Genomic DNA, 50,216 nt, shown 5'->3' on the forward strand with positions numbered 1-50,216 from the left:
ATTGGAAACGAATTGGGCAATTTTCCCCTAAGAAAGTTAAACTGATTCGCAGGTCAAACAAACTGTGCGTTGTTTAAATCACGACGGTTAAAACCGTCGTTCGTCTTTCCTCCCCGAACTAAAGTTACGGGGATTCCAGACTCTCGGTTACTTCTCTTGAAGGGGTTAGCCATTGAATGGGGTAACATTCGCTCCCGAGACGTAAGCGTGCTTCGCCAACGCAGTGCAACAAGAACCTGGCTAGAAGCCGTTTGCCCTATGCCGATGCCGACCCGCTTACTAGCGAGTTTTTGGAGAACAAACCCCGATCGCCCGGAGTTGTTCAAACTTAATTTTGTCAAAGCCTGTTAAGAATTTCTCCTCAAATTAGTTTCCCCTCCGATTGATAATAAAACCCAGTTCGCGCAACTGAGGCCAAGGGGAAAATGTGAAGTCTATAAAATGGAGTGTGTTCGAATATGTCTAATCCTGGTTCTCCTGGAAATAATCCACTTGGATCTGAAGAAAAACTGGCCATTTTGGTTGCCTTCTCCACAATCGGCGCAATTTTTGGGTGGTCTGTGATGGGGATGGAGGGGAAGTTGAATTTTTCAGAACCCTTTTCTACTTCGGTATTTAACATGCCGGAGGCGACGAACCCCCTGGGGGGGGAGAAGCCGCCATTGCCCCGCGCCAGTGAGTCTCCCGCCTTGTTTCCGGGTGTCAGTGACTCGCCCGCTATGTTGCCCGATTTATTGTCCGGTGCGACAAGTGCTGGAGTAGAAGAGCCTTCCTCAGGCTCCACCGAGTCCGAACCGGCGGAATCGGCAAGAGAAGAGAACGGGGAGGGGTTGATGGAAATGCTAGTGCCGGGATTTTCTAGAAAAAACCCCCTCGAAGCTGAGGAAGATGGGATGCCCACCGACCAAAGCAGTCCCGGCGAGGAGGCGACTCCTGCACCGGAGGCGGAACCGGGGAGTTCAACTCCCGACCCCGAAGCAGCCGAACCCGAAGCACCCACAGCTTCACCCTCTGTAGAGGAGTCGGAAGCGCCAGCTACGGAAGCCACCCCTGCGCCATAGCCGGCGCTTGGGGAGCCGCGAGATAGCGGTGACGGTGGCGTGGAAACGGGTGGGCGAGAGTTCACCCGTTTTGTTTGTTCGGTTTAAATTGCGATCGCGCGAGGGCGAAGTTTTGGCCGATGGATGCGGGGAAATGCTCTAGGGCTGGGAGATTTATGCCAGCCTTCCCTCACAGATTCCAGAGAAATGTTAGGCAAATTAAATGGTGTTTAACCCGGGCGAGAGGATCGAAAAAGGTCCGGGTGGGGGAGGGGGCAAAGTGCAGGGTGGGTGGCATCCAGGACGGACTTGCTGCGGTTTGAGGTGGGCTAGGGTGTAGGAGACAAACCACCCCCAAAAACGATCGCAAAATCCACAGATGAGAAACCCAACAGATTGGTGGGAATACTGGGGAAAAGGTAAGGTAAGGGAGCGCACGGGCTTATGCTGCGCCAGTTGAAAAATCTACTATTTGGTCTTCGCACCTACACCGATCTCAGCCCTGATGTGAAAATTAGGAAAGAGGTGAATCAGTTATTGTGTCAGCGAGAGGCGCTGACATTAGATGAGTGGTTTAATTGTTTTTGGCAACCGCGCGGTATTGCTAAACCGGTGGTTGCTTTTGTATATAATCAGTTGGGAAAATATTCGGGTTTGGAAATTGCCCGAGTGCGACCGAGCGATCGCTTAAACGGCGATTTGCAGTTGCCTTTGGTGTGCTGGTTCGACTGGCAAATCCGCTGGTGTGAAGATTTTTGCGAGTGTTTTGGGGTGGATATCAGCGATCGCTTTGACATGAACGCCGTGACTACGGTAGAAGAATTGGTGCTGTGCCTGGATGGCCTGCGCTTAACGGTAAAAGCAGTGTCGCGAATTAACCCCAACCCTTAGCAGAGGGAGTGTTCTAACCCAGTGCCAATAGAAATTAGGACGAACAGTTCGGTTCGTCCTAAGCGCACAAGGAGCTACCCTCGCCGATCGCGGCGATCGCTCGTTCACTTGTGGTTTCCACCCCACAGCGATCGGTTTAAACTTCAGACGAGCTTTTGCCGATGACTTGTTCTTTCAACGCGGAAATGTCGCGAACCAATTCTTGACGATTAGAAGCGCGCAGTAAATAGCGATAGACAAACCAAGCAGAGTAGCCCATCCCGACTAATTCAAAAAATGGTGCGAGCAATGGAATATCATTAATAGCATCCACCACGGCGAGGGTGACTCTGACCGTCACTAATGCCGCCAAGAATAAACTCAGGGTGACAATGGGTTTTTGATAGTCGCTGAAAAAACCACTGACATAAGCGGGCATTTCGGCTAACACCGCCATCACGCGATCGGTAATCTCTTGGAAGCGATCGCTGGTTCGCTCAGATGGCGGCACTGTTGCCAGTGCGCCGGCTTGTTCGTCTTTGACATCCATTCTGAGCTGTTCGGCTTCTTGGGCCAACTGTTCGGCTTTCGGGTTAGAGGGTTCAGAAGTTTCGGTTTTTGGATTCATTATTCCTCCTGTTCAAACAAACAACTATTCGATCGTAACTTGGCAGTGCATCAGGGTGCCAACCGTGGAACTGTAGCGGTCAGCCTGACCCTGTTGCAAGCGATCGCCTTTTTACCCCAAGGGGGCCTCCGGGGCGATCGCAAATCGGTTGCCCGGATCGTATTTTGCCGCAAATGGGGGCGAGCGTCCGGTAGAGCGATCGCCCCCCTTGCAGGGCGATCGCAAGAGATGCCTTAAGTTTAAGGAAAAATCGGCTCTACCGACGAAATTTTTACCTGATTCTGTGATTCTCGTTAAGGGCTGAATCGGAAGAAACGGCTGAGGAGATCGCTCCCCGGGGGCTGGCAGAGCAGAAAACTTGTATAACTCGTAACAACGCTCATCAAACATCCCGATTTCGCAGGAAATCCCTTTTTCTGAGGGATTGACAGCCACAGGTATTTCATCCCAAATTTGTTTTGCAAAACGCTGTGCCTGCCGGCGTTGGGATTTCATGGGCCAATGCGGTGAAATAATATGAAACTTGCCGGATCGGTGTTGACCGAGACAAGAGACAATAAAATCGAAACCCCATAGATGGATGGCCTATGAAACCCGACGATAACGAGTTACAGCAACAGCTAAAAAATTTAAAAGAACGATTGCCTGGGTTGAGTACGAGATTGTCGCAGGCGGCGGTGGAACTCAAAGAAGCCGGGGTTCCCGTGGATGAATCCGCGATCGAGCAGACGATCGCCTATCGGCGCGACTTTGCCGAAGTGCGATCGCAAATCATCGAACTAGCAAAATCGAAGGGCATCCCGGGCACCTCGGGAGTCGTCGCACCGTCCCAAGTCTCCTCCCTGTTGGATCTCGAAGGCATACTGCACGCGATCGCCACTTCCCCATCCACACAGGGAAACGACACCGAAAAAGCCTTAGCCATTCTCGATCGCTTTTTAGCCCTTACCCATCGCGATCTAAAGGATTTTCCGCCATTGCAAGCCGCCCAGGAAAAAGGACAAGAACTGCGCCGCATTATTCTCAATGCTCCTGCGAATAATTTACCCATTGATGTAGAGACCTTGATTTCTGGCAAGCATCCCTGCTGCGCGTTACTGACCTTAATCGACCCCGAGGCAGACATTAGCGACGAGCAATGGGGCATTCTCGTGGAAGTAGCGGCCCGGGCGTTTGGCAAACCGCTCACGGTAGCAGCATCCCGAGGCAAATTACAAGTGTCGCCCCACTCCACGCCGAGCACAGAACCTCCCGTCCAAGAGCCAAAGGTGGAAACGCCGGTAGAGGCGAGTTCTCCCCCGCCGCCTGTGGGGCGGCGGATGCCAGAAATGGTGGTAATTGCCGGGGATGATGAGCCGGAAATGGATGCTGAGTCGGAGGCGGAACGGTTGCTGCTCGATCCTCCCAAGCCCTCCTCTGATTTGCCCGATGTGATTGTGTTGCCCAGTATGGATGAATCCCCGACACAGGGGGTACCCCAGGGGCAACAGCCCGGGATGGAATCCCGGGCACCTGCGGCCCGTGGGGGTGGCAGTGTGGGACTGAAGGTGTTGGCGCATATCGAACGCGAGGGCGATCGCATCTTCCGGGAAAATCAATTTGCGGGGACCCGGGGTCAGGCACAACGTCTGGAAGGATTTGCCATTCACATCGATCCGCCGATTCCCGGTTTGGGTCTGCGCTATATGGCTTACCTGCAAGGGATGGGGGATACGCCTTGGATGAGCGAAGGTGAATTTGTTGGCACCCGGGGCATAGGACGACGGATCGAAGGATTTGCGATCGCTTTGACCGGCGACGCGAAAGCTGAGTACAGTGTGTATTACCGGGCGCATATCGAGAATGTGGGCGACACTCCCGAAGCGGCGAATGGCGAATTCTGCGGTTTTCGCGGCAAACAACTGCGCGTTGAAGGGATGAAAGTCCGTATCGAACCGAAGTAATCTGGGTTGCCCTCTCGGTTTTTATGTGTGGATTGTCGCACTATTGTGACGCTCCTTGACCCCTACCTGTGGCGATGTGGGGGAATGGGTCGCTGTGTGGAGTTCAATTAGCTTGCATCGAGGCAAGGGTTGTCTGTCTAGCCCCACCCGTCTCGGGGATGGGGCTTTTCTTTGAAATAAAACTCAATATTTAGCAACAAATTTCAAACATATTGTTTATCAAAAAAGGTTTAAATTGTCAAGTCAAGCGTTAATAATTATTAACAGGTAGGCGGAATTTGGCGGCATCGCTGCTGGGGGAAAAAGGGGATGAAACTCAGGATTTCAGGTAAAAAAGCACCGTTTCCCCGGAAAGATTCGCTTACAATCCGGCGATCAGACAGAGAAATAAAGCCTCGGTCCATTCCACTACAGCGCCGTAGGTATCGCCGGTATGTCCGCCCAATTTGTAGTTAAACCAAGCACCGGTTAGAATGGCGATCGCGCTGCCTCCGGTGGCCATGCCGGCGGCGACGATCCACTCGTCACTGCCAAGCAGAAGTTGGACGCCACTCAAGCCCCAAAGCAGCAGCAATCCCGGGAGCAGATCCCAGGGCGAGTGCATGGATTCTTTGTGCATCGCTCCTTTCCCGGTGGCTTTCAGATAGGGGTAGCGAGCGATCGCCACCAATTGTCCCCACCGACCCCAACCGGCGGCGGCGATGAGGACGATCGCGCGGTGAGCGTCCAAATCGGTCAATGCTGCGGTTTTTAATAAAATCAGCGCGATCGCTGCCATCACGCCAAATGCACCGGTAACGCTATCCGCCATCACTTCTAATCGCCGTTGGGGGTCTTGCACCCCAAGCCCATCGGCAGTATCTATGGCACCATCGAGATGAAGTCCGCCAGTAATGGCAATCCAGGCGATAACGACAATGGCACTGCGGGTCAGCACGGGCATTTCCAATAGCTGTAACAGCCCATCCAACAGACCCAAAAGCAAGCCGATCGCTACGCCAATCCAAGGAGCAAAGCGAGCGATCCCGCGAAATTCTAATGTCCAATTTAGGGGAACCGGCAAACAGGTATAGAAGGCGATCGCCGCCGCCAGTCCGGACCGTAACTTGCCAAATATTGCTGCTGCATTTCGCAGTGTTCTCATCGGCGATCGCACCCCTCGATTATCTGTCATAAGTCTCTCAGTTTTCAGCCATTTTACGGATCCCGGTCCACCCTGACCTGTGCCAGAATTGAATCGAGACTATGCATCACTCGCCCCTCGTGGCGACATTAACCAGAAAAGCTTTTTTAAATCTCCCTCTAGAGGGCACCTACAGGATGCTTCTACTTCCTTTGAGGGCACCATTGTAAACCAAAGGCGGTTTGTCCATGATTCCAGATAAATTTAATACCAAAGTGCCTGCACCTTGCATTATCGACACCGGAATCGTCGTCAACAAGCAGGACATGCTCCGACTTTTGTCCGATCTCGGTCAAGTCCGTTACATGCACCTCCAAGACGGTCAACTCTACAGTCAAGGGGAGGGTTACGTGATGGAGGTCTTTGCCGATCCCGAACGATCCACTTTGATTGCCAATCACGGCATATATTTAAACGTCTATAGTTTTGATTGCCTCGAGCTGAAACACTCTCCCGAGTCCGACTCCTACTTCGATCTGGTTCAAGAAGGACGTCAGCTCAGATTGATTCCCCTGTCTAATCCTTTGAAAGAGCGAACCGATCGCCAGTTCGAAACCTCAGCATTAGAAGCGGTACTCAGAGAGGTACTCGCGGCTAAATTAGATGCTGAAATCGATGATGAAGGAATGTTACCGTTCTGAAACGAGCTATCTGAACTAGGGATTCAACCCTTCAAGCAAGGCAAGAACCGTGTATTTTCCCGCAATGGCGATGAGTGCGCGGTGGGTTTTGAGCTGCGCGATTTTACCTTTTTCTATGAGAAAATACCGTTCGCCAATATAATTATAATAAAGTCGCAACGAGGAACCAATAAGGCATTTTGGGTCGCGAATTTACATTTCAATTGCAGGCAAATTGCAGCCATACCCACGCCCGGGCGGCTGTGTTTAGCACGCCACATGGTGATGTGGAAACCCCTCGGTTTATGCCAGTGGGAACCTTGGCAACGGTGAAAACCGTTACTCCCGCTCAGCTTAAAGCCACGGGCGCTCAGATGATTTTAGCGAATACCTATCATCTGCACCTGCAACCGGGAGAAGAAATTGTCGCGCAAGCGGGGGGTTTGCATCGGTTTATGGGATGGTCCGGCCCGATTCTCACCGATTCGGGGGGTTTTCAAGTCTTTAGTTTAAGCGAGTTGCGAACCATTACGGAGAAAGGGGTTAAATTTCGATCGCCCCGGGATGGTCGCATCATCGAGATGACTCCAGAGCGATCGATCCAAATTCAAAACAAACTCGGGGCGGATATCATTATGGCATTTGATGAGTGTCCCCCTTATCCGGCGACTCGGGAGGCGGTGGAGTTGGCGACGGCGCGGACTTATCGCTGGTTGTCACGCTGCATCGAGACTCATTCCCGGGCGGACCAGGCATTGTTTGGCATCGTTCAAGGGGGGGTTTATTTGGATTTGAGGGCGCAAGCGGCCCGGGCGCTGGCGAAGTTGGATTTACCTGGGTATGCCATTGGGGGGGTGAGTGTGGGAGAACCCCCGGCCCTGATCGAGAAAATCGTCCGGGCGAGTGCGCCGCAACTCCCGGCGGAGAAACCCCGCTATTTGATGGGGGTGGGGACTTATCGAGAAATGGCTCAGGCGATCGCTTCCGGTGTGGATTTATTTGATTGCGTGATTCCCACCCGCTGGGCGCGTCATGGGGCGGTGGCGGTACAGGGAGAACGCTGGAATATTAAAAATGCTCGGTTTCGCGAGGATTTTACCCCCCTGGATGAGTCTTGCCCTTGTTACACTTGCCAGAACTTTAGCCGCGCTTATTTGAATCATTTGTGGCGATCGCGCGAAATTTTGGTTTATACCTTGCTTTCCATTCACAATATCACCGAGCTGATTGGCTTTACTCGCCGGATTCGCGACGCCATCAAGCGCGATCGCTTCTCCGAGGAATTTGCCCCCTGGCTGACCCCGGGCGCAAGCGAGTAACCCTTCCATCCGCTCATTGACTCTACCCCTATTCTCAATTGGCAATCTGCAAAGTAGAGAAATTGAGAAGAAGACAAAAATGAGAGATTCACCCCGGCTTATGTTAAAATCTGTTTCGATTATGAAAATTCTGTTAGAGAGGTAGAGATCGAGTATGGAAGCAGCGATGCTGTTGGCAAAACTGCCAGAAGCCTATCAAATTTTCGATCCGTTGGTGGACGTTTTGCCACTGATTCCCCTATTTTTCTTGCTGCTTGCGTTTGTGTGGCAGGCGGCGGTGGGTTTTAGATAAATTGCATCAAAAAGCCCGGGGAGAGAAAGGGGTGCTCGAGAGAGCGCCCCTTCGATGATTAATGGGATCGAGAGCCGATGGTTTTCTGAAAAGCCGGACGTTGAGAGAGGCGATTGATATACTCCACCACAGCCGGATAAGCGCTCAAATCGAGCTTCAGCATGATTTGCACGTAAGCGAGCATCGAACCTACAGCAACGTCAGCCACGCTAAAATCGTTGCCGAGGAGGAAAGGTTGGTGGGAGAAGCGATCGTTGAGGGGCTTCAGAAGGCGCTGCACCTCGCGATCGCGACTGGATTCCACAAAAATGCCCGGACCGAGGGTCGCGTTAGCAAACAGCACCCATTGCGTCACCGTAGCCAATTCCGTCACGGAGTCAGAAAGGTTCCCATAGGTTTGCGCCAAATAAATTAAAATTGCCCCAGACTCCCACAGCTTAAACCCTCCATCCTCAATAGCTGGAACCTTTCCCATCGGATTAATCTTCAGGTACTCTGGCTGCAAGTGGTCGCCCGCCTGCATATCTAACAAAACGAATTCATAAGGAATGCTCAGTTCCTCCAAATACCACTGAACGATAGAAGCGCGGCTGCGGGCACCGCCATAGAGTTTTAGCAAGACACACAGTGCTCCTTAATCAGCGAGAGTTGCCACTGTTGATTTTAACGGCTAGAGGTTTATCGTGGAAAAGAAGAAAAGACTCTGCCATTGAGTTTTTCACCCCTTTGCCTCAGTTGCCCAAATGCCGAATCGATGCCAGAAAACAATCAAGATTTATTTCAAATCCCCCCAGAATTGAACAGTAACGACCCCCTGAGTCCCCAATTTAAAAAAGCCAACTTCCTCGCCCCCGATCTGAATCAGAAAGACCTCAGAGGCGCGTCTCTCAGAGGAGCCTACCTGCGAGATGCCAATTTAGCCGGAGTAGATTTGAGTGAAGCCACCCTCGCCTATGCCGATTTGATTGGAGCCAATTTAGAGGGCGCGAACTTAGTGGGAGTCGATCTCAAGGACGCCAACCTGAACTTAGCCAACCTGAGCGAGTGCAACCTGAGTGGTGCCAACTTAAAAGGAACCACCTTAGTGGGAACAAACTTAAGTGAGGCAGATTTAAGGGGAGCCAACCTGAAAGGCTCCAACTTAATCGGTGCCAAACTGACCGAAGCCAACCTCAGCGGCGCTAACTTAAGTGCGGCAGACTTGAGCGAGACCGATCTGAGAGGAACCATCTTGCAAAAAGCGGTGTACGATTTGAGGACCCGCTTCTGCGAGGGTCTCGACCCGGAGACGATGGGCGCTTACGGGATTGGAGCGGATATTGCGCTTCCCGGAGCCAATCTCAGTGGCGTCGATCTCAGCGGCGTGAACTTGAAGCGAGCGGATTTGCGCGGCGCTAACCTCCGTTATGCCAAATTAATGGAGAGCAACCTCGAAGGGGCAAACCTGTTTCGCGCCAACCTCAGTGGTGCGAATTTAACCGGGGCGAATTTAAAAGGGGCGATCCTGCAAAAAGCCGTCTACGACTTAAAAACCCAGGTCAGCGAAGGAATCGAACTGAGTTTAGCCGGGGCCTACTGGATCGCGCCGAATGTCTCCCTTTCCGAAGTGAATCTCAGTGGCGTGGATCTCAGCGGCGCGGACTTGCGCGGGGCGAACTTAAGTAGCGCGAACTTAAGTGATGCAGAGATGATGGGGATTGACCTGACGCGGGCGAACTTGCGGAAAGCGTACTTAGCCGATGCCAATCTGAAAGGAGCCGATCTGCGATGGGCCGATCTGATTGGGGCTAGTTTAAATCAGGTAAATCTTTCTCAAGCAGATTTGAGGTCGGTAGACCTGACGCGAGCGGATTTGCGCGGGGCTAATTTAAAATTAGCCGATTTGCGAGAAGCGGATCTGACCAGCGCTAGTTTAAATCAGGTGAATTTGAGCGAAGCGGATCTGCGCGGCGTGGATTTGACCCGATCGGATTTGCGCGGCGCAAACTTAAGCGGCGCGGATTTGAGAAAAGCCGATTTAACCAAAGCGAATTTGAAGTGGACGAATCTGGACGGAACCAATTTGCTCGAGGTAGATTTAAGCACCACATTTCAATAACAACATCCCCCGATTGGGTGAAGCGCGGTAAAACTGTGTGTGTAGCAGACTACCTTTTGCTGGCTCTCACCCACCATCTACCCGGGAAATTTTCAGATCGATCGCCAGCTTTTATCCGAGAAAATACAGAAGAGCACCCCGAGCGACTAAAGTATCAATAATTATACGGTATTTTTACTAAATCTTTACGAAAAAAGCAATATCTATGAAGAATGAAAAAAGTTGGTCATATCTCCTAGACAAACAGACGCACCGTATATTATCACAGAAGCAACAGGGCACAGCCCCTGGAAATACATCAACGTTAATAGGGTAAGAAAAATGAACGCTAAACTTTATGCCCCAATCTGTGTTGGATTAATCGCGGGTAGTTTGGGCTTTGCCTCATCAGCACAAGCCTTTTCCTTCACCACTCACTACGATGAAGCGTTAAGTACCAACCCGTCGCAAGGAGATATTTGGCTCGAAGCCGTAGAATTTGACGGAAAAATCGTGAGCAACTTCAGCTTGGTCGATCGGGTGGATATTCTCCATAATGACCTGTGGACCGGCGGAAACAGCGGAGCCGGTAGTGCGGACAAGGGAGACCAAGCTACAGTGGGGTTATCCGAGGAACGGCTGACCAATGACGGAGCGCGAACCGCACTGAGAAATACCAACCTGAATAGCATTATCGATGGGGAAGATCGCGGCGAATTTTCCATGAACCTGTGGTTTGATAACGCGGTGGATAATTTGTTCTTCTGGGAACGGGGGCGCAACAGTGCGATGACGATTCAAGCCATCGACACAGCGGGGGATATTTTGGGTGATAGCCTGACCATCAACTCGCGCAATTGGGATAATGCGGGATTCCGGCTAGATACCATAGAAATTGGTGGCTCGCAGCGCGTCGGTTCTCTGGGGGTGTCTTTAGCCGATTTAGGACTGTCTTCTGCGATTCAGGGCGTTCGTGTCAGCGCTGAGGGGACGAGCTTCTACAATGGACCGGACTGGAAAGTGGTTGGTGAGAAAGTTCCGGAACCGGGGACGGTTGTAGGCTTGGGATCGATCGCGATGGCATTGGTGGCATCTCGGCGTCGGCGGTCTTCTGCGAGTTAGCCTAGATGCAAACCATACTCTGGCCACGGAACGTTGCTGCGCAAGCAAAGAAAGCTCCCGTTGGCGGGGAAATTTAAAAAAGCTGCTTGCAAGTGGAATGTTCTATGACTCTTGAAGCATTACGATCGCCCGTAGGATAGGCTCTCAGCCTATCCTATTTTTTTATGGAGGGCAAAATTTGCCATTGCGTCCCACCAGCTAGGGCGATCGCGCCGCAGACCCCGGTGGAGAAACCGATACAATAAAAAACGATGTCTTTTGCTGGGGATAACTCAAACGTGTCGGCAAATTCTCCTACATTTATTTTAGTGGACGGTCATTCCTTGGCCTTTCGCTCGTATCATGCATTAGCCAAAAGCCGCGATGGGGGGTTGAGGACCTCCACGGGAATTCCCACCAGCGCGTGCTTTGGATTTCTCAAGTCCCTGATCGAGGTGATGGCGGCGCAGGAGCCGCAATATTTGGCGATCGCCTTTGACCTGGGTTTACCCACCTTTCGCCACGAAGCCGACGCCACCTATAAAAGCGATCGCCCGGAAACCCCAGAAGACTTGCTCGTGGACCTGGAACACCTGCAAGAACTGCTCGCCGGCTTTAACGTTCCCATCGTCACAGCGGAAGGCTACGAGGCGGATGATGTGTTGGGGACCTTGGCGATGCGGGCCAGCAGCGCCGGACATCAGGTGAAAATTCTCAGCGGCGATCGCGACCTCTTTCAACTAGTAGACGACAGCAAACATATCAGCGTCCTCTATCTCAGGCGCGGATCCTTTTTTGGTCATTCCGCCTTCGCCAGCTACCAAGAATTTACCGACGAAGAGGTGCGAGAAAAAATGGGCATTCCCCCCGCACTTGTGGTCGATTATAAAGCCCTTTGCGGCGATCCCTCGGATAACATTCCCGGGGTGAAAGGAATTGGCGATAAAACCGCCGTCAAATTGCTCAGCACTTACGGTTCCCTGGAGAACATTTACGAGTCTCTAGAAGACATCAAAGGTGCGAACCGCAAAAAGCTCGAAACCGGCAAAGAAGACGCCGATCGCTCGCAACATCTGGCTCGCATTGTCTGCAATGTTCCCTTAGATATTGACTTAGAAACCTGTAAGCTCGAAGGATTTAACGAAGCGCAACTGATTCCGATTTTGGAGAAGTTAGAATTTAAGTCATTTTTGCCGAAAGTCAAGCAACTGCAGCAGCGCTTTGGCGGAACAAGCGAAGAAAGGGAGACGGAACGCGCCAGTGCGGTTTCTGACGACGAGGAGACTGGGTTTTGGAGTGCCGCCGAAACCGAAGCCGCCGCCCGGGAAAAAGCAAAAGAAGAGCCTGCGATCGCCCCGCGCATCATCGACACCGCACAAAAGCTAGAAGCCTTAGTCACCCAGCTCAAAACCTGTCAAGATCCAGCCCACCCGGTGGCTTGGGATACAGAAACCACGGATTTAGAACCGCGCGATGCGGATCTGGTGGGTATCGGGTGCTGTTGGGGAAGCGAGAAATCCGAAGTTGCCTATATTCCCATCGCCCATCACCGGGGAACCACCCTGGAGTTAGCCACGGTTATCGAGGCTCTGCGTCCTATCTTAGAAAGCAGCGCCTATCCGAAAGCCTTGCACAATGCGAAATTCGACCGTTTGGTGCTGCGCTGTCAGGGCATCGAGTTGGCGGGGGTGGTGTTCGATACCATGCTTGCCAGTTACGTACTCAATCCCACGAATAGCCACAGTCTCAGCCAGTTGTCCGAGAAGTATCTCTCGGTTGCGGCGCTCAGTTATAAGGACTTGCGAATTCCCAAAGGCGAAACCATCGCCATCGTGGATATTCCCACCATCGCCAACTACTGCGGCCTGGATTGCTATACTACATATAAACTCCTGCCGATATTGCGTGCGAAGCTGGAAGAAAACCCAAAACTCCATCAATTGCTGCTGGATATCGAACAGCCCCTCGAAGCGGTTTTAGCCGAGATGGAATACAGGGGAATTCGTATCGATACAGAGTATTTAAACGAACTCTCACAACAGATTCAAAGCCAACTGCAAGACATCGAAGGGCAAGCGTATGAGAAGGCGGGAGAAAAATTTAATTTAGGTTCGCCGAAACAATTGAGCGAGATTTTATTTAAAAAACTCGGCTTGAATCGCAAAAAATCTCGCAAAACTAAGACGGGTTACTCTACCGATGCAGGGGTATTGGAAAGACTGCAAGGCGATCATCCGATTATTGACAAAATCACCGAATATCGTACCCTCTCGAAGTTAAAATCTACCTATGTGGATGCCCTACCGCAGATAGTGCGCCAGGATACCGGGCGGGTGCATACGGATTTCAATCAAACGGCGACAGCAACGGGAAGGTTATCTTCTTCTAATCCGAATTTGCAGAATATTCCGATTAGAACGGAGTTTTCGCGACAAATTCGCAAAGCATTTTTGCCAGAACCGGAGTGGCGATTGGTATCGGCGGATTATTCGCAAATCGAGTTGCGGATTTTGGCGCATTTAAGTCAAGAACCGGTTTTGTTGGAGGCGTATCGCAATAATCAAGACGTGCATAGCGTCACGGCGAAACTGTTGTTTGAAAAGGAAACCGTGACGCCAGAAGAAAAACGGATGGGGAAAACTATCAATTTTGGGGTGATTTATGGGATGGGTTCGGTGCGTTTTGCCCGGGCGATCGGGAAAACGACGAAGGAAGGAAAGGAGTTTATCGATCGCTTTTACGAGCGTTATGAAAAGGTGTTCGAGTATTTGGATGGGTTGGAAAATCAGGCGATCGCGCAAGGATTTGTGGAAACCCTCTTCGGGCGTCGTCGCTATTTTGAATTTGAAGATAAAAAACTGCGCGAACTTCAAGGCACCGATCCCAGTGATATTTCCCCGGAAGTAAGGAAAAAACTGTCAGCGCGAGACGCACAAAACTTGCGGGCGGCGGCGAATGCACCGATTCAAGGTTCTAGTGCGGATATTATTAAAGTAGCAATGGTGAAAATGCACCAACTTTTGCAAGACTATCGCGCCCGGTTGTTGCTGCAAGTTCACGATGAATTAGTGTTTGAAATTCCTCGGGATGAATGGGAGGAACTGCAACCTAAAATTAAATCCACGATGGAAAACGCCGTGTCGTTAAGTGTGCCCTTGGTGGTGGATATTCACGCTGGGGACAATTGGATGGAAGCAAAATAACCCGTTGCTCAATTTAACTGTAGGGTGGGCATTGCCCACCACACCGATTACTTCTTCAACGAATTTTATGTCTGTAGGGGGAGCGTTTTTGCCCTGGGTTTTGTGGTATGATGAATGGCGAAAGTGTTGTCTGGTGTGCCCGGAAAACATTAAGGGTCGCATCATGTGATTAGCCGATGGATAGGGAGGATTTGCCTATCAACCAGTTGAATGAGAATCGTTGGAGATTAATTTTATGAGTATGACGTCGTTATTATACCAGAAAGATGTAAAAGAAAAATTTCGGCAAGAGTTTCCGGTGCCCAAACTGAAAGTGAAAAGCAATCCGCTTGCGCCGGCATTGACGAAACATTATGCCCTGGTTGCCACGGCGTTCGATTATTTACTGCGATTTTATCTGGAATTTAGAAATCCGAAGGCGAATTCGCGCAAGTGGATTGCGGAAGTTTCCCTGGGGTTGCTGCGCGAGCTAAAAATGTTGGTGAGTTCGATTGAGGAAGAGGAGTTAGCGCCAGATAAGCTAACGGAAGTGGAGGGCGATCGCCTGTTAAAAGTGATGCCCCAGACGCAACATATTTGTAAATATCTGGTCAAGAAAGGCATTGCCCGCAATCGAGAAGAATTTGTCAATATTTGCACGCGCTTGGAAAGGCAGGCTGATTTTATCATGGCAAAAGCCAAGGAGAATTATTTTTTATTTCTCAAAACTGGGGAATTAACCGATAGTCTGCTAAAATCTTGTTTGTTTCTGGCACAGTTAGACCCGATTTACCGGGTGGGGAAAATTGATAAAAATACGGGCATTCTCAATCTGAAAGATATGGAGGATTTAAAACAATTAATTGCTTTGGTGGATTTCGATAAATTCCACGCCGAGGAAATGATGTTGCTCAATCCCACATTTGGTAGGGGTTCGGCATTGGTGGGCGGTGCGGATGCGGATTTAGCGATCGATGATATGTTGGTGGAAGTCAAAACCGCAAATAAACTGGCGTTAACGAGCGATTATTTTCACAAGTTAATGTTTCAATATCTTTTACATCGGGTGGCGAAAATCGATGGCGCGCCGCCAAACCATGAAATCCACCGTTTGGGAATCTATTTTTCTCGATACGGTTATCTGCATACCATGAATGTGGCAGATATCGTGGATGAAAGACAATTGGAGCGGTTTTTTAACTGGTTTAGAAAGCGGGTAAGTGCAGGAGAGGAGGAAGAGCGGGCGGCGGGGTAATTGCTACTGCACTGAAGCGGAAAGAAGGTTTAAAATTGAGATTCGGCGCGCTCTAAGGCGCTGTCTAAATCTTTGATTGCTGCATCGATTCCGATTTGGATTTCGCCCCAAGCATCGGAACTGGCGGAACGCAGTTGTGCTAACTGTATTTCTAGTTCTTCTTGCTGTCTTTCTAGCTGGGCAATTTCTGCTTCGAGTTCCGCTTGCGCCTGCGCGCCGAGGGTTTCTGCTCTTGCTTCCAATTGCGCGATGCGTTCGTCATAGGTGGCGATTTGTCGTTCGGTTTGTTCGATGTATTGGTTGATTTCTGCTTGGGTATAGTTGGCGGTGGTGCCGATCGCTTCTTCGGTTTCTCGTTCTACCTCTTCTGCGGTGGGTCCGGGGGAAGCATTCATTTCGCTTTCGGTTTCCATTGGCGCATTACAGGCGGCGATCGCGCCAGAAAGGGCAAGAGCGGCGATCGCAATTTCAAAACGGAAGACTTGAGATAATTTCATGATTTTATCGGTTATCTTTGCTTCCTCATTGAACTGCAATATTCGGGAATTGTCATCTATCGGGGGAGAGATGTTCTCAGATGAAATATACTGCCCATTCTCATATTATTTTTCTACAACTGTGATGAGAGTGCGAGCTTCAAGCTCGCACTTCGGGGCGGTGAAGCTCTCGCACTCGCAAGGGAGGCGAATTAAATCATCCTCAAGGTATCGGAAATTGCCACCTTACCGGGGGTGAGGATTTTTGCCAGAACCCCGGTTTGTAGATGTCCGTATTTTTCTTGCAACAAGGGTAACAGAGGCAAATCGCGATCGCCGGTATCCGGATTGACTTCGATATTGGGACAGCGCCCGATCCGCGCGGTAATCGCCACAGTTGCATCACCTAAGTGAAACTGCTGGCCGACCCAGTTAAATTCTTCCCAGGCTGGAACGCCTTCTAGCAGGACGTTTGGCCGAAACCGCCGCACGTCTGCGGGTTGACCGCTTGCATCACTTAAGTCCTGTAACGTGGCCTCACTCAGTAAAGAAATATGAACGGGTTCGCGATCGGGATAGCGGGTGTCGCCGGTGCGGGTACCCACGAGATGCAAGGGCGATCGCTGGGGATGGCGCGCTTCGGGGGTGGGGTGCAAGGAGGCGAGATAGCCGGTAAAAAAGGCACTGATGCGATCGCGCCCTTCGGGGGTGCCCGTCTGTGCCTGCAGTAACCTCGCCCCGCCAGCGCGCACCGTCAGGATATCGTCGCTACTATCGTAGTGACAATCCAGTGCGGCTAATCCGGGCCAGTCGTTTTGCACGGCAAATTTGCCTTTGCTCATCCAGGGCACAATATCCGGGGATTGTGCGCCATCCACGAACATTAGGGCGAAGGCGCGATCGCCGCGAATTCCATGCCCGACTTCGAGAAAAACGCGATCGATTGCTTGCGGGGTCAGCCCTTTAATCGGATAGGTAAATAACTGCTTTACAGTAGCGATACTCATTGTTTTACCCCCCACTTTCCAGCGATCGCTCAGTCTTAAGCATACCCCCAGTAATGCTTTGGAAATACAAGCCCCCGGCGGCGAGCAAAAAGACCAAGTAACTGACCACTTGTGCCAAATAAAGCTGGGCGCGATAGCCAAATAACGCTTTCAGCAAAATTCCGGGAAAGCGATCGTCCGGTAAAAAATTTCGCGCATCCCACACCAGCGGCCCTAAAATACAAGAATCCGACCCACTCATACATAAATTCGCAAATTGGGGGTCGATATTTGCCAAAATTGTCGCCGCCGCATTGGCATTTTTCAGCGTAGAAATTACCAAACCGGAAACGATGAGCAGCAACAGCACGCCCATGATTTGGAAAAATAACCGAATGTTGATTTTTACCCCCCATTTAAACAGCAATACGCCAATTCCCGCCGCCCCGGCTAATCCAATTAATGCCCCGAAAGCCGGTGCGATTCCTTGCTCGAATTTAGCCACGATAAACAGCACGGTTTCAAATCCTTCGCGCAACACGGCGATAAAAATTAACAGGAAAACTCCCCATCCGGCGCGGGTGGGATTGTCTGTCATCGCCGCATTCACCGCACCTTCGATTTCGCCTTTCAGGGATTTGGCTTGTTGGGTCATCCAAATCAGCATCCAACTCAACATGGCGATCGCCACCGCGCAAAATACCGCCTCTAGCATCGGTTTAATTGCCGGCGCATAAACCATATCCGAAGCCCCCACGGCTTGCAGACCCCAGCCTAACAATACCCCCACCAACGCACTAGCAACAATTCCCACCCCCACGCCCAAGTAAACCCAGGGATTGAGTTGGCTTTGTTCGGCTTTTTTCAAGCACGCCAGTACGATACCTACCACCAGAGCAGCTTCCACCCCTTCTCGGAGGGTGACGAGAAATGTCGGTAATGCAGCACTAAATTCTATCATTTGTTAAGAGAAATTTGAACAATTTCAGTGGTAGGGTGGGAAGTGCCCACCCTACGATGGCGAGACCATTAACCAAAATCGCGCAACATTTTTTTCAATTCTAAGGTATGCATTTCTTCTGTCCCAATCATGGTGCGGATGAATTCTTCCAGATAAATGCTGGCATCTTTTACGATGTCGAGCAATTCTTTATAAAGACTGAGGGCGGTTTTTTCGTGGTCGAGACTTTCGGCGAGAATATCTCCCACGGAATGGCGATCGCTTTCTTCCATTGGGGCAATCTGTAGGGTCGGATGTCCATCTAACCCCGTGAGAATTTCGCCCACTTGTTGCGCGTGGAGGAGGGATTCACTCGCCTGCGCTTTAAAAAAGTCTACAATCGGAATCCGATTCGGTCCGGTGACCATCAGGGAATAATGGGTATAGCGCACCACACCCGCCAGCTCAAATTCCATAATCCGATTGAGCAATTCGATGGTTTTTTTGACGTCGAGTTCTTTCATGGTTTTATCACCCATAGTTCAGAAGTCTGTGGGATTAGTTTATCGGCGATCGCCATCCCGTTTTGAATCGACTGATACCTTTGTCATTGGCCTTTTGTCATTATTCATTGGCCCTTTGTCATTGGTCATCGGTCCTTTGTCCTTTGAGGGAGTACCTGTGACCAGTGACCCGTGACCTGTTACCTGTTACCCCATGAACTGTTACCCCATGACCAATGACCTGTTACCTGTTACCCCATGACCAACGACCAATGACCAATGAGCGAAATTTAACTAAAATCGCGCAACATTTTTTTAATTTCCAAGTTGTGCATTTCTTCTTGTCCGATTTGCTGGCGGGCAAATTCTTCTAGATAAACGCTGGCATCTTCTACGGTTTCCAGCAGTTCTTTATACATATCCAGAGCTTTTTTCTCGTGATGGAGACTTTCGGCTAAAATATCGCGTACCGAATGCTGATAGGTTTCCTCAATCGGGGCGATATGAAGGCTGGGATGTCCTTCTAAACCGGTGACAATTTCTCCCACTTGTTGGGCGTGGGTGAGAGATTCGGTGGCTTGTTGTTGAAAGAAAGTCACAATCGGAATTCGATTCGGTCCGGTGACCATCAGGGAATAATGGGTATAGCGCACCACACCCGCCAGCTCAAATTCCATAATTTTGTTGAGCAGATCGATGGTTTTTTTGACGTCGAGTTCTTTCATGGTCCAGAAGTAATCAATTTTAGAGCGTGTTTATTCCTATTGGAGCATTTTTTGGATTTTATCTCAAGGGGGTGAGCTGAAGTTGTGTTATTAACTTGCAATTTGCGCCCTGGGAGGGGGTGGGGCGTAGGGGAGAAGGATTGGCGGTTCGAGAGAACCTGGGGGGGGGAGGACGATCGTCAAAAAAGAGCAATGGGATGGAGGGATTAAACTGTGGCGCTGGGAATTGGCGCGCCCACCCACTTGCTGGATCGCTTCTATACCCAAAGGCAGAGTTTTGGCTACCATTTGCAATCCTTATCCTTTCGGGGTCAAATCCAGCAATAACCCATAGGGAGGCAAAGGGGAGATTTCCTGTAAATCATTGCCAGTTGGTCATTTTATCTGGAGGCAAAGTACCACAACTGTGGGGCGAAATTTTAGGAAAAATTAGGATTTGCCGTGGGAATACTGTGTTAAGGAAACGAAACGATAAAAAAGAGAAGTTGCCTGGAAAAAATATAGGGTAAAAAAACTCTATACCTCGGTCATACTGTAGATTTCGAGCTAAATTCAACCGGATTTTATCCCCGGCGGGGGCATTGTCAATTTCCAAAAAAAGCGCTTTCCTATGTGTTAATGCACTTTGCGGTGGCAACCCTGGGGTTGCGATCGCATTGCCACCAAGAATCACCACCCCACAGGCGCGATCGCGCGGTTTTCTGGCACCGAAGTCAGTTACCTGGATTCCAAACTACCGGAGGATTTAGATGAAAAAACAGCTTGTTATTCTAGCCAGCCTAGGGCTGCTGAGTTCAACCACCCTATTGGGCTGCGCCCAAGGGGGAACCCCGGAAGCCCAGACGGGGAACGTCGAAGCGGTTGGGGAGAGTACCGGGCAAACCGACACCACTTCCACCAGCGCCAGCGGCGAAATGGGAACCCTAAACATCGTAGCCAATGGCGAGGATTTCGTCCGCCAAGGCTTTGTCTCCAAAGATGGCTGGAATATTACCTTTGACCACGTTTATGTCAATCTTGCCGCAATCGACGCTTACCAAACCGATCCCCCCTATGACGCGCAAGCGGGTGGCGAGATTAAAGGGCAAGAAAAAGTCAGCCTCAGCGAAGCGAAAACCGTAGATTTAGCCCAAGGAGATGAAAACGCCGAACCGATTTTAGTGGCGCAAGTGCCCGCGCCTCCCGGACAATACAATGCCCTGTCGTGGAAAATGACAAAAGCCAATTCTGGACCGGCTAGCGGCTATCCGTTGGTGATGATAGGGACGGCGGAAAAAGACGGCGAAACGGTGAATTTCACCCTGAAGCTGGACGAAGAAATGACATTTAGTTGTGGCGAGTTTGTCGGAGACGAACGCAAAGGGTTTGTCAAACCTGGAGACGCCGGCGAGTTGGAGGCGACATTCCACTTCGACCATATTTTTGGCGACGGATCCGCACCGCCGGATGACGAGATCAATACCGGTGCGTTAGGATTTGAGCCACTGGCCAATCTAGCCACCGATGGCGAGGTTAATATGGATATGGGGCAACTGCAGCAAGCACTTTCCGAGTCGGAATATCGCCAACTGCAGGAAATTATGCCCTCTCTGGGACATGTCGGAGAAGGGCATTGTCACCAGTCGGAGTCTGTTTAAGGGGTTTTTGAGTAATGAAGGGCGGATTTATGCAAGCTTGGGGCAAAGGTGGGTGGATCTTGTGCTGCGCCTGTGTGCTGTGGGCGTCAGATGTGGCGTGGCGCGCCCTCCCGGCCCGATCGCATGGGGTGAAGATCGATTATGAAATGACCCAAGCGATCGCGATCGATGCCAAGTTCGATAGCGGCGAACCAATGGCTAATGCCCAAGTGACGGTGTATGCCCCGGAAGACCCCACTGAGCCTTGGTTGCAAGGCACTACCGACAACCAAGGTCGCTTTATCTTCGCCCCGGATCCGGCACAGTGGGGCAATTGGGCGGTGAGGGTTCGCCACGCCGGTCACGGAAATCTGCTCAATATCGCGATCGCGCCACCCGCAGAGGCGGAGGTGGGTGCAGGGGCGCAGGAACCGGAAACTCCCGCGATCGCCGCCCAAGCGGTCAAAGGTAGCACCGGTCTGACGCCCATGCAAACTGGATTAACCATTGCCTCTGGCATTTGGGGCTTCGTGGGCACAGCTCTGTTTTTCTCCCGTCGCCGTCATCACCCGGGGGTCAACCCCGCGAATGAAGAATTCAGCACTGAAAATTGAGAAATCCCCGGATTCTCACTTTGTAGAAAATCGCTTGTTCCTAGGCTCTGCCTGGGAACTCACCCCCCGAGCCTCTGCCTCTTGTATGTCACAATTGATAAACTAAGTCCTATCAGTCGTTTGGTCAATCCTTAAATGCACATTCCCGACGGTATTCTTCCTGCAGGTATTTGCGTGGCCGGTTATGCCACAACCTGCGCCGCTACCTGGTATTCTCTGCGAAAAATCAAGGGAGATAAAAATCCTCAAGCCGAAATTCCCAAAGCTTCTTTACTAACCGCTGCCTTTTTTGTCGCCTCTTGGATTCACATTCCCGTCCCTCCCGCCAGCGTTCATTTAATCCTCAATGGACTGTTAGGCACTGTGTTGGGATATTATGCCTTTCCCGCTATTCTGATTGGGTTATTCTTTCAGGCGGTGATGTTCGGACATGGCGGATTGACCACCTTAGGCGTAAATGCTACCATGATGGGAATTCCTGCATTGCTCGCCTACCAGATTTTTCAACTTCGATTTGTGTTAGGACGCCGGGTGGGAGAATTCGTCACCAGTGCTTTTGCATTTGTCGCCGGTGCTGTGGGATTGGGAATGGCAGCGATCGTCTTTTTTTTCCTCGTCATTTCCACCCTTGAGGGCGGAACCAACGCCGAGACAGAAACCAATGCAATTTACGCTTTAACCCTCGCCCATATTCCGTTAATGGTCATTGAAGGGGCATTTACTGCAATGTTGGTGGCGTTTCTCAAGCGCGTGAAACCAGAACTGATTCGGGGTCAAAGATGAAATTTGGGTTAGACGATTACGCTCATTTAGATTCCCCCCTCCACCGATGGGAACCGCGATGCAAGCTGATTGGTTTGATGGGGTTAATTTTCGCCTTTGCCTTTGTGGAAAATTGGCAGTTAATTCCAGCCATGCTGGGGGTGACGGCGGGCATTTATGCCCTGTCCAAACTGCCCGTCACCTATTGGATGGGGCGGTTGCGCTATCCGGGTTTTTTTCTGATGGGTCTGGTGGTGTTGTTGCCCTTTGTCTCCGGTGAAACCATATGGTTTAAATTGGGGATTTTGTCGGTTTATACCGAGGGAAGTTTGGCGGTAGTGTTGATTGGTTCCCGGTTTTTGGCTATTATGACCTTGGCTTTGGTGTTGTTTGGAACTGCTGAGTTTTTAACCATGCTCAAAGCCATGCGATCGCTGGGTCTTTCTCCGATTTTAGCCGATATGATGTTGTTATTTTATCGCTATTTATTTGAAGTGGGCGATCGCTTGAAAACCATGCAAACTGCCATGCGCTTGCGCGGCTTTCGTCCCAGTACCATAAACCGCCGCACGTTAAGTATTTTCGCCTCCCTCGCCGGCACCCTTTTGGTACAAAGTTACGAACAATCCGAGCGGATTTATCAAGCCATGCGACTGCGCGGTTACGGCGAAGCCGTGGCAACTAACACCCGCTCTCCGGTGCGGAAAGCCGATGCGATCGCTTTGTTATTTATTATAACACTTGCTGCCAGTTTTATTGGAGCAGAATTGTTATTGGTTGCTTGAAAAATCGGGGAATTAATTGGTTTTATCGGGGGAATAACTGGTCGGAGAGGCGGTAGCTTCGCGGAGGCGTAAACCCCAGGGGCAAACCAGTCATAGTTGCGGGTTATTTTGTCCCATATTCCTATTAATGCAAATGAAATCTATCCGTAGCGTTGCGGTAAAGGACAATGGCTAAATCCCGGATAGTTTCTTCGCTTTCTACACTATTGCTAAACTTGTTTTTGGCGGTTTCTAGGCAGAGTTGCATCAGTTCGGAAGAGCGTTCCAAATGGGAGGCGATCGCTTCTTTTTCTTCTGGCGTCCACGGGGTGGAAATGGCGGCAAACTCCTCGATAGTTTGGCGATTTTTTCGCTGGATTTCCTCAGAAAAGCCGGCGGCAACTATCCCCGCCGGTAACGCAAACAATCCAATCCCGATAAACGCCAAGAGTGCGCCGAATAATTTGCCAATTGCCGTCACCGGATAAATATCGCCATATCCCACGGTGGTTAATGTTACCACTCCCCACCACATTGCGGCGGGAATGCTGGGGAATGCTTCCGGTTGCTCTTGACTTTCGGCAAAGAACATGACGCTGGAGGCAAAAATTAATAAAATTGCCACGGTAAATAAGGTCATAATGAGCTGCTGTCGTTTGGAGTTTATTACTCGAACGATGCTTTGCAAGGCTTCTGAGTAGCGAATCAGCTTCAGCAGACGCAAGACGCGAAAGATATTGCTATTTTTGAACAGCAGCATGTGGGGAAAAAGCCAGCGCAAGTAAAAGGGCAAAATGGCGATTAAATCGATAATCGCTAAGGGCGTCATGGCATAGCGCAGTCTGCCCCATACCGGATCGGCGTAGCGAGGATCGGCGGTACAAGACCACAGTTGCAAGAAATAGAGAATTGTAAAGCTGGTAACAGAAAAATATTGGACTTCTTCTACAAACAGGTGGAAATGAGCGGTGATGTAGTCGGAGGTTCCTAAAATAAAGGTGGTGACGTCGAGAATTACTAAACCGCTGACAAACCAATCGTCAAACTGACTGAAAATATCGTTGGGGTCGGAGGATTCTAAAATTTGATACACTCGGGATTTAAGGGATGGACTCATCTGACCTCTGGCTCAGAACGAGAAAAAAATTGACGGTAATATTTGGAAATGGTATCATATCAGATGGAAAAATCGACCCAACCTGGCTTTCCCCCAGGGCAACCCGACAAGGTGACCAACCGGGAAAATCGAAGCGGCAATTCGCCCCAAACGGCGATCGCGATCGCGGGAGTGTGCTTTTCCTATCCCGACAAACCCAATGTTTTGCAGGATGTGAGCCTAACAATTATGGCAGGAGAACGGGTGGGCGCGATCGGGGCCAATGGTGCGGGAAAAACTACCTTATTTTTATCCATTTGCGGCGTATTAACCCCCAACGCAGGAGATATTCGTTTATTCGATAAACCGGTGGTTGCGGGAGAGTTTCGTCCCGAGGTGGGATTGGTGTTTCAAAATCCCAACGATCAATTATTTTGTGCCTCGGTATGGGATGATGTGGCATTTGGTCCTCAAAATATGGGATTATCGGAATCGGAGGTGGAAAACCGCGTCAGCGCTGTATTAGAATTGACCGGAGTCTCCGCCCTGAAAAATCGCGCGCCGCATCATCTATCGGGAGGACAAAAGCGAATGGTGGCGATCGCCGGTGTACTGGCGATGCACCCGCAAGTGGTGATTTACGACGAACCTAGTGCGAATTTGGATTTGCGATCGCGTCGTCGCCTGATCGAATTTTTACAAGCATCCCAAGAAACAGTCCTCATTTCCGCTCACGATTTAGAACTGATTTTGGATGTTTGCGATCGGGTGATTCTCATGGATGAAGGACGTATTATCGCCACCGGCACTCCCGAGGAAATTATGGCAGATACCCAATTAATGGCAGCGCATGGGTTAGAAAAACCCCATTCCCTCACCCCTCATCACCGCAATTCTCGCGGATAGAACAAAAGACCCGCACTCTAGAAGGGTAGGGCTAAAGTCGCACCTAGCCCGCCTACGGGGGCTAATTTGGATACTTTTTCCTGCAAGATTTGCTGGTCGCGAAGTTCCGGAAAAACTCTGTTTATTTCCGGAATTTATTCCCGGCAATTTCTTCCTCTCGGAGAAAAAAAGAAACTGGAATTCAGCGGAATTCGTCGCTATATCCGTCAACGAATTTTCCCCCGGATCCCGAACCCTACCGCAGACGCAGAAAAGCTGGTGTAGGAAGCAGAACTTCTCAGTCTGCTTGCGGATCCACACTTTAACAGATTCACAGGAGGCACATCAATGACTTCTATGACAATTCCGATGAATATCGTTCAGATTGTCATCACCTGGTTGGTGACGGCGGTGAGCTTGTTCTTGATTTCTAAAATTCCGATTGGCGTGGAAATCGATGGGTTCCCAAAAGCCCTGGTTTCCGCTGCGGTTTTTGGATTATTGAATGCATTTCTGTTACCGCTGCTCAAAGGTATCACTCTGTTTAAACTGACCAATACCATCACCTTGGGATTGTGGGCGGTTCTTTTAAACACGATTATCTTTGGGTTAGCAGCTTGGTTAGTTTCCGGGTTTCGCTTGCGCTTGGGAATTCTCAGTGCGGTTCTCGGCGCGATCGCCCTCGGAATTGTTAACTCGATTTTGTTTCACCTGTTAGCATCGCTCAACCTGTAAGGGAATGTTGAGTAACCGCAGGAGTTTGAAGGGTTTAAGAGTTGCTAGCCAGAAGCGATCGCCTTAATTTTCCCTCAAAACAAGGATAGTTGAACGAACTCCGGGCTTTTTTGGGTGCAAGTCTCGGGCGATCGCTTCTTTTTCTCAGAGGAAAAGCACTCCCCTTCATCTATTGATGTTAAAGCTTGTTTCACATTCTGTGCCAACACCCGCGCAAAATTTATCGGCACTGCATTGCCAATTTGCTGTTGAATGTCCCGCTTATTCCTCCCGCAAAACACCCAATCATCCGGGAAGGTTTGCAATCGCGCATATTCTCGATGGGTAAAGGCGCGAATTCGCGATGCTTCAATCCGCCACAACAAAATATTGGGGTTAGAATTGCAGACAGAATCACCGGGCATTTTATTTTTCGGAGAGCGTCGCGCCACCACATTTCCCTGCGCCCATCCCCAAATTGTCGCCGTATCCACCGCCGGAAAAGGCGCATCGAAAGAGCGAATCGGGTACCCATCCGATGCGGTTCTCGATAAGCGAACGGGCAGCACTTCTTCCTCTATATTAACTGGATTTCCCGTTTCTACATGAACTTTACTGTTAAATCCCCATTGTGGATTGTGATTGGGGAGTTGGATGGGGCTTTCTCCCGCTAAATCGTCGATAAATTCTCGAATTGTGGCGATCGCCCCGGGTTGCGGTAAATGATAGTCCGCCGGTGGATTATCTCGAAATCCGATAAAAATAAAACGCCTGCGGGTTTGGGGGACGCCGTAATGACAAACCTTAAATACATCGAAAAAAACTCGATAGCCAATTTGGTTGAGTTCCTTGACAATTTGCTCGGCAAAGGGTAAATTGGTCTCGGGCGATCGCATGGTTCTCAAGTTCAGCACGTTTTCAATTAACACCACCCGAGGCTGGCAAAGCGTGGCGATGCGAATCACTTCTTTATAAAGCAGATTTCGGCGATCGGCTTCTTGACGATTTCCGCCTAGGGAAAATCCCTGACAAGGAACTCCCGCTAATAGCACATCCGGGGCTTCTTTGAGTTGCGGAGAATAACTCCGAACGTCATCTAAAATTATCTTCCATTGCGGACGGTTTTCCCGCAGGGTTTTCACGCACCACGGATTAATATCAATGGCTTCTCGAAGCTGAAATCCCTCTGCTTCAAATCCTAAATCCAGTCCCCCAGCACCGGAAAATAAACTGAGAACGGAATAGCCTGGATTGGAAGCAAGATTGGGCAATAATGATTTGGGTGAATTATTCATGGATAATTTGAATTGTGATTTACGAATTTTTCAAAGCGACAGTCGGCCCACCTATTCCCTTGGCTCTATAGGCGATAAAAGAATGAATCTGGCCTGCTGAAGGGTTAGATTGGTAACGAGGAGTTAGCTGGTTGGTGGTCAAATCGAAGGAATAGCCGATAACAAGGCGATCGGCTTCTACACGAGTCAGTTGTCCCACCACTTCTAGCCTCGAATCGCGGCCATAATACTCGGGTAGAATTAGGGTAATTTGGCGATCTGCTCCTCTAACAAGTCCGTAAGGAGTTGGCGCAATGTACATTTTGCGATCGCGAATTTTTAGGTCGCCGTAACTGCCAAAACCGGTAAAACTTTTATTTTTGTGAACGTACTCGCGATCGGCATTTAAAAAGTCACCATGACAGATGACCAAATCGATGACTGGATACTCATTCTCCGTAGCTGCTGAAGAATAGCTTCCAAAGACATAGTAAATGACTCTACCGTTATGATAGCCAATAGGCACTTGACTATTGCAATCGTAATCTGCCTCTCGACCAGGGAAACCTAGACCTTTAACTTCATATCCTTCCGCCGTTTCAACTAGGGTAAAATCCGGGTAAGAATTGCGGCCTTGTTGCTCGTAGTCAATGGTCGCTTCTTTCAGCCTTTCCTCAAACCAATTTTGAAAGTGAAATTCTTTGTCTTTCCGGCTTACGCGCTGAATTAAAACTTTTTGGGCGATCGCATTATGGCACGCCAGAAAGATGTCCACGCTGCTGTAACTTAGTTGTTGCTGACTCATTTTACATTTTTCTCTAAAAACCCCACTTTATTTGCTCTGCTTGCAGGCTTTCTCCAATATACAGCAATTTAACAGCTCAGGGAATCCCTCCACCTCGCGAACATGCCCGATCGGCGATCGCCCTCAACATTGCACCGGGAAAAATGCAGCAGTGGCGCGAAAAAACATTCCCAGACCTGCGTCTGGGAAAGAAAACCATTCTGCAACCCAATCTAATCTTGTTGGTTGGCAAACTTCTTCGCCCCGAGAATCGAAAGCACAATGGTGCCGCCGAGTAACACCGCAATACTGTACCAGGGAAAATTCTCTAACCCCTGATAAGCAGCAGCACGCAAACCGATACTGGTATAGGTGAGCGGAAGTAAGTAAACCAGACTTTTAAGCGCCGCCGGAAGCTGTGCGGGCTCAAAGAACGTCGCCCCTAAAAATGACATGGGAACGATGATAAAATTATTGTAAATTCCCACACTTTCCAGGGATTTGACGTTCAATCCAACCAGCACGCCCAACCCGGAAAATACGGCGCAATTGAAGAGCAAAACCAGCAAGAATAAGGGGTTGAGAAAGCTCCAAATTTTCCCGGTAAATACAATTGCCACGAGCAAAACCGAACCGGAGGTCATCAACCCGCGCAAAATACCGGCCATCATTTTACCGAGGTACAATGCCAGGGGATGGATTGGTAGCAGTAGCATTTCTTCAAAGTTTTTGGTAAACAGTCTTTCGCCGCAAATGGAAAAGACGGTACCGGCAAAACTAATCGTCATGGAAGACAGAGCAACCATTCCCGGGAGCATGAATTCTAAGTAACTGTTACCCATTGCGGGGCTAATGGTGCTTCCCAACCCCAACCCAAAGGCGAGAATGTAAATTAGTGGCGATACGAGTCCCGATGCGGCAACTTGCACGATCCGCACGCGCAAATCTAGCCAATCTCCCCATAAAACGGTGAGACTATCTTGCCAAATGGTGGACATTGGCGAGGGGTTGGCGGTGGGGTTGGTGAATTGGGAGGTTAAAGATTCCACGATGTCTGTTTCAAAATAGGGTTCGGTTATTTTTTTCTTTGCGGTTTGTAATGTATCATTTTTTGGCCAATATAGTATTGTGAATTTGCAATCTGCGGCGGAAAATTGTTGCCGGAACCGATTGACAAAAAAAGGGGCAGCGGGTATAATGAATGAAGCGGATGGGTCAGGCAGGAGAATTATGCAATGCACAAATTGCTTTGCCGGAGCTGTAGGGTAAGCAACTCGTTGCCCAGCCTACCCGTGAAAGCGCACCAGCAACGCCAGTGGAATTAAGGCAATTCGATGAGTTTGTTTTTGGAGGACAAACCGGACTTAATGGTAATTTGAGATTTAGGCACATTGAAGCGTTTGGACAACAGTTTAATTAACTCGGCATTAGCCTTGCCATCCACTGGGGGAGATTTGAGACGGATTGTCAGAGTGCCATCGGGTTCTTCGGAGATATTTTGTTGTTTGGAATTGGGTTTAACTTTAACGTTTAATAGGGGCATAATTAACCGATCGCGGTAAGATTAAGCCGATCCAATGCCCTACGAGCGGCGGTCAAATCGTAAGGAATCGGGGGTTTCAGGGGACGATAATCCTTGGGGTGGGGGGAACCCTGTCGCAGGACCGCATTAACCATCAAACAAGGTTCGTCGTTTAAATTAATCGCGCTGTGAACCACGCCGGGAGGAATGGTGACCACCTTGCCACAGCGATCGCTTAGGGGAATGTACTGATATCGGCGATTCTGCAATACTACTAACACAAAACTGCCGCGCACCACCAGCAGTTGATCTGTTTGAAAGCGATGCACGAATAAATCTTCCACGGCGCGCGATCGCACCTGAACTAACATCGTCTCGTGACTCGAGTGCGGGGTATAAAACTCCGTAGTGCCCGAAGTCATCGATTCCAGATGGCGGATTTCAATTTGCGTATTTAAAGCCATATTTAAGAGTCCTCTTCACAGATAAGTGGCGCTATATCATCTATTATTAACAAATTTTTATTAAACTTTTGTAAAGTTAATAACCGTAATGACAAAAATATGGTATAGGAGACTGCATTTAGCCGAGAATCTTCAGAAAGTAGTAGGCAAAACCGCCAGCAAATGCTAAGTTCAGGAGAAATCAACTCGGCCACATTCTTTTAAAAAACAAGGGATGACGTCCCATGAGCCAAAATAGGGATCCCAAACGCCGCCCCGACGGGTTTCAGATTAGCGTGCGGTTTGGAGTCGGGGGGCTAGTAGGCACCTTCATTGCCATATTTTTCGTATGGGATGGGATGACCATTGGCGGTGCGCTGTTGACGATCGCGATTCTTGCATTGAGTTGCGGCATACTATCTGCCCTGGTAGGCGATCGCTTTTGGAGAATGCTCGCCTCTTGGTGGAACTGGTTTTGAGCCAATTCCCCCGGGAAAATCCGCCGCAAAAAAACCGCCCCAGGGTCAGCTAGGGCGTGGGTAGAACGTTAAAGCCAATCGGCACAGAACCGGGGAGAGGGTGGGAGGAAGACAGCTAAACCTCAGCCATTTCCCGGTGTTCGATTTTCGTGCCCAAAACAGCAGAGAAACTCAGCCAACCAAGCCGGATGAGCCGGCCAAGCCGGGGCCGTCACCAGATTGCCATCCACCACCGCGCGATCGACCGGCGTTTCCACATACTCGCCCCCAGCCAGAGAGACCTCCGGACCGCAAGCCGGATAAGCCGTGCAGCGTTTGCCTTGGAGGACTCCCGCCGCCGCCAACAGTTGCAACCCGTGACAGATGGCCGCGATCGGCTTATTTGCATCAGCAAAATGGCGAGTCATGTCCAGGACCTTTTGATTGAGGCGAAGGTATTCCGGGGCGCGACCGCCAGGGATAACCAAAGCATCGTAACGCGCCGGATCCACCGCATCGAAGGTCGCATTCAGGGCAAAATTGTGACCCGGTTTTTCGCTATAGGTCTGGTCGCCCTCAAAATCGTGAACCGCAGTGCGAACCAGATCCCCTGCCTTCTTGTCGGGGCAGACCGCATCCACCGTATGGCCCACCATTTGTAGGGCTTGGAAGGGAACCATCACCTCATAATCTTCCACAAAATCCCCGACTATCATTAGAATGAGTTTTTCAGCCATATTTATCCCTCCGAATGAATGTAAGGCCATTGCAGATACAACAAAGCTGACTTACCGGGGGGCAAGTCAGCCTGCTCTATTTTAAAGTTGTCCGTGGTAGAGATGGGAACGAGTCCCTGGGCGAACGGCAAAGGGTTTAGAAACCGTTGCGACCCCAAACCACCATCGTAATCGAGAAAGTGAACACAGCCAGAATAGCGGCCCAACCCACACTGAGAATATCCATAGTTGCGATCTTTGAGTGAATGATAACTAGCGATTTTCAACTTTTAATGATAGGTCAAAGTGGCGCGCAGTTCACCCAAGCAGAGGCAATTGAGGGAAAGGCGGGGAGAAGCAGATACCTTCTGGAGGAGCGATCGCACTGGTCACAGAGGGCAGATGTAGGGGAACATAGAGCAACAGGCCAGTTTTAACCGAAACCAGGATTTTGCCACAGAGCCTGTCAAAATAGAAACATCTCCAGAGGTAAAAACCCTTACCCATGAAACGATCGACATTCCATTAGCCCGCATTGTAGATGGTTGACCAAACACTTTCAACTTTTTTTACCCGTCGGGATGGATGCTATTGCGCTCAGTACCCTAAACCGTATTGACCATGACAAAGATTTTAGTGATTGAAGACGAAGACTCCGTGCGCTCCAATATCATGGAACTGCTCGATGCAGAGGATTTCGATGCGATTGAAGCAGACAATGGCCGTTATGGGGTGCAGCTTGCCCGGGAAGAGAGTCCCGATTTAATTTTATGCGACGTAATGATGCCGCAATTAGATGGCTACGGCGTCCTCAGTGAATTGAGAAAGGATCCGGTGACGGCGATTATCCCGTTTATTTTTCTCACCGCCAAAGCCAGTCGAACCGACTGGCGACAAGGAATGGAGTTAGGGGCAGATGATTATTTAACCAAGCCATTTAGTCGAGACGAGCTGCTGTGTGCGATCGCCACCCGGTTGAAGAAACAAAACGCCGTAGAGCAACGCTATAGCTCAAGGACCAAAGAACTCGAAGCGCAGCTCAACCAGTTGCTCAACACCGACGAAATCACCGGACTACCGAACCAGCGGCAATTGCGATCGCGATTGCACCAGATCGCAGAGGAATTTGCCCGGAATGGGGATCGGGATAAACTGGTGCCGATTGTTTGCGTGGACATCGATCGGTTCAATCGAATCAACGAAAGCTTAGGGCCGAGCAACGGCGATCGCTTATTGCGGGCGATCGCCTCGCGACTCGCCACTTGCATCGGTAGCGAAGACTTTATCGCCCGCTTGAGTGCGGATCAATTTGCCTTAATTTTGAACCCGGTGGAGAGAGAGGACGCGGCTGCCAATATTCCCCAGATTCTACTCAATAGTTTATCCATCCCGTTTATTATTAACGGCCAAGAAATATTTCTCAGTGCCAGTATTGGCATTAGCCTGTATCCTCGAGATGGCACCGAGATCGACACCCCGATCGCCCATGCCGAAACCGCCATGTTTGCCGCCAGAGAGCAAGGCGGGAATCAATATGAATTTTACAGACCGCAGCTACAGATTTCTGCTCCCGAAAGACTCACCCTCGAGACCAACTTGCGATATGCGATCGAACGAGAAGAATTTGAGGTGTACTATCAGCCCCAGGTGAATTTGAGCAGCGGGCAGATTATTGGTGCAGAAGCCTTAGTGCGCTGGCAGCATCCCGAACGCGGCATCATTTCCCCGGCGTCATTTATTCCCCTCGCCGAAGAAACCGGATTGATTATTCCCTTGGGAGAGTGGGTGCTAAAAACCGCGTGCTTGCAAGCCAAAGCGTGGCGCGATACCGGCTTCGATCCCCTGCGAATTGCAGTAAACCTCAGCGGTCGGCAATTCAGCCAGTCCCAGCTCAAACAGCGTTTAATCGAGATATTAGAGCAGACCGAACTCGAAGCGCAATGGTTGGAATTAGAATTAACCGAAACGATGGTGGTGCAAAACATCGATGCCACCATTGCCCGGTTTCAGGAAATCCGCGAGTTGGGGATACAGGTCTCCATTGACGATTTTGGCACGGGATATTCGTCCTTAAGTTATTTGCAAAAACTGCCCTTTGATACGTTGAAAATCGATCGCTGCTTCGTGCGCGAATTAAGCAGCAACCCGAAAAATGCGGCCTTGACCGAAGCGATTTTGCAAATGGCGCGATCGCTAAATTTGCAAACCATCGCCGAAGGGGTAGAAACCGACACCGAACTGAAGTTTCTGTGCGAACATCACTGTAACGCCATGCAAGGCTATTTATATAGCAGACCTTTACCGGCTCAGGAGTTTCAAAAGTTATTGGATGGTGGGAAGCGCTTGCCGATTCCGTGATGCACTCCCAAGGGTACTGGGGCTTTTGCTGCGCCGCGAGTGCGGCGAGTTCGGGAGAGATCATTCAATGTTGGCAATTTTTGTCGCTTCCCTTGCCCCGGAGGTTGGGGTGGCCTCCGGTGGTGTCAGACCCCAATGGCCCTCATCGATCGCCTTGAGATCCGAGGGTGGATGTACCTCCTTGAGGTCTCCAAATTTGTAGTGTTGAGGTCATTCGCGATCGCCCGAAAGCAGGGAACAGATTACAGTAAAAAAAGTAAAAAGAGAAGTCTTGTCTGAGAAGGGCGGTTATCCTCACCCTGTTATTAGTCAACCGGAGCAAACGCCATGAAAACCATTTTGGTCATTGAAGACGAACAAGCCGTGTTAACCAATATTTTAGAAATCCTCGAAGGCGGAGGGTTTCAAGGGATTGGAGCCGAAAATGGTGCCATCGGCATAGAACTGGCGAAGAAACATTTGCCAGATTTGATTTTATGCGACATTATGATGCCCGGACTCGACGGGCACGAGGTCTTGGCCAAACTGCGCGAAGAATCGGTGACGGCGACGATTCCGTTTATTTTTCTTACTGCAAAAGCCGAACAAACAGATTTACGTCAGGGAATGAATTTAGGAGCTGATGATTATATCACTAAACCGTTTCGACGTAAAGAACTGCTCGAAGCGATCGACTCTCGGTTGGTGAAAAAAGCGCTCGTTATGCAGCAGTACGAGAGCCAGCGCCAACGCGCCGAGGGACTACAGAGCAAAATGCACGAACTCGAGCAATTGAATAATACGAAAGAGGAACTGTTGAAAAAGCTGATCGAAGACTTGCGAAATCCTCTTTCTAAGATTAATCTGGCCATTCACATGCTAAAAAGCACGCCCACGGATGTTTCGCGCGATCGCTATTTAGAGATTTTGCAGGAAGAATTCGATCGGGAGATTAATCTGATCAATCAAGTGTCGGAATTGCAGGATTTACTGACGGTAGAGAATTTTAAACTGTTACGTCAGTTTAATTTAATTACCGGCCAGAGAAAAGATGGGTCAAAGGCTCCGTAACCCTGGCAATGCTTGCTGGGGAATAGGGAAAAGGATATCCGAGGAAAATAAAATGCTAATATCGAGAGAACACCGTCTAAACCGAGGAGAAGATTGCAGCAAAATAATTTTTTTGCGAATCGCCTAAATCACTTCCCGTCAATCCAGGTTCTCGAAGGCATGGCAAATATCGAGCGTTCGAACGAGGAATGAATATGAAAAAAATTTTAGTGATAGAAGACGAAGAATTAGTCCGAAACAACATTTTAGAGATTTTAGACACGGTTGATTTTGTGGCGATTGGCGCTCCAAACGGTCACCTGGGAGTGCAATTAGCCCAGCAACAGGTTCCCGATTTGATTCTGTGCGACGTGATGATGCCAGAACTGGATGGATATGGCGTACTGAGTGCAGTGCGAAATAATCCGGCAACGGCAACGATCCCGTTTATTTTTCTCACGGCAAAAGGGGAAAAAACCGACATTCGCGAAGGGATGAACCAAGGCGCGGATGATTATTTAACCAAACCGTTTCGGCGGAAAGAATTGCTGGGAGCCATTGAAGCCAGACTGGCAAAACATGCCGCCATGTATGGGGGATATGCGCGGGAAAAAAACCGCTTAATGGCCTCTTTGCAACAGGTGGAAGCGCAGCTCAATACAGCGATTCATTATGATGGACTGACTCAACTTCCGAATCAACTGTTGCTGCGAGAGCAATTTTATCAGATTCGCGATCGCGCGGCAGCTAAAAATCAGACAATTCCGATTTTGGTGATTGGGTTAGACCGATTTAGTCGGATCAATAAAACCGTGGGTCCAGGGGACGCCGATCGCCTGTTGCAACAAGTGGCAGAACGGTTACTCCAGTGCTTGGGAGAAACCGATATAGTAGCGCGATTGAATGCCGATCGATTTGGGATTATTCTCGGTTCGGCAACCCCGAAGCCAACCCAGAGCGATCGCCCTTTGTCCCCGGAAAATTCCTCCTTACCGCTCGCCCAAACTCTCCTCGAGACCATCGCGCAACCCTTTCGCCTAGATGGTCACGAAATCTTTCTCACTGCCAGCATCGGCATTAGTCGTTATCCCCAGGATGGCGATGGCATCGATCCGTTGATGAAAAATGCCAATGTTGCCATGTCCCATGCCAAGCAACTCGGCGGCAATCAATATCAGTTTTACACCCGCGAGATCGAAACCTCCCAACTCGAAGATCTGATTTTGGAAGCGAATCTGCGCTATGGGTTAGAACGCTCTGAATTTGTGGTGTACTATCAACCGGTGGTGTCTTTAGAAACCGGCAAAATTGTCAGTGCAGAAGCGTTGGTTCGTTGGCAGCATCCGGAAAAAGGACTCATTTCTCCGGGAAAATTTATTCCTTTAGCTGAGGAAACTGGCTTAATTATGCCCCTAGGGGAATTGGTGTTACGAACTGCCTGCGAACAAGTCCGACGCTGGCAAAGCGCTGGGTTGCCATCGGTGCGAATTGCTGTAAACCTTTCCTTACGACAGTTCAATTTACCGGATTTCAGCCAAAACTTGGCGCGAATTGTCCGAGAAATTGACTTAGATCCAAGGTGGCTGGAATTAGAACTAACGGAAACCATATTGGTGCAAAATGTGGCAGAAACAATAGAGAAATTGAAAAAATTAAAAGCCTTGGGATTTTCGATTAGTCTGGATGATTTTGGCACGGGATATTCTTCGTTAAGTTACTTGCAGCAATTTCCATTTGATACGTTAAAGATTGACCGCTGCTTCGTGCAAAATATTCCGAGAAATTCTACCAATACGGCGCTGACGAATGCGATTATCCAAATGGCGCATTGTTTAAATTTGAAAGTGATAGCAGAGGGAGTGGAAACCGAACCAGAACTGGCTTACTTGTGCGAGAAAAATTGCGACAAAATGCAAGGGTATTTGTTTAGCCGTCCCGTGAGTGCGGCGGAATTTGAAGCCATGCTGGCCAACGGCGATCGCATGGCGGTGATTCCCGTACAATCGAGATAGTGGAACCTCGCCGCGATCGCGATCGCCCTGGCAAAGCACTGCTGTGAATTGTGCTGTGAAAAGCAAGGAAGGAGGCTCTCAATTTAGCCGCAAACGCTCGAAAACCGGGAAGTAATTGTTCAAACGGGCGATCGCGATCGCGATCGCCTCGGCTAGCAAAAACGGCGCGAGTTGCCCGCCAAATCACTTTACAGGCGTCATTAAAGGACGGTTAACCATGACAAAGATTCTTGTCATCGAAGATGAAAAATCTGTTCGCTACAATCTGGTAGAAATGCTGATAGCAGAGGAGTTTGCAGCGATCGGCGCGCCGAATGGTCGAGTCGGGGTAGATTTGGCAAAAAAAGAACAGCCAAATCTAATCATTTGTGACATAATGATGCCGCAGATGGATGGTTACAGCGTACTCATAGAGTTGCGCGAAGATCCGAATACTGCTAAAATACCCTTTATTTTTCTAACGGCGAAAGCAGACCGAAGCGATCTGCGTCTGGGAATGGAACTGGGTGCAGATGATTATCTGACCAAACCCTTTACCCGAGATGAACTGGTCGCCGCGATCGCCATTAGACTGGAAAAGCATGCCGCCATGTTACAAGAATACCAAACCGAGCAACGCAGAACCCAGGCGCTGCAAAAACAAATGCAGGAATTGCGGCAGATTCTCGACACCAAAGAGGACTTATTGCAAAAACTCTCTCAGGAGTTGCGCGATCCCCTTTCCAATATTAACATGGCGATTCACATGCTCAAAAACTCACCAGAAGGGGAAGCGCGAGAGCGATACTTGCAGGTTTTGCAACAAGAATGCGCCAGAGAAATTGCCCTACTCAATCAAGTGTCTAACCTGCAAAACTTTCTCTCCCCAGAAAATGCAAGGTTGTTGCGTAAACTAAATTTAATTAACCGGAAAAACAATGAAGAAAATTCTAGTAATTGAAGACGAAACAGCAGTTCGAGAAAACCTAGTAGACCTGTTGGACGCGGAAGACTTTGATGCGATCGCAGCCGAAAACGGTCACCAGGGGATTCAAGTGGCAACCGAAGAAGTGCCCGATTTAATCGTCTGCGATGTAATGATGCCCGAAATCGATGGCTATGGCGTCTTGACCGAATTGCGAAAAAATCCACAAACCGCAACGATTCCGTTTATTTTTCTCACCGCTAAAGCAGATAAATCCGACACCCGCAAAGGCATGGAACTCGGGGCAGATGATTATCTAACCAAGCCGTTTAGCCGGGAAGAACTGCTTGCCGCGATCGCTACTCGCATCCAAAAACAAGAAGTCAGCGAAAAAAATACGCAAAAAAAACTCGAAGAGTTAAGCAGTAACATCGCTCACGCTCTCCCCCATGAATTGCGAACGCCGCTCAATGGCATCCTGGGCTATTCTCAACTGCTGTTCGATGAGTTTGAAGACCTGGAAAAACCAGAAATCCAAACCATGTTACTGGATATCCAGTCTTCGGCAAAACGGTTAAATCGACTGATTCAAAATTATTTGCTCTATGCCGAACTCGAACTCGCCGCTCATCAACCGCAACGGATGGACGTTCTGCGTCAAGATGCAATGAGTTCCGCCCGCAGCACCATTTCCGCTAGCGCGCAACGGAAAGCACAACAAGCAAAGCGCGAAAGTGACCTACAACTGGACCTGGAAGAGGCGACTTTGGCAATTTCCGAGATTCACCTGCACAAAATTGTGGAAGAATTAGTGGATAATGCATGCAAGTATTCTGAAAGCGGAACCCCGATCGCCGTTTGCGGTAGCACCAGCGGCACCCATTCTTATACCCTGACGGTGATGGACAAAGGGCGGGGCATGACTCGCGAACAAATCGCCAATCACGGGGCATATATGCAATTCGAGCGCAAAATCTACGAACAACAAGGATCCGGACTCGGGATCGCGATCGGCAAACGTCTTGCCGAATTATACAGCGGCAAACTCACCATCGAAAGCATTCCCGAAGAAGAAACCACCGTGTTTGTGGTGCTGCCTATTTACCAAGCGGATTAAACCGATGAGGGGGCAAGTGGACAAAGATACCAGGGGAAAGTTGAAACAATCCACAAAATCCACCGTTAAAACCTAAAAACTTTCTCAATTCCTGGGTTCTGAGTTCTCAATTGTTATACCCCCCTCTCGATCGCTTGCTCTGGGTGGTTCGCGTCTCCCGCACCCGCTTTACAAGGGGGATCTCCAAACCGGCGATCGCCCCCGACGCCTTAACCTGTAGCTTCACTCCCTTGATTAACCTCCCCCGGCGACCCTTTGGAACAAGATGGCGATCGCAGCTCAAAACATCTCTGAGTGCAACTACAGGATTGCTCGCAGCAATTCATTCCCGATCCTTTTTTTGGTTCTTTGTCTGATGAGCTGTTCCCCATCGTAGTCATTTAAACGCAGGAAGTACGGATCGTGGCCAATCAACAAATTTTAGTGGTTGAAGATGAGCAGATCCAGGCGCTCGAACTTCAAAAAATGTTAGAAAACTTGGGATATCAAGTGCCGATCGCTGTCACCTCCGGAGAAGCGGCAATTGCAGCAGCAAAAGATCGTCAACTCGATGTGGTGTTGATCGATCTGAATTTATCCGGAACAATAAATGGGGTCAGTGCTGCCAAACAAATCCGCGATCGCTTCAATATTCCGGTGGTTTATTTAACAGAATCTAGTGATGAAGAAACCTTACAGCGCGCTAAGCTGACCACTCCTTTCGGCTATTTAGTTAAACCTTTAGAAGCCAACTATCTTAAAACTACTATCGAGATGGCCATTTATCGCCATCAACTCGAACAAGAATTAAAACAAAGTCAGCAATGGTTTGCTACCACTTTGCACTCCATTGGCGAGGCGGTTATTGCCACTGACGCTGGCGGAATTATCCGTTTTATTAATCCCGTTGCCGAATCGATTACCGGCTGGAGGCGATCGCAAGCTCTGGGAAAAGATGTTTCAGAAGTCTTTTGCATTGTCAATCCCTCAGCTCATCTTCCTTACCCAGAAGCGCCCGGTAAACACAATTTGCAGCTAGCAGAAGGCAACGAAATCTCCCTCGAAAATATTGACGAGCCTTCACCGGTCGATCGCGGGTGGACAGCCAGTTGCGATCGCCTACTGATTGCTAAAGACGGACGTCAAATTCCCATTGACGATACTGTAGCCCCGATTAATGACGAAAATAATAAAATTATTGGCGCGGTTTATGTCTTTCGCGATATCAGTGCCCGCCAGCAAACCGAAGCCCTAGAAAAAGAAAGAATCCGCCTGGAAACTGAAATCAAAGAACGCTCCTTAGCTGAAGCCGAAATCCGCCGCTCTTTAGAACTGGAAAAGGAACTGAGCGAATTAAAAAGCCGCTTGATTACCACCATTTCCCATGAATTTCGCACCCCGATGAGCGTGATTTTATCATCCAGCGAATTACTCCAAGTTTACGGCGATGGATGGCAGGAGGAAAAAAAGCAAACTCATTTTAATCGGATAGAAACCGCTATAGAATACATGACCGCTTTGGTGGAAGATATCATGTTGGTCGGTGAGGCGCAAAGCGGAAAACTGAGGTTTAACCCCACCCCGGTGGAGTTAGTGGGATTTTGCACCCAGCTCATCGAAGAAATGAACAGCACCAAGAGCGATCGCCATCACATTCAGTGGATCTGCGATCGCCAGGCGATCGAGGTCATTCTCGATCCGAAATTACTGCGCCAAATCCTCAAAAACCTCCTTTCTAATGCCATTAAATATTCCCCCGACGGCGGCGAAATCAAGCTAGAACTCACCTGTCATCCCTCGAATACCCCATTGGTAAACACGCAAAATGCCCCGTCTCTCCTGGCAATTTTCCGCATTCAAGACCCGGGCATTGGCATTCCTAAAGTAGAGACGCAACACCTGTTCGAGTCTTTCCAACGCGCTACCAATGTGGGCACCATTCGCGGCACCGGTCTGGGATTGGCAATCGTACAAAAATGCGTTCAACTACACGGCGGACAAGTGGAACTCGAAAGCGAACTCGGTATCGGTACCACCGTTACCGTCAAACTGCCCATCGATGTCTACCAAGGCGATTAAGCGGGTTGTTAATGACCAATGACCAATACCATCTGATGTTATGAAAAAAATCTCCTTTGAATCGATAATGAAAACCGGGCGAGAAAAAATCATTGGGGTACGAAAATTTTTGGGCGATCGCCCCTTCTCGAAAATGAACTACACGCCTTATTTATTTTTACTTCCCGCCGGGATAATCCTAACTTTCACGGTATTTTGGCCTGCATTACAAGCTTTTTACCTGAGTTTCACGCAATATGAATACGACCTTACCCAACCGCCGACCTGGGTGGGACTGGCCAACCTGCGGCGTTTGTTGAGCGATCGCCTGTTTTGGGAAACGCTTCGCAACACCTTAGTTTATCTGGTTTTTGTAGTTCCCTTGTTGGTGGTTTTACCCCTTGGACTCGCTATTTTAGTCAACCAAAAATTGCGCGGCATTAGTGCGTTTAGAGCCGCGTTTTACACCCCAGTGGTGATTTCGATGGTGGTAGCGGGAATTGCGTGGAAATGGCTTTATGCCGACAATGGACTATTCAATCAACTGCTACGAGGAATTGGTTTAGTCAGTGAAGGAGAGGGAATTGGCTGGTTAACCAGTCCCGACCTTGCCTTATTTAGCGTAATGACCGTTACGGTGTGGAAAGGATTGGGATATTACATGATGATTTATTTAGCGGGGTTGCAATCGATTAGTCCAGAGCTGTATGAAGCAGCAGAACTCGACGGTTCCGATGGCATTCGCAAGCATTGGGATATTACAGTGCCTTTGATGCGTCCGTATTTGCTCCTCGTGGCGGTGATTTCGTCCATTGCGGCAACGAAAGTGTTTGAAGAAGTGTACGTGATGACCCAAGGCGGGCCGCTGAATAGTTCTAAAACAATTGTTTATTATTTATATGAAAAAGCATTCCAAGAGTTAGAAATTGGCTATGCTTGTAGCATTGGCATGGTGTTGTTTGTCATTATTTTATCCTTGTCGATTGTCCGACTGAGCGTTAAAAGTTGAGGATGAAAGCCACGGGATGGATATTTAACCAATTGTCCACAGCAAAAACTGCCAGTGGGGGAAACCACTGGCAGTTTTGACAGATGTGAAAGAAAAATGGATCTGAGGAGAGTCGAACTCCTGTCCGATTTTGCTATTCGCCGATCGCTCGTTCACAAGCTTAGCTCATTTAATCCCATGAGTGAGAATTCATCCTTTGTCCCGGATGAGGGAATTCCGAATGAACGCTTAGCTAGCACTACATCGGAAAACTCGTGCTAGAGCATCCGTTGGGGTTTTGTCCGCAATTCTTAACGGAGTCAAATTGCAGACCGCTCGAATCTGTGAGAGAGTTTTAGACAGTAACGGTGAGTGTCTGACGAGCGAAAGGAACGATGTTGTTCGCAGTTACTTTGGTTTTGAGTCTGAGATTTACGAGAGAAGACTCGCTCTCGGCCTGGGTCACGATGTCGCTTTCACAAAACCGTCGAAACCATTTCAGGCCCACTGACTATGATGCCGCGAATCGCGATTGACAACCGCCGGGAAGCCGTAATTTTCAAGTAGAGTTTTCCCGGAAGTTTGACCCAATGGGATTGCGATCGCACCCCAAGCACTGACAGTGGATTATTTCAGTATCGGATCCAAGCGAGCAATTGTTGAAGTGGGTTAAAGTGAATTGGCGATCGCGCGAGGCGTCGCTGTCACTCTCCCCGCCACCCCCGCACCTCGGTTTCCGCCTCCTAAAATCGGACTAATTTTTTCATCGATTCCGGCGAACTTGATATTAAAAGCGCAATTGGTACTCAAACAAAGCGCGGTGGTTGTCATCAAAATCCGTAGCGCCGCGCAGAATCACCTCATCATTAATCCGATAGCGGACACTAAAATCCGTGGGTCTTTCATCCACCAGAACTCGTTCCACAGAAACCGAGAAATTAGAAGTAATATCGACCCCAGCTTTCACCTCTAAAGCCAACTGCTCGAAACTGCCGCGATCGACGATCGCAGGCCCGAGACGAAATTCGCTTAACCCCAGAGCATTGGCGATCGAATTTTGCACATCCAACAGCAGAGTATTCCCGGCAATATTCGCCAGTGCCAAGGTAGTATTTCCCTGACCAAACGTATTGACAAACCCACCACCAATCAGCGCCACAATTTCCTGTTCGCTGCGCGCCGGGGAACTGCTCAGCTCCAGATTTTGCTCCAACTGAGAGGCCCTTCCTTCCACCGAAGCAATCACCCGAATCGTTTCCCCATCGCCGATCGTGGTCTCGATGGGGTCATTCACCTCACTCTGGGACGCCACCGAGACCAAATTAGTATTTCGCACTTCCGGCACGTTTGCCACCAATCGCACGTCCAAATATGGATTCAACGTCCCCGTAAACACCGCCACATTTTCCGCATCTCGAGCCAATCGGAACTGAGTGGTAAACAAATTCACCAATCCGCGATCCAAACGAATCGTTCCTTGCGGGCGCGGATCGTCGATAAACCCATTAATCGTTAAATCCCCACTGGCCACAAACTGCAACAAGGGCGGACTGCTAATCTTCAAATCCTCTCCGAGAACCACCCGCAAACCGTCATACTCCACCCCGAATTGCTCCTCATCCCCTGCCCCAGGTGCTCCATTTGCCGCTGCTTGACCGGAGGGGTCGCTGGGCAGCAACACGGTGCCATCAGACAGCAGAATTTCGCCACCCAAATCCGGTTCTAGGGCCGTGCCGGTAATCGCGATCTGCCCGTCCACACCGCCTTCATATAACCCTTTTAAATTCAGCCTTAACTCATCCAAGCGCACAGTTAGCGGATTCTCCACCTGGGATGTGGGGGTATCGATCGGCAACACTCCTTGCGCCAATACCTCACCTTCACGAAACTCGCCCCGGATGCCCTCCACCACGATCCGATCGCGCTCAAACTGCGCCGTCCCCGTGACATTTGTCAGCGGTTCCGGGAGTGCCTGGGCGTCAATTGTCGCATTAGCGATCGCCGCACTTCCCGTGGCGACCAAATCCTCAATGACCCCTGCCTCCGGATCCAACCGCCCCTGCGCCTGAAACTCCACCGTTGCGCTACCCTCCACCCATTCCACCTGCTGTCCGGTGGCCACATCAATCAAACTCAACCCATCATCCTCGATATCCACGCTCAAACTAAACTCATCATTCCCCGGCGTCGGCGGAAGAGGCACGCTGGCACTCACCCGCAAATCCTCCGGTGCGATACTGCTAAAATTCAACCGAGAGCGATCGTAACTAAACGCCCCGCGCAATCCGGGAATCTCCTCCCCATTCACCGTGCCATTATCCAACCAAACTTCTCCGCGCGACTGGGGATTTTCCACACTTCCCGCCAGAGTCGCCCGTAAATTCACCAACCCTTCCACATCAAAATTATCCGGCAATTCCACAAAATTGCGAATCAAATCCACCGCCAAATTTTCCACCCGCAATTGTCCCGACTGATTTTCTCCCCCGATCGCACCGCTAAACGAAATCAAACTCTCCTCCGTGCGAATTCGCGCAGGGAGCAACGTCACCACCCCATTGGCAAAACTGCCACGGACGATCGCCTCCTCAATATCAACAACCCGCCCCTCGCGCAATACCACGCGATCGCCCACCACCGCCTGATAGGGGCGTTGCGTAAACCACTGCAAGCCATCGCTAACAATATCAAAATTCGCCTCCACTCCGGTTTGCGCCGTACCGGCAAAAGTAATCTCCCCATCAAACTCGCCGCGCACCTTAATAATCTCCGGCACCCCCGGTTGGCGAGCGATCGCCGCCTGCTGCTGCACCAAGGTCGCGATTTCCGACAACCGCCGTAACTGCGTCAGCAAGCGTTCCCCGGGCAATCCCACCGAAATCAAATCCAACTGCTCCGACCCCGCATAATCCGGTGGCGTCAACCCCCGCTGCGCGTCTTCCACAGTAAATAACTGTAGTGCCTGCAACACATCCTGGACCCGACCTTCCACCACCTCAATTTGCCCTTCAAAGCTGGGATTTTCCGCCAACACGGCGCGCGCTGCCAACCGATACTCACTTTCGCCCAAACGCAACAGCGCCTCATCCACCACCACCAGGCCCTCATCGTAGGCCACTTCTGCCACAAAGCGCTCGGCGTCAATATACCCCACCCTCGGACCGGCCACCGCAATGTTTGCTCGTCCTGCATTCCGGGCCAAATCGTACTCCCCACTGCTGTAAATCGCACCCCCCACCGGTCCGGGGGGCAAGTCAAACGCCAGATTGGCAATTCCCAACGGGAACTCCTCCACCACAAAACGCAGCACTTGGTTCTCCACCGTCCCTCGGGCCAAAGTATCCCCCCGTCGCAGCAAGAACGATTCCGGGAAAAAGCGATCGTCCAATGTCACCGCGATCGCATCCATATCCCCCCGCAAATCAATCTCCACCCCTTGTGCCGTATTCACCCGCACCGGACCACTTATCAGCGGCTCAAAATCCAACGTCGCCACCTGCAAATCCGCCAACCGCATCTCCCCGGTCGCCGTCACTGCAAACGGCAAAGGCGAATCCGGATCCGGCGTCGCGGTCCCGCGCACTTGCCCCGCAAAGGATACCGCACCCGCCAAATACGGCGGTGGCGGCACCTCATCCCCCTCCCTAGCGGCAACTTGCGGCAAATTCTCCACCGGTAACGGCAACCCCGCCAAATTAAACTCATCTAGCGCCACATCGAAATTAAATCCCCTCACCTGCGGCGCTTGTTCCCCCCTCACATCCACAAACACCGTGCCGCTGGCATTCAACCCCGGCGCATCGAGCTGCGTGACCTGCAAATTATCCCCATTCCAGCGAAAAGCCGTCCGCAAGGGCGATATACTCGAGGCAAACGGCGACAAAGCCGATTCCGGATCCGGATCCGCCAAAATCAACCGAGCCTCACCCCCCGCTCTCACCTCCGCCAGGGCAAACGATTCCGCCGTGCCCGAAACCCGCACCGTGCCTTCGGAGAGTGCCAGAGGTTCCGACAAAGCCGGCACCAAGGGATTGAGGGGCAAGTTTGACGTGCGAACCGTGGCTTGCCACGCCCCATCATTCCACCCGAAATCCGTCGTCACCGGCGCGCCCGCCACCTGCAATCGCGCCTCTCCCCTGGCATCCAACCCCTGGGGAGAGAGATTCGCGATATCTCCCGCCACCACTGCTTCCGCATCGGCTAACTCCACCTGCACCGGCAAATCCGCAGCCAGTTGATTCCCATCCAATCCGGACGCATATACAAACGCTCTCAAGTCGCCATTATTTAACGTGCCGTCCCCGCGAATTTCGCCTCCAGCCAGCCCCAATTGCACGTCAGCTTCGGCATATATATCCTCGATATTCGCTGATGTGAGACTTCCCGCCAGATTCACCCGAGCGCCAGAAACCCGGAGCGGATTTTCCCTTTGTGAGATTACCGTCAGCTCGTCCGCCAACAGGGTGGCCTGAAACGCCCCATCATCCAGAGACCCGCTGCCGAACACCGACGAAGAATCCACCAACAACTCGACTCTAGTCGTCGCATCCAGGGTAGAGAGTTCCAACTCGGACAGATTGCCCCGCACCGTGGCTTCCCCAGTAGCCACCTGCACCGGCACTGGCAAGTCTGGGGCAAATTGATTCACCTGAATCTCCCGCGCATCCACAAATGCCCGCAAATTTCCCTCGCTCACCGCCCCACGAGCGCTGACACTGCCGCCGGCGAGCTGCAACTGCCCCAAGAGCCGCGCATCGATCGCACCTGGCTCGAACTCCCGAACGTTCCCCGTCACCGTCACCCGCGCCTCGCCAATTTCCAGGGTACTGGGTAAATTTTCCCCAAAATCACTCTCTCGCACCTCCTGGGTCGTTACCGTGGCCACAAACTCCCCATTATTCAACCGGGCACTGGCCACCGCATCAGCATTGGCCACCGCTAACCCCAATTCCACCTCCGCATTCAGCCCTCTCGGGTCTAAATTCGGCACCGTCCCCGACACCGCAAACTGCCCCTGCAACAGCTCCACCGGGAACGGCAACTGGGCAAATCGATTCACCCCGATATCCGCCACCGTTCCCCTAGCCTGCAGCGCCCCATTGCGTAAGTTGCCCTGGGCAAACAAGCGACCCTCGCCGGATTGCAGCACCAATTCCGTATCCGCATTAATCGCGGAGGGTTGGAAATTTAGCACATTATCTAGAGTGCTATCTAATGTGATAGCGGCACGCTCTAACTCCAGAGGCGCATTCAAGTCGGGCAGGAATTGAGCGAGTTGCAAATCGGCAGCATTCACCACCGCCGCCAAACGTCCGTCCTCCAGGGTTCCCCGACCGCGCACCCGCCCATCGGCAACCTGAAGCTGCACCAGCGCCGTGGCATCCACGCCGAAGATATCCAAAGCGTCAATATTCCCCCGCACCGTCACCCGCGATCGCCCAATTTCCACCGGGGCAGGCAAATCCGGAGCAAACCGATTGGCGATCGCCTCCTCGGTGCTCAGGGTCGCTTGAAAATTCCCCCGTCGCAAACTGGCATTCGCTCGCGCTGCAGTATCCGCCACATTCAAATCCAGCCGCGCGGTGGCGTTAAGATTGTCTGGGTCGAAAGTGGCCGGATCCAGAGCCGCCAAGGTGCCCGAAACCGTGACATTGCCGGAATCGATTTCCGTGCGCAACGGCAACGCCCGCCGGGTCAGGGCATTGACCAGCACTTCCGACGCTCTGACGCTGGCTTGAAAGTTGCCGTTTCTCAGGCTACCATCGGCAAACGCGCGACCGTTGGCCAGGGTGAGGCGCAATTGGGTGGAGGCATTCAGGGTCGCGAGGGATAGGGAAGCCAAATCCCCTTCCAGATTGACGCGCGAGCGATCCACCCGCACCGGTGTGGGGAGTAAATCCGGGGCGAAGCGATCGAGCTGCAGGCTGTTGGCACTCAGGGTAGCGTCCAGATTGCCCCGTCGCACAGTGGCATTGGCGCGGATGGCGGCATCTGCGACCGAGAACTGCAATTGGGCGATCGCATTAATCCCCTCAGGCTCCAACGAGTCGATATTCCCACTCAAGCGCGCTTCCCCTCGGACTAACCCCACCTGCACGGGCAAGTCTGCCGCCAGCAGCGGATCCAGCGGTACCCCATTCGCATTCACCACCGCTTGGAACTGCCCGTTCACCAACCGACCCTCCACCCCCACCGGGGCATCCGCTACCCGTAACTGCAAGTTCGTGGTGGCAAACATCTGCCTCGGATCTAACTGGGCGATATCCCCGGCAAAGTTCACTCGACCCCGGGCTAATTGCACCGGAACCGGGAAATCCGCCGGCACGAAGGGGTCCAGGGGCACGGTATTGGCGGTGACGGAACCCACCAACTGCCCCCGACGCAACTGCACCCGCGCATTCAACGGATTGCCCGCCACGTTGAGCTGAATTTGGCTAGTGGCATTCAGAGCTTCCGGCTGCAAGGCATCTAGATTGCCCGACAGGGTGACGCGCGCATCGGCAATGCGGACGGGGACGGGTAAGGGTTCGGTCAGCCAAGGGTCGAGGGGAACGCCTTCCGTAGTGGCGGTGAGGGAAAACTGCCCGCGATTTAAGCGACCCGTAGCGATCGCCACTGCCCCGGGTACCCGCACTCGGGCGGTGGCAGTGGCGCGCAGGCGATCGGGTTCGAGGGAGTCGATATCGGCGGTGAGGTTTGCTTCTACCTCGGGCAGGGCCACTGGTGCGGCTGAGGTGGGAACCAGGTTGGCTAGGGCAATCTCGTCACCGCGAACCGTGGCCTGTAGTTGAGCGTTGTTTAAACGGGCGTTGGCGCTCAGGTTGCCCCCGTCGGTGGTGGTCAGGGTGGCGCGACCCATCGCTTCGAGGGTTTCGACGCTGAAATCTAGAGTGCCGGAGGCGCTGAAGCGGGCGTCCAGGATGCCCTCAGCTTCGATGGGCGGCGGTTGTGCCGGCAGGGCGAGGCGATCGGCCCGCAGACCCTGCGCCGTAACCGTAGCCCGCCATCGTTCGTCCCGCAGGGTTCCGTTGGCAGCGATGACGCCCCCGGCGACTTGGATGCGGGTATTGGGTATCAGGATGGTTTCGCCCACGGCGATAATTTCCCCCCGGGCCGGGTAGGTGCCTTGCAGGGCTTGCCATTCCACCAGGGTGGTGGCCTCGTCTGGGGACCCGGTGATGCGGGCAGTGGCAAATACCGGCCCGATCGCTAGGGGGAGGGGGTCTTCTAGGTAATTGTCCGCGATCGCATTCCCGGGAATCGAGGTGGCCTGAAAGGTCAAATCCAGAGCCTCCGTCGGCTGCAAGGGCACGGTTCCGCCGCCGCTGATTTCTCCCCCCACCACCGGTTCGGCGAAAAATTCCGTCAGTCGCACCTGTTCTTCCCCAACGTCGATCGCCACACTGGCGCGAACCGTCTCGAATTCGATTTTATCCACTTGGGCGGTTTCCCGGTTGCTGATGCTGGCAAATACCACCGGCGCTTGCAGCGGTCCGCTGACGTTCATCTCCCCCGCCAAAACCCCGGTAATCGGCACTGGGGCGGGCAAGTCCAGGGTTTCGATAAAGTTCTCCGCTTTTACCGGTTGGATGTCGATGTTGAGGTTGTATTCTCCTTCCCCCGCCGTATCGATGACTCCCGCAGCGGTACCGGGAATTTGCCCGTAGAGCGCCCTGGCATCTTCGAGACCCACGGTTAAGCCGGAAAATCGCAGGCGACCCCTGGCGTTGTAGAGTTTTTTGGGCAAACCGGCCAGTTGGGCGTTTAGGGAATTAAAGCCCGCAGTTCCCTGCCATTGCAGCACCTCGGCTTCTTGCAGCGTGATGCCTAAGTTGGCATTCAGGGAGCCATCGAACGCGCGGATGGGTAAGTTGGGGATTAAGGTCAGGATGTCCGGGGCGTAAAGATTTTGTCCCCGGATCTGGAGCTGGGTATCTAGGGTTTCAAAGGCGACTTCGCCACTGATGTCGAGGGTGCCGTTGGGGGTGGAATCGCCGCTGACGTCAAAGGCAACCCGGGTTTGATTGTCGAGAAATTCCGCACTCCCGTCTAGGTCTTGGATGGTGACCGGGTTGGGCGGGAGGAGGGTTTCGCGTCCGAGTCGTTGCGCGAGCAGTTGCGGGTTGGCAACCAGAACCAGTTCGCCGTTGATGAAGTCGATGGTGTCGAGTTCGATGGAAATCGGACCGGGTTCGCTGTCTTCGTCAGTGGCGAGTTGGGTGTCTACCCAAGCGCCGTCGCTGTTTTGTTCCAGGTAGATATTGGGGTCGATCGCGGTGATGTCGAGGCTGAGGGTGCGGGTGCGAATCAGTTGCCACAGGTCGAAGTTGACTTCGATGGTGGGGATGGTGGCGCGATCGGGATCCGTGGGGGTGGGGGGCACTTCGGTGGTGCCGAGGGTGAGTCCGGTAAGAGAAAAGCGCTCTACCGGGCCGACGTCTACCGGGCGCTGCACCAGTTTGGTCAGTTGGGTGCTGACGAACGGGGCCAGTTCGTTGTTGACAAAATAGATTCCGTATGCAATGCCTGCCGTGGTGCCGACCAATAGAATTCCGCCCACGGTGAAACTCGTGCGTTTTAACAGCGTGACCCACCGGGGTTGGGTTGCAGTTGACTCGGTTTGATTTTGCGAATCTGGGGAGTTGCTCATCTCCTCGGAACACCAAAAGGGCAGAATTTATCGACGGGCAGGGGGTCGGTCGGACTTGAGCCTCGCGCCGTGGACTTCTAAACTCGATCGAGACTCGGGCAAGAGAGTGTTTGATTCCCCATCGTTGACTTTTACTGTAGTCGAAAGTGCCCAGAAGCGCTACTCCCTGGGGTAGAATGTCGATTTGGCAGCGATCGCAAAAGGGGGTAGAGAACTTGTCTGGAAGAAGTCTCTCGCCATAAAGTAAGGGAAGTTAGTGCGAATCGTTCCCGCCAAAGTTGAAGTTGAAATACTGAAAACGTAAGCGGGGCAAGGAATCTAAGGCTTAAAGCC

42 protein-coding genes, 1 other RNA gene and 1 pseudogene are annotated in these 50,216 nt (G+C 51.0%); 25 read left to right on the forward strand and 19 right to left on the reverse strand.

The genetic code is table 11. The features are described from left to right. Window positions 1-458 precede the first annotated feature (458 nt). Window positions 459-1,061 (forward strand): hypothetical protein, encoded by a 603-nt coding sequence (locus LKK83_RS22025; RefSeq protein ID WP_324633506.1) that lies wholly within the window; start codon window positions 459-461, stop codon window positions 1,059-1,061. A 504-nt stretch (window positions 1,062-1,565) separates the two neighbouring features. Continuing rightward, complete coding sequence (locus LKK83_RS22030; protein ID WP_324633507.1) at window positions 1,566-1,931, forward strand: hypothetical protein; 366 nt, start codon at window positions 1,566-1,568, stop codon at window positions 1,929-1,931. A 136-nt stretch (window positions 1,932-2,067) separates the two neighbouring features. Here LKK83_RS22030 and LKK83_RS22035 read toward each other — a convergent pair whose 3' ends face one another. Then, window positions 2,068-2,538 (reverse strand): CAAD domain-containing protein, encoded by a 471-nt coding sequence (locus tag LKK83_RS22035; protein WP_324633508.1) that lies wholly within the window; start codon window positions 2,536-2,538, stop codon window positions 2,068-2,070. 39 nt (window positions 2,539-2,577) lie between these two features. On the opposite strand from LKK83_RS22035, the gene LKK83_RS22040 reads away from it, so the two are divergent. After that, window positions 2,578-2,775, forward strand: coding sequence for a hypothetical protein (locus LKK83_RS22040; protein ID WP_324633509.1), 198 nt, complete (start codon window positions 2,578-2,580; stop codon window positions 2,773-2,775). 350 nt (window positions 2,776-3,125) lie between these two features. Beyond that, window positions 3,126-4,481, forward strand: a complete 1,356-nt coding sequence (locus tag LKK83_RS22045; RefSeq protein ID WP_324633510.1) for a hypothetical protein — start codon at window positions 3,126-3,128, stop codon at window positions 4,479-4,481. A 361-nt stretch (window positions 4,482-4,842) separates the two neighbouring features. Here LKK83_RS22045 and cobS read toward each other — a convergent pair whose 3' ends face one another. Further along, window positions 4,843-5,655 (reverse strand): adenosylcobinamide-GDP ribazoletransferase, encoded by an 813-nt coding sequence (gene cobS, locus LKK83_RS22050; RefSeq protein WP_442957354.1) that lies wholly within the window; start codon window positions 5,653-5,655, stop codon window positions 4,843-4,845. A 197-nt stretch (window positions 5,656-5,852) separates the two neighbouring features. Between cobS and LKK83_RS22055 the strand changes: the two genes are divergently transcribed. The 3 genes from LKK83_RS22055 to LKK83_RS22065 all read left to right on the forward strand — a co-directional run bounded on the left by LKK83_RS22055 (window position 5,853) and on the right by LKK83_RS22065 (window position 7,895). Continuing rightward, on the forward strand, window positions 5,853-6,305 hold the full coding sequence (locus LKK83_RS22055; RefSeq protein ID WP_324633511.1) for a hypothetical protein: 453 nt from the start codon (window positions 5,853-5,855) through the stop codon (window positions 6,303-6,305). 179 nt (window positions 6,306-6,484) lie between these two features. After that, complete coding sequence (gene tgt / locus LKK83_RS22060) at window positions 6,485-7,603, forward strand: tRNA guanosine(34) transglycosylase Tgt (RefSeq protein ID WP_324633512.1); 1,119 nt, start codon at window positions 6,485-6,487, stop codon at window positions 7,601-7,603. Between the two features lie 154 nt (window positions 7,604-7,757). Further along, window positions 7,758-7,895 carry a photosystem II reaction center protein K gene (locus LKK83_RS22065; RefSeq protein WP_071880619.1) on the forward strand — a complete coding sequence of 46 codons (138 nt, stop codon included), beginning with the start codon at window positions 7,758-7,760 and terminating at the stop codon, window positions 7,893-7,895. 58 nt (window positions 7,896-7,953) lie between these two features. Here LKK83_RS22065 and LKK83_RS22070 read toward each other — a convergent pair whose 3' ends face one another. Beyond that, window positions 7,954-8,514, reverse strand: coding sequence for a glutathione S-transferase family protein (locus LKK83_RS22070; RefSeq protein WP_324633513.1), 561 nt, complete (start codon window positions 8,512-8,514; stop codon window positions 7,954-7,956). Between the two features lie 135 nt (window positions 8,515-8,649). Between LKK83_RS22070 and LKK83_RS22075 the strand changes: the two genes are divergently transcribed. The 4 genes from LKK83_RS22075 (at window position 8,650) to LKK83_RS22090 (ending at window position 15,510) form a co-directional block, all read left to right on the forward strand. Continuing rightward, the gene (locus tag LKK83_RS22075; RefSeq protein WP_324633514.1) at window positions 8,650-9,993 is read left to right on the forward strand and encodes a pentapeptide repeat-containing protein; all 1,344 of its coding nucleotides are present in this window, start codon (window positions 8,650-8,652) and stop codon (window positions 9,991-9,993) included. A 321-nt stretch (window positions 9,994-10,314) separates the two neighbouring features. Then, the gene (locus LKK83_RS22080) at window positions 10,315-11,094 is read left to right on the forward strand and encodes an exosortase-dependent surface protein XDP2 (protein ID WP_324633515.1); all 780 of its coding nucleotides are present in this window, start codon (window positions 10,315-10,317) and stop codon (window positions 11,092-11,094) included. A 251-nt stretch (window positions 11,095-11,345) separates the two neighbouring features. Then, window positions 11,346-14,276 (forward strand): DNA polymerase I, encoded by a 2,931-nt coding sequence (gene polA, locus LKK83_RS22085; RefSeq protein WP_324633516.1) that lies wholly within the window; start codon window positions 11,346-11,348, stop codon window positions 14,274-14,276. Window positions 14,277-14,511: 235 nt separating this feature from the next. Next, window positions 14,512-15,510 carry a hypothetical protein gene (locus LKK83_RS22090; RefSeq protein WP_324633518.1) on the forward strand — a complete coding sequence of 333 codons (999 nt, stop codon included), beginning with the start codon at window positions 14,512-14,514 and terminating at the stop codon, window positions 15,508-15,510. Window positions 15,511-15,539: 29 nt separating this feature from the next. Here LKK83_RS22090 and LKK83_RS22095 read toward each other — a convergent pair whose 3' ends face one another. From LKK83_RS22095 to LKK83_RS22115, 5 genes are all read right to left on the reverse strand, one after another. After that, entirely contained in the window at window positions 15,540-16,007 is a 468-nt protein-coding gene (locus LKK83_RS22095; protein ID WP_324633519.1) for a hypothetical protein, read from the reverse strand. A gap of 191 nt (window positions 16,008-16,198) precedes the next feature. Next, window positions 16,199-16,993, reverse strand: coding sequence for an MOSC domain-containing protein (locus LKK83_RS22100; protein WP_324633520.1), 795 nt, complete (start codon window positions 16,991-16,993; stop codon window positions 16,199-16,201). A 4-nt stretch (window positions 16,994-16,997) separates the two neighbouring features. Continuing rightward, a complete protein-coding gene (locus LKK83_RS22105; RefSeq protein WP_324633545.1) occupies window positions 16,998-17,930 on the reverse strand; it encodes an FTR1 family iron permease in 933 nt (310 codons plus the stop codon). Between the two features lie 71 nt (window positions 17,931-18,001). Beyond that, window positions 18,002-18,436: a ferritin-like domain-containing protein gene (locus LKK83_RS22110; RefSeq protein WP_324633546.1), complete on the reverse strand. Its 435-nt coding sequence runs from the start codon at window positions 18,434-18,436 to the stop codon at window positions 18,002-18,004. 269 nt (window positions 18,437-18,705) lie between these two features. After that, window positions 18,706-19,140 (reverse strand): ferritin-like domain-containing protein, encoded by a 435-nt coding sequence (locus tag LKK83_RS22115; protein WP_324633521.1) that lies wholly within the window; start codon window positions 19,138-19,140, stop codon window positions 18,706-18,708. Between the two features lie 749 nt (window positions 19,141-19,889). Here LKK83_RS22115 and LKK83_RS22120 point away from each other — a divergent pair. The 4 genes from LKK83_RS22120 (at window position 19,890) to cbiQ (ending at window position 22,917) form a co-directional block, all read left to right on the forward strand. Beyond that, window positions 19,890-20,777, forward strand: coding sequence for a DUF4382 domain-containing protein (locus LKK83_RS22120; RefSeq protein WP_324633522.1), 888 nt, complete (start codon window positions 19,890-19,892; stop codon window positions 20,775-20,777). A 14-nt stretch (window positions 20,778-20,791) separates the two neighbouring features. Further along, window positions 20,792-21,370: a carboxypeptidase-like regulatory domain-containing protein gene (locus tag LKK83_RS22125; RefSeq protein ID WP_324633523.1), complete on the forward strand. Its 579-nt coding sequence runs from the start codon at window positions 20,792-20,794 to the stop codon at window positions 21,368-21,370. Window positions 21,371-21,505: 135 nt separating this feature from the next. Beyond that, on the forward strand, window positions 21,506-22,153 hold the full coding sequence (cbiM, locus tag LKK83_RS22130) for a cobalt transporter CbiM (protein ID WP_324633524.1): 648 nt from the start codon (window positions 21,506-21,508) through the stop codon (window positions 22,151-22,153). Then, window positions 22,150-22,917, forward strand: coding sequence for a cobalt ECF transporter T component CbiQ (gene cbiQ, locus LKK83_RS22135; RefSeq protein ID WP_324633525.1), 768 nt, complete (start codon window positions 22,150-22,152; stop codon window positions 22,915-22,917). Before cbiM ends, cbiQ begins: the two co-directional genes overlap by 4 nt. A 124-nt stretch (window positions 22,918-23,041) precedes the next feature. Here cbiQ and LKK83_RS22140 read toward each other — a convergent pair whose 3' ends face one another. Beyond that, complete coding sequence (locus LKK83_RS22140; RefSeq protein WP_324633526.1) at window positions 23,042-24,013, reverse strand: ion transporter; 972 nt, start codon at window positions 24,011-24,013, stop codon at window positions 23,042-23,044. Window positions 24,014-24,076: 63 nt separating this feature from the next. Here LKK83_RS22140 and LKK83_RS22145 point away from each other — a divergent pair, with 63 nt between their 5' ends. Both LKK83_RS22145 and LKK83_RS22150 read left to right on the forward strand, forming a co-directional pair. Beyond that, window positions 24,077-24,898 carry an energy-coupling factor ABC transporter ATP-binding protein gene (locus LKK83_RS22145; protein ID WP_324633527.1) on the forward strand — a complete coding sequence of 274 codons (822 nt, stop codon included), beginning with the start codon at window positions 24,077-24,079 and terminating at the stop codon, window positions 24,896-24,898. A gap of 348 nt (window positions 24,899-25,246) precedes the next feature. Further along, the gene (locus tag LKK83_RS22150; protein WP_324633547.1) at window positions 25,247-25,612 is read left to right on the forward strand and encodes a phage holin family protein; all 366 of its coding nucleotides are present in this window, start codon (window positions 25,247-25,249) and stop codon (window positions 25,610-25,612) included. A gap of 74 nt (window positions 25,613-25,686) precedes the next feature. On the opposite strand, the gene LKK83_RS22155 is transcribed toward LKK83_RS22150, so the two are convergent. The 5 genes from LKK83_RS22155 to LKK83_RS22175 form a co-directional block, all read right to left on the reverse strand. Further along, window positions 25,687-26,886 carry a DNA cytosine methyltransferase gene (locus tag LKK83_RS22155; RefSeq protein ID WP_324633529.1) on the reverse strand — a complete coding sequence of 400 codons (1,200 nt, stop codon included), beginning with the start codon at window positions 26,884-26,886 and terminating at the stop codon, window positions 25,687-25,689. Window positions 26,887-26,905: 19 nt separating this feature from the next. Next, on the reverse strand, window positions 26,906-27,670 hold the full coding sequence (locus LKK83_RS22160; RefSeq protein WP_324633530.1) for a hypothetical protein: 765 nt from the start codon (window positions 27,668-27,670) through the stop codon (window positions 26,906-26,908). A 212-nt stretch (window positions 27,671-27,882) separates the two neighbouring features. Then, a complete protein-coding gene (locus tag LKK83_RS22165; protein ID WP_442957355.1) occupies window positions 27,883-28,698 on the reverse strand; it encodes an ABC transporter permease in 816 nt (271 codons plus the stop codon). A 272-nt stretch (window positions 28,699-28,970) separates the two neighbouring features. Beyond that, complete coding sequence (locus LKK83_RS22170) at window positions 28,971-29,192, reverse strand: DUF167 domain-containing protein (RefSeq protein ID WP_324633531.1); 222 nt, start codon at window positions 29,190-29,192, stop codon at window positions 28,971-28,973. Window positions 29,193-29,194: 2 nt separating this feature from the next. After that, the gene (locus LKK83_RS22175; protein WP_324633532.1) at window positions 29,195-29,635 is read right to left on the reverse strand and encodes a dTDP-4-dehydrorhamnose 3,5-epimerase; all 441 of its coding nucleotides are present in this window, start codon (window positions 29,633-29,635) and stop codon (window positions 29,195-29,197) included. Window positions 29,636-29,859: 224 nt separating this feature from the next. Between LKK83_RS22175 and LKK83_RS22180 the strand changes: the two genes are divergently transcribed. Then, window positions 29,860-30,093 (forward strand): hypothetical protein, encoded by a 234-nt coding sequence (locus tag LKK83_RS22180; RefSeq protein ID WP_324633533.1) that lies wholly within the window; start codon window positions 29,860-29,862, stop codon window positions 30,091-30,093. A 115-nt stretch (window positions 30,094-30,208) separates the two neighbouring features. Here the strand turns inward: LKK83_RS22180 and LKK83_RS22185 are convergent. Next, window positions 30,209-30,809 (reverse strand): annotated as a pseudogene (locus tag LKK83_RS22185) (DJ-1/PfpI family protein). 136 nt (window positions 30,810-30,945) lie between these two features. Further along, window positions 30,946-31,035, reverse strand: a complete 90-nt coding sequence (gene petN / locus LKK83_RS22190; protein ID WP_324633534.1) for a cytochrome b6-f complex subunit PetN — start codon at window positions 31,033-31,035, stop codon at window positions 30,946-30,948. A gap of 374 nt (window positions 31,036-31,409) precedes the next feature. Between petN and LKK83_RS22195 the strand changes: the two genes are divergently transcribed. The 7 genes from LKK83_RS22195 (at window position 31,410) to LKK83_RS22225 (ending at window position 41,254) form a co-directional block, all read left to right on the forward strand. Further along, a complete protein-coding gene (locus LKK83_RS22195) occupies window positions 31,410-33,146 on the forward strand; it encodes a putative bifunctional diguanylate cyclase/phosphodiesterase (RefSeq protein WP_324633536.1) in 1,737 nt (578 codons plus the stop codon). Between the two features lie 327 nt (window positions 33,147-33,473). Next, a complete protein-coding gene (locus LKK83_RS22200; RefSeq protein ID WP_324633537.1) occupies window positions 33,474-34,196 on the forward strand; it encodes an ATP-binding response regulator in 723 nt (240 codons plus the stop codon). Between the two features lie 194 nt (window positions 34,197-34,390). Beyond that, window positions 34,391-36,187, forward strand: a complete 1,797-nt coding sequence (locus LKK83_RS22205) for an EAL domain-containing response regulator (protein ID WP_324633538.1) — start codon at window positions 34,391-34,393, stop codon at window positions 36,185-36,187. 217 nt (window positions 36,188-36,404) lie between these two features. After that, on the forward strand, window positions 36,405-37,127 hold the full coding sequence (locus tag LKK83_RS22210; protein WP_324633539.1) for an ATP-binding response regulator: 723 nt from the start codon (window positions 36,405-36,407) through the stop codon (window positions 37,125-37,127). Further along, a complete protein-coding gene (locus tag LKK83_RS22215; protein ID WP_324633540.1) occupies window positions 37,105-38,208 on the forward strand; it encodes a hybrid sensor histidine kinase/response regulator in 1,104 nt (367 codons plus the stop codon). The genes LKK83_RS22210 and LKK83_RS22215 overlap by 23 nt, the downstream gene beginning before the upstream one ends. Before the next feature lie 402 nt (window positions 38,209-38,610). Continuing rightward, on the forward strand, window positions 38,611-40,266 hold the full coding sequence (locus tag LKK83_RS22220) for a hybrid sensor histidine kinase/response regulator (RefSeq protein ID WP_324633541.1): 1,656 nt from the start codon (window positions 38,611-38,613) through the stop codon (window positions 40,264-40,266). 133 nt (window positions 40,267-40,399) lie between these two features. Then, window positions 40,400-41,254 (forward strand): carbohydrate ABC transporter permease, encoded by an 855-nt coding sequence (locus tag LKK83_RS22225; protein ID WP_324633549.1) that lies wholly within the window; start codon window positions 40,400-40,402, stop codon window positions 41,252-41,254. Between the two features lie 94 nt (window positions 41,255-41,348). On the opposite strand, the gene ssrA is transcribed toward LKK83_RS22225, so the two are convergent. From ssrA to LKK83_RS22240, 3 genes are all read right to left on the reverse strand, one after another. Next, window positions 41,349-41,739: a transfer-messenger RNA gene (gene ssrA, locus LKK83_RS22230) on the reverse strand. 163 nt (window positions 41,740-41,902) lie between these two features. Next, the gene (locus LKK83_RS22235) at window positions 41,903-42,043 is read right to left on the reverse strand and encodes a hypothetical protein (protein ID WP_324633550.1); all 141 of its coding nucleotides are present in this window, start codon (window positions 42,041-42,043) and stop codon (window positions 41,903-41,905) included. Continuing rightward, entirely contained in the window at window positions 42,021-49,883 is a 7,863-nt protein-coding gene (locus LKK83_RS22240; protein WP_324633542.1) for a translocation/assembly module TamB domain-containing protein, read from the reverse strand. Before LKK83_RS22240 ends, LKK83_RS22235 begins: the two co-directional genes overlap by 23 nt. Between the last annotated feature and the right edge of the window lie 333 nt (window positions 49,884-50,216).

Origin of the sequence: Phormidium sp. CCY1219, from assembly GCF_035615515.1 — a bacterium.
Taxonomy (GTDB): domain Bacteria; phylum Cyanobacteriota; class Cyanobacteriia; order Cyanobacteriales; family Laspinemataceae; genus CCY1219.

Excerpts from the sequence above, each read along its gene's own strand:
- LKK83_RS22140 (WP_324633526.1), bottom strand. The coding sequence starts at position 24,013 with ATGAGTCCATCCCTTAAATCCCGAGTGTATCAAATTTTAGAATCCTCC.
- LKK83_RS22095 (WP_324633519.1), bottom strand. The coding sequence starts at position 16,007 with ATGAAATTATCTCAAGTCTTCCGTTTTGAAATTGCGATCGCCGCTCTT.
- LKK83_RS22200 (WP_324633537.1), top strand. The coding sequence starts at position 33,474 with ATGAAAACCATTTTGGTCATTGAAGACGAACAAGCCGTGTTAACCAAT.
- LKK83_RS22155 (WP_324633529.1), bottom strand. The coding sequence starts at position 26,886 with ATGAATAATTCACCCAAATCATTATTGCCCAATCTTGCTTCCAATCCA.
- LKK83_RS22225 (WP_324633549.1), top strand. The coding sequence starts at position 40,400 with ATGAACTACACGCCTTATTTATTTTTACTTCCCGCCGGGATAATCCTA.
- LKK83_RS22120 (WP_324633522.1), top strand. The coding sequence starts at position 19,890 with ATGAAAAAACAGCTTGTTATTCTAGCCAGCCTAGGGCTGCTGAGTTCA.
- LKK83_RS22240 (WP_324633542.1), bottom strand. The coding sequence starts at position 49,883 with ATGAGCAACTCCCCAGATTCGCAAAATCAAACCGAGTCAACTGCAACC.
- LKK83_RS22075 (WP_324633514.1), top strand. The coding sequence starts at position 8,650 with ATGCCAGAAAACAATCAAGATTTATTTCAAATCCCCCCAGAATTGAAC.
- LKK83_RS22210 (WP_324633539.1), top strand. The coding sequence starts at position 36,405 with ATGACAAAGATTCTTGTCATCGAAGATGAAAAATCTGTTCGCTACAAT.
- LKK83_RS22170 (WP_324633531.1), bottom strand. The coding sequence starts at position 29,192 with ATGCCCCTATTAAACGTTAAAGTTAAACCCAATTCCAAACAACAAAAT.
- LKK83_RS22175 (WP_324633532.1), bottom strand. The coding sequence starts at position 29,635 with ATGGCTTTAAATACGCAAATTGAAATCCGCCATCTGGAATCGATGACT.
- LKK83_RS22205 (WP_324633538.1), top strand. The coding sequence starts at position 34,391 with ATGAAAAAAATTTTAGTGATAGAAGACGAAGAATTAGTCCGAAACAAC.
- LKK83_RS22065 (WP_071880619.1), top strand. The coding sequence starts at position 7,758 with ATGGAAGCAGCGATGCTGTTGGCAAAACTGCCAGAAGCCTATCAAATT.
- LKK83_RS22025 (WP_324633506.1), top strand. The coding sequence starts at position 459 with ATGTCTAATCCTGGTTCTCCTGGAAATAATCCACTTGGATCTGAAGAA.
- cbiM (WP_324633524.1), top strand. The coding sequence starts at position 21,506 with ATGCACATTCCCGACGGTATTCTTCCTGCAGGTATTTGCGTGGCCGGT.
- LKK83_RS22145 (WP_324633527.1), top strand. The coding sequence starts at position 24,077 with ATGGAAAAATCGACCCAACCTGGCTTTCCCCCAGGGCAACCCGACAAG.
- LKK83_RS22115 (WP_324633521.1), bottom strand. The coding sequence starts at position 19,140 with ATGAAAGAACTCGACGTCAAAAAAACCATCGATCTGCTCAACAAAATT.
- LKK83_RS22180 (WP_324633533.1), top strand. The coding sequence starts at position 29,860 with ATGAGCCAAAATAGGGATCCCAAACGCCGCCCCGACGGGTTTCAGATT.
- cbiQ (WP_324633525.1), top strand. The coding sequence starts at position 22,150 with ATGAAATTTGGGTTAGACGATTACGCTCATTTAGATTCCCCCCTCCAC.
- cobS (WP_442957354.1), bottom strand. The coding sequence starts at position 5,655 with ATGACAGATAATCGAGGGGTGCGATCGCCGATGAGAACACTGCGAAAT.
- polA (WP_324633516.1), top strand. The coding sequence starts at position 11,346 with ATGTCTTTTGCTGGGGATAACTCAAACGTGTCGGCAAATTCTCCTACA.
- LKK83_RS22160 (WP_324633530.1), bottom strand. The coding sequence starts at position 27,670 with ATGAGTCAGCAACAACTAAGTTACAGCAGCGTGGACATCTTTCTGGCG.
- LKK83_RS22080 (WP_324633515.1), top strand. The coding sequence starts at position 10,315 with ATGAACGCTAAACTTTATGCCCCAATCTGTGTTGGATTAATCGCGGGT.
- LKK83_RS22100 (WP_324633520.1), bottom strand. The coding sequence starts at position 16,993 with ATGAGTATCGCTACTGTAAAGCAGTTATTTACCTATCCGATTAAAGGG.
- LKK83_RS22055 (WP_324633511.1), top strand. The coding sequence starts at position 5,853 with ATGATTCCAGATAAATTTAATACCAAAGTGCCTGCACCTTGCATTATC.
- LKK83_RS22125 (WP_324633523.1), top strand. The coding sequence starts at position 20,792 with ATGAAGGGCGGATTTATGCAAGCTTGGGGCAAAGGTGGGTGGATCTTG.
- LKK83_RS22195 (WP_324633536.1), top strand. The coding sequence starts at position 31,410 with ATGACAAAGATTTTAGTGATTGAAGACGAAGACTCCGTGCGCTCCAAT.
- LKK83_RS22045 (WP_324633510.1), top strand. The coding sequence starts at position 3,126 with ATGAAACCCGACGATAACGAGTTACAGCAACAGCTAAAAAATTTAAAA.
- petN (WP_324633534.1), bottom strand. The coding sequence starts at position 31,035 with ATGGATATTCTCAGTGTGGGTTGGGCCGCTATTCTGGCTGTGTTCACT.
- LKK83_RS22215 (WP_324633540.1), top strand. The coding sequence starts at position 37,105 with ATGAAGAAAATTCTAGTAATTGAAGACGAAACAGCAGTTCGAGAAAAC.
- LKK83_RS22150 (WP_324633547.1), top strand. The coding sequence starts at position 25,247 with ATGAATATCGTTCAGATTGTCATCACCTGGTTGGTGACGGCGGTGAGC.
- LKK83_RS22035 (WP_324633508.1), bottom strand. The coding sequence starts at position 2,538 with ATGAATCCAAAAACCGAAACTTCTGAACCCTCTAACCCGAAAGCCGAA.
- LKK83_RS22110 (WP_324633546.1), bottom strand. The coding sequence starts at position 18,436 with ATGAAAGAACTCGACGTCAAAAAAACCATCGAATTGCTCAATCGGATT.
- LKK83_RS22090 (WP_324633518.1), top strand. The coding sequence starts at position 14,512 with ATGAGTATGACGTCGTTATTATACCAGAAAGATGTAAAAGAAAAATTT.